Origin of the sequence: Actinoallomurus sp. NBC_01490 (assembly GCF_036227085.1) — a bacterium.
In the GTDB taxonomy this organism is placed as follows: domain Bacteria; phylum Actinomycetota; class Actinomycetes; order Streptosporangiales; family Streptosporangiaceae; genus Actinoallomurus; species Actinoallomurus oryzae.
Map to the genome: position 1 here is coordinate 8,980,515 of NZ_CP109433.1, position 54,389 is coordinate 9,034,903.

The window sequence follows — 54,389 nt, forward strand, 5'->3', positions numbered from 1 at the left end:
TCCGGCGCGCGGTGGCCGGCGAGGGGATGCGAGCCGCGCGGCGCCGGATAGGCGAGGTCGATCATCGAGATCGCGCCCGCCATGCGCCGCGCGATCGGGCGCAGGCTCGACACGACCCGCAGGGCGGTGTCGCGGAGCCGGCGCAGCACGCGCGGGCGCAGGAGGGCCGCGCGCAGGATCGTGCCGCTCGTGCGCAGGACACGCCGGCCGACCGGGTACCGCTCGTCGTGATACGTGTCGAGCAGCCCCTCCGGCGCCCAGCCCTGGATCACGGCGGCGAGCTTCCAGGCGAGGTTGACGGCGTCCTGCAGGCCGGTGTTCATGCCCATGCCCCCGGCCGGTGAGTGCACGTGGGCGGCGTCCCCGGCGAGGAAGATCCGGCGGTCGCGGTAGCGCGGCACCTGGCGTTCGTCGCTGTGGAACCGCGAGATCCAGCGCGGGTCGTGCATGCCGAGGTCGCTGCCGAGGACCGCGCGGGTGACCCGGCGGACCTCCTCGAAGTCGACCGGTGCGGTGTCGGGGAGCTGGTTGCGGCGGTTCCAGGCGATGACGCGGTGCCAGCCGTCGCTGAACGGCGCGATGAAGACGAACCCCGCGCCGGTGGCCCGCGCCGTCACCGTCTCCGGCGGGGACTCGAGGAGCCGGACGTCGCAGATCATCACCGAGCGCACCGCCGACCGGCCGGGGAACGGCAGGCCGAGCTCGCGGCGTACGGTGCTGCGCACACCGTCGGTGCCCACGGCGTAGCGGGCCCGCAGCGTGCGCGTCGCGCCGCCGGCCTCGCGCACGGTCACGTCGACGCCCTCGGCGTCCTGGCGCAGCGCCACCACCTCGGCGCCCGGCACGATCATCGCCCCGGCCGCGAGCGCGCGGTCGGCGAGCACGCGCTCGGTCTCGTACTGCGGCGTCATCAGCACGTACGGGAAGCGGGTCGGCAGGGAGAGGAACCGCAGGCCGAACGGGCCGAGGCTGGACACCGGCACGCCCGTCGCGACGAGGTCGCCGGCGAGCCCGCGGGCATCGAGCAGTTCGAGGCTGCGCGCGTGCACGGCGAAGGCACGCGTGAGGTTGGACTCCTGGTCGCGGCGTTCGAGGATGGCGCACGAGACACCGGCGGCGGCAAGGTCGCCGGCCAGCATCAGGCCGGTGGGCCCGCCGCCCACGATGAGCACGTCTGTGTCGGGCCGCATGCGTTCCCCCTGGGTCGTCGCCACCAGCGGTCAACCGTGTGTGACTGACAACGACCTTCCCCCGAAACGGGCCCTTCGCACCTCGGCGGTGTCTTCCGGCCTCGCCGCCCGGCCGCGGACGGCCTCCGAGCGGTTACTCGCCCGGCTCGTCGTGGCCGGAAGCGTCTTTGCGCACCTCGGCCTCGTGCCGGATCTCGCGTTCGGCACGCTCGCGCGCCTCGGCGAAGTAGCGGCCCGGATCCTTGATCATCCGCTCCGACCGATCGTCGGAGTCCTGCACCACGATGTCGCCCGGCATAGCCCCCACTCCCCTTTCTTCCGTCAGTGTCCGGAACGCCGGACGAAAGGTCAACCGATTCAGCGTACGAGCCGCAGGAGCCCCTCGTCGTTCGTTCCGTACGCGAGGGCGTCGGCGAGCAGGCCCGCCAGCAGGCGGACGAACGGGACGTCGGACCGGCTCACTCCCCCGACGTTCATGGCGTCCACGGTGAGCATGCCGTACGGCGTCTGGCCGGCCACGACCGGTACGGCGAGGAAGGACCGGTAGCCGTGCTCGGCCGACCCGTGCCAGCCCTCCGGCGGGTCGCGGTCGACGTCGTCGGAGTGCGCGTGCTCGTTGCGCTGGATCATCGCGAAGACGGAGTCGCCCTCGGCCGTGCCCTCGGTGAAGACCGTCACGGGCGCGTCCGCGCGCCCGGCGTACTGGGCGGGCACGAGCTTCTTCGGGCTGCCGTCCTCCAGGCGGAACAGGCAGGCCCGTACGCGGCGGCCCTTGATCAGCTGCGCCGCCGAGCCGAGGACCATGGGGACGGTCGCCTCCCGCAGGTTCCCCCGCTCCTGGCGGTTGGTGGCGGTCGCGATGCGTCCCAGCTGGCGCACGATCGGGTCGAGCGCGTCGTTGATCGTGACACGCATCTCGACGGCGGCGTCGATGGACGCCTGCTCGGCGGTCTTGCGCTGGCGTTCCTTGCGGATCTGCTCGTAGCCGGGCACCGCCGCGCCGACGACGCTCATCACCACGCCGAGCGCGATCCACCACGGCTTCCACGGGCCGGCGTCGCCCGCCTCGGCCCCGGAGATCGCCACCAGGGCCACGGACGCGACGCCGATGGTCGTGGTGATGTAAAGCCGTCGTCTGGGGGGAATGCGCACGCACGCACACTAAAGGATCATCGACGAACTCCGCGCGCCGACGGGATATATGCGGGACGTCACCACCATTCCGGTCGCCCCTTACCGGTATGCCGGAGTCGGGGCGAAGGTCCCGCGACCACGGCGGCTCACCGGCCGCAGGACGAGGCGGGCCGCGCGGGGCCGCCGGGGCGAACCGGGGCGAAGGTCCTCTAGCCGACTTCCGTGCGGCCCTGCCCCGGACCGGCCTTCACCACCGACCATGGTTCACATGCGCTGGGCCCGTCGCGATCGGCGTGTCGCCGCCGGCGCTCTCCTCCTCCGGCAGTCCTCGTTCGGAAAGGCGGGAAATGGCGAAGATCGCGATTATCGGGGAACGCGGAAAAGTCCTTGAGTTCGGTCTCGCGGGGGCGATCGTCATTCCCGCCGAGGAGCCCGAGGCCGTACTCGCCGCCTGGCGGTCGCTGGGCGATGACGTCGCCGTCGTAGTGCTGACCTCGCGCGCGGCACGGACCCTGGCCGGCCGGACGGCGTCGTGGCCGCTCACGGCGGTGATGCCGCCGTGAGCAGGCCAGATTCCGGGCCCCCGCGCGGTCGCCGCCCCGGCGCGGCGGGAAGACTAGGAGACAGGCCCAGCGGGGGAATGAGGTGAGCGGGCCATGCACATGAGATCCGGGGAGTGTGAACTCAGCGGCGACATAACAGCGGTGATCTTCGGAGTGGACGGCGTGGTGATCGACAGCGCGCGTACGTCGGCCGGAGCGTGGAAGACGGTGTTCGACCCCTTCCTGCGCACGTACGCGGCGAGCCACGAGACCGGCTTCGTACCGTTCGACGTCCGGACCGACTTTCTGCGTTACACGCACGGCAAGCCACGGCTGGCAGGGGCACGGGACTTCCTGGCCTCCCGTGGCATCTACCTGCCCTACGACGACCTGCGGGGGCTGATGATCCGGCACGAGGAGTTCTTCCTCGGCGAGGTCCACCGGCACGGGGTGAGCCCGTTCGCCTCCACGGTCACGCTGATCCGGGAGTCCCACCGGCGCGGCATCCGCACGGCGGCGGTGTGCACGCAGCGGCACGGCACCGAGATCCTGAGAAACGCCGGCGTGGTGGACATGTTCGACATCGTCCTGGACGGCCTGCGCGCGCCGGGCACGCGGCTTCCGTTCTGCCCGGACACCGCCCTGTTCGTACGGGCCGCGCTGCGGCTGGGCGCCGAGCCGCGTCACACGGCGGTCATCGAGGAGTCGCCGGCGGCCCTGGCGGCGGCCAAGCGCGGCGGATTCGGCCTGGTCGTCGGCGTCGACCGCCTGGGGGGCGGAAGGCTGAGGGAACACGGCGCGGACGTCGTCGTGACGGACCTGTCGGAGCTGGGCGTCGGCCCCCGCCGCCACGCCGCCTACGCCTGAGCGGAGGAGGAACGCGGCCCGACCGGGCCGGTGATCCGGCGTGCCCGCGTTGAACGCCGGATCTTGCGGCGTGACGGCTGCAAGCCAAGATGCGAGTGCTGGCGGCCGGAATGAACATGCCTGTGCTGACGGTGGCGGGCCGGCGCCGGGCATCCGGCGGTCGATCAGGCGCGCCCTTTCTCCTTCTCCGCCACGTCCCCGCAGGGCACCAGCCAGCGCAGCCATTCGCGGTCGCCCTGGACGGCCAGCCGGGCGAGATGCGTGCCGTCGCCGCGCGCCTGGCTGCCGTGCGCGCGCATCGCGTACTGCTGGGCGTTGCGGGGAACCCGCAGCTCGAAGTCGATCCGCAGGTCCGCGTCGCCGGTCACCGACAGCCCCGTCGTCTCCCGTACGACCTTGGCGACGTCGTGCGGCAGCGTCCAGCCGAGCACGGGAACGTTGAGCTCACGGCCCGCGTGGCAGGCCACGCAGGCGGCGATGCGGTCGCCGAGGCGTCCGTCGACCGTGAGAAGCAGGTCGACGCGCCACTCCCGCACCATGCGGATCACGCGTTCGGCGAGGCGGGCGACCGGCAGCCGCCGCAGCTCGGCCTCCGGATAGTCGGCCAGCATGCAGTGCGACGCCCGCAGCGCGCTCGCGGCGGCGTCGAACTCGTACGGCCGGACGGCGGTGAGCCGCTCCATGGAGTCGTTGTACGGTGACGCGTCCCCGCGGCTGATCGCGAGCACGCTCACCTGGCTGCCGTTGCGGCGGAAGGCGTCGAGCACCGCGCCGAGGTAACAGGCCTCGTCCCCCGGCCGTGCCACGACGGCCAGGACGCACTTGGCGTCCGGCAGCCGCCCGAGTGTTCCCGACGGCCACATTCCGGCATCCGCGGTCATTGGTGATGCGCCCCCTGTCCTACTCCCTTTTTCGAGCATCGCCGTACGGCGACGGCGGTGTGACCGGCGAAGGTCCCCGCCCGGCGGGACCCCGGACCCGTCCGGGGCCGCCGAAGGTCAGCTCCGCGGCCGTACGACCGCCACCGAGCACGGGGCGTGCTGCAGCACGGCCGCCGCGACCGCGCCGAGGCGCAGGCCGGCGACTCCGCCGAGCCCCCGTCCGCCCACCACGATCAGCGCCGCGCAGTCCGCCGCCTCCAGGAGCGCGTGCCGCGGGGTCCGCAGCGACAGGACCGTGTCCGCGTCGACGTACGGGTACTTCTCCCGCCAGGGCGACACGGTCCGTTCGAGGCGGCCCGCGGCCATCATCCGCAGCTCGTCCGGGTCGGTGATCATCGACATCTCGGCCGAGGCGATCGCCTCGGGCTCCCAGCAGCCGAACACCGCGCGCAGCGCCAGGCCCCGCAGCGCCGCCTCCTCGAAGCCGAACGCGAGCGCGGCGTCCGAGGCGGCCGAGCCGTCCACGCCCACGATGACCGGGCGGCTGCGGTCGAGCGTGCCCCGCACGACCACGACAGGGCAGTGCGCGTACGAGGGCAGCTGGACCGCGGACGAACCCGCCTCCAGCCCGGCGAAGGCGCCCGCGCCGTGAGTGCCGATCACCGCGAGTGAGGCGTTCTTGGACTGGTTGACCAGCATCGCCGGCGCCGGCCCGTCGGCGAGCCGGCCGCGTACCGGCGTACGCGGGGACGCCTCCTGGGCGATGAAGACTCCCCGGTCCAGGGTGTGCTGCGCCATCCTGCGCACCGTCTCCACCGCCTGGGGGCCGGAGGGCGGGACGGGGTACGGCCAGTGCCACGCGTGGCACACGGTCAGCGGCATGCGGCGCAGGCGCGCCTCGTCGACGGCCCAGCGCAGGGCCCGCTCGCTCACCGCGGACCCGTCGAAGCCGACCAGCACGTACGATCCGTCGAACCGGTCCATGTCCCCCTCCCCTCTTCAGCGTGGCGATGGCCGCGACACGCCAGAAGAGGCCGAAAGTCCCCCGCGACCGGCCCGCCCGGCCCTGTCCCGCCCTCACGCGCCGCACCGATACCATCGCACCCGGTAGAAGCAGGTCAGAGGCCAAAGCCCGCGACCTGCGGGACCCTCGGCCGAGTCCACGGGGACCAGCGCCCCTCCCGAGAAGGGGTCGAACCGCCTAGTCTGCGGAATAAAGGCCGTAACGGAGGTGTCTATGCGAACCTTCACGATCAAGCTGCTGGGCGTGATCCGTTACGTGCGCCCCGACGGCAACCCGTTGCGCCGTCCGGTCGACCGCACGCACGTCCGGGCAATGATCATTCTCGGCCTTCTCTTCGTCATTCTCGCGCCGCTCTCGGTGATCGTGACCGCCCGGCTGGCCGGCGGCGCGGGCCTGCGCGCCGAGCGGGTGCAGGCGCAGACCCGGCAGCGGGTGGAGGCCGTGGTCGTCGACACGTCCCCGACCGGCTCCCGCGGAGTGCTGGATGAGACCGTCCGCATCGGCTGGCACGACCCGGCGGGCAGCTACCACACCGCCGTCGTCCCGGCGACGGGCGGCGAGGCGATCGGCGTCCATCGCACGATCTGGATCGATCGCACCGGACGGCTGACCACTCATCCGCGCAAGCACTCCCAGACGGTCGCCGACAGCATCATGGCGGCGACGACCGCTCTCACGCTGCTCGCACTGCTGTTCTCCGCCGCCCGCATGCTCATCGAGCACCGCCTGGACCGCCGCCGGCTCGAGCTGTGGGAGCGCGAGTGGGCCGCCGTGGCACCGCGCTGGACGGGCCTGCCCTGACCCGCCGCCCCGCACGGGGAGCACGGCGCGGCGTGTTCGCAAGGGACCTTGGTCCGCAGGATCTCCGACGTTCGTATCACGGTGATCCGAGGAACGCCTCCTAACGTGAGGACACAGGCCGGCGCCCGCCGGCCCGCACGGATGGCGAGGCCAGGCCATGACGATCCGGGTTTTCCTGCTCGACGACCACGAAGTGGTCCGGCGCGGTGTCGCCGCGCTGCTCGAGTCCGAATCCGACATCGAGATCGTCGGGGAGGCGGCCACCGCCGCGCACGCCATCGCCCGGATCCCCGCCGTACGGCCCGACGTCGCCGTCCTGGACGTACGGCTGCCCGACGGCGACGGGGTGAGCGTGTGCCGGGAGATCCGTTCCCGGCTGCCGGGCCTGGCGTGCCTGATGCTGACGTCGTTCTCCGACGAGGAGGCCCTGTTCGACGCGGTCATGGCCGGGGCCGCCGGGTACGTCCTGAAGCAGATCCACGGATCGGACCTGGTCGCGGCGGTCCGTACGGTCGCCTCCGGGCAGTCGCTGCTCGACCCGCACAGCACCGCGCAGATGCTGCACCGCCTGCGCGAGCGCCAGACCCGCAAGGACCCGCTGTCCACCCTGTCCGACCAGGAGCGCCAGATCCTCGAGCTCATCGGCGAGGGGCTGACGAACCGCCAGATCGGCGAGCGGCTCTTCCTGGCCGAGAAGACCGTGAAGAACTACGTCTCGAACCTGTTCACCAAGCTCGACATGCGCCGCCGTACGCAGGCCGCGGCGTTCGTCGCCCAGCTCAAGGCCGCGGGCGACCGGTCGCGGGACGAATGATCGCCGCGGGACGCTCGATCACAACTCGCCCCGCGTCAGCTCGGTGACGGACCGGCGCACCACGTTCGCGTGGGCGATCCCCAGCCGCAGGATCATCTGCGGGTAGGCCCGGTCGCAGAACCGCGTGCGGATGAACTCCCGCAACTCCGGCAACTCCAGCGCCTGGCCGTGGAAGGCGGCCGACACCTCGTACTCCGCGGCGCAGAGCAGGATCCGCTGGAGCGCCTGCCCGGCGCGCAGCCGGTCGACGCGCGTGTCGCCGTCCGTCAGCAGGACCGCCACGACGCCCGTCGCGTCCCGGTTCTCGCTGCCGGCGCCGCCCCATCCCTGGCCGCGGGCGAAGTCACGGCCGGCGAAGTCCGCCTCCAGGTGGGCCGACTCGCTCGGGCAGGTCTCCTCGGGCGCGCCGCCGGGCGGCGGGGCCAGGCGGGCCACCTCCGCGGCGTACGCCGGGTTCTGCCGCTGCACCTGCTCGGCGGCCTCGGTCAACGCCGCCAGGGCGATCCGCGCGCGGGGGTCGGCGACGATGCGCAGCGACACCTGCTCGCAGTAGGCGTGGGTGCGCAGGGCCTGGAGCAGGCCGATGGGCAGCCCGCCCGGCCGGAACCCGCCGGTGTGCGTGTGCCGGTGCCGGATCTGGGCGTACATCTGGCGCTCCTCGGCGGTGGCGGGCCGCTCGCCGCCGACGCCGACCTCGGCGATCAGGTCGGGCCGGTCCGGGTCGGGCAGTATGCGCACCTGGGGTATCCGGCCGAGATCCCGCATGGCCAGGCGCAGGGTGTAGAGCGCCGCGCCACAGCTGATCATCGTCTCGCGGCCGTCCGGATCGGCCACCTCCAGCCGGCGTTCGGGGTCGGTGTGCACGGTGACGGTCGAACCGCGGGTGCCGAACCGCCACGGCCGGGTGTCGTACACCGACGGTGCCCACACCGCAGCGTCGACGAGATGGTGCGCGATCTCGTCGGCGCGCGGCGTCTCGACGGTATCCATGTACGCTCCTGGTCCCTCCGTAGGTCTTCAGCGCACCATCCGGGCACCCGGCCCGTGCAGAGACGAAGGTCCCGGCGAACGGGGACCTGCGGCACGCTCAGGCGTCACCCCGGGGTCACCGGGTGGTCCGGCCACCGCCGGACGGCACGACGGCCAGCGGACAGTGGGCGTGGTGCAGCAGGCCGTGGCTGACCGAGCCGAGGATGAGGCCGGCGAACCCGCCGCGACCCCGCGTGCCCACCACGAGAAGGTCGCAGCGCGCGGAAACCCCGGACAGGATCCGCACCGGGCGGCCGTGGACGACCTCGGTGACCACCTCCACGTCGGGGAACTTGTCCCGCCAGACCGCGAGCGCGTCGTTCAGCCGGCGCTTGTGCTCGGCGCCGATCATGTCGATGTCGTAGACCAGCGGCGTCATCCCGCCGAGGCCCACCGCGCCGGGGTCGGACCAGACATGGACGGCTCGCAGGCGCGTCCCGCGGAGGCCGGCCTCCTCGAACGCGAAGGCCAGCGCCGGATCCCCCAGCGGCCCGTCGACGCCGACGGCGATCTCCCCGCGGTCGACGGGCTCGACGTGGCGTACGACGACGGTCGGCACGGGCGCGTGCGTGACGACCTGCAGCGCGGTCGACCCGAGCAGCAGGCCGGCGACCGAGCCCGCGCCGCGGCTGCCGACCACGACGAGCGAGGCGTCGCGCGCCCGTTCGATCAGGGCGCGGGACGCTCCCGCCGGGACCATCCCGCCGTCGACGTCGAGGTCCGGCGCACGTGCCCGCGCGGCCTCGACCGCCGCCCCGACGACCTCCTGACCCCCGGCGAGGAGCCACTCGCGCACGGACACCAGGCGCGAGTCCACGTCGCGGTCGTACAGCCAGGGCGCGACGGCGTGCACGATCCGCAGCGGTGCTCCGCGCAGGGCCGCCTCGCCGGCGGCCCAGCCGACCGCCCGCAGGCTGTCCCGCGAGCCGTCCGCGCCCACGATGATCGGATGCATGAGCGTCCCTCCCGGCCTCTGACGGCCCGGCCCCGCGCCCCCGGCCCCACGGCCTCGTACGGGCTCTCAGGGCGTTGTACGGCCCGGCCCCTCACGGCGCTCTGACATCTCCATCTCAGGCGCGGCATCGCCGTCGTACTCAGGGCCGTAAGGTCCCACGCACGCGCCGATGGTCCCTTGGGGCGGCGGCCTCGACCGCCCGTCGCCACCACTTCTCCGGCCGGCCACGAAAGGACCATGCGAGGCCAACACCCGCGTCATCTCGGCGGTTCGGATCCGGTGACCGCCGATCGCCGCCGCCGGCCCGGTGACCCGTCGCCACCAGGGCGTTTCCGCGCCTAAAGCGGCCCCGACATACCACTCCAATAGTGGTCAAGTTGTGGCATACAACCCGCAGTCAGTATTGCCCCTGACGAACCGGACATGTGATGTTGAATTAGGCGATGGAGCCATAAAAGGCGCAAATCGCCTGGTGTGACAACGACCCGTCATGCCGTCGGTACCAACCAGGGAGGTAGTTTCCATGGCGATTTCGAAGCGACTCGCGGTAGCCATCTCCGGTGCGGCCTTCGCGGGCGCGGCCGCACTCACGATGGGTGCGGCGACCCCTGCCGGCGCGGCCACAATGAGCGCCCCGGCGACCGCCCAGCATCTCGGCAGCCTCGCCGCGTGGGGATGGGGCTGCGGCTGGGACTGCTGCGACGACTGCGACTGGGACTGCTGGGACTGGTGCTGACGGTCTGACCGCACCCGCCCGGTGACCGACCGGAGGGGCCTCGCCCCGACCAGCGCGAGGCCCCCAACCCCCCACCGGTACCGATCCATGACCGCCGCCTCACCTCGGACCACGGCCCTCACGCTCCGGTCCGCCGTCCCGGGGCCGGATCACCGGCCCCGGGACGGCCATGTGCGGAGCGCCGTCCGACCGCCCCGGCGGTCCCGGGGCAGGCGCCCCTCGGGTCAGAAGGCGCCGACTTCATGCGGTACGGCTCTCCGTCTTGATCAGGAGGCGGCCCGCTCGGTGAACAGGCCGGGAACCTCGCGGCGGGCGGCCGCCGCGGCGGCGTCGTCCGCCTCCCGGCGTGCGCGTCTCTCCGCCTCGACCTGCCGCAGGTAGTGGTCCGTCTCGCGTTTCACCGTCTCGTCGTCCCAGCCGAGGACCGGCGCGATGAGCCCGGCGATCTCCGGCGCGGCGGCGGTGCCCTGGTCCCACTCCTCGATCGCGGCCCGGGTCCGCCGCCGGAGCACGTCCTCCAGGTGCAGGGCGCCCTCGTGTGACGCCGCGTACACGGCCTCGGCCTTCAGATAGTCCCGGGCAGCGGTGATCGGCTCGCCGAGCGACGGTTCCCGCTCGATCAGCTCCAGAATCTCGTGAACGCACGAGCCGTACCGGTTCAGCAGGTGCTCGATGCGGGCGACGTGCAGGCCGCTGCGCCGGGCGAGCCGGTGGCGTTCGTTCCACAGCACCTCGTACCCGACCGCGCCGGTGAGCGGTACGCGGCCCGTCACGGAGGAGGGCACGGTGGTGGGCAGATCCTCGGCCGCGGCGTCGACCGCGTCCTCGGCCATCACCCGGTAGGTGGTGAACTTGCCGCCGGCGATCACGGTGAGGCCGGGCACCGGCTGGGCGACGCTGTGCTCGCGGGACAGCTTGGCCGTGTCGTCCGCGCCGCCGGACAGCAGCGGGCGCAACCCGGCGTACACCGCCTCGATGTCGTCGGGGCTCAGCGGGGTCCGCAGCACGGCGTTGACGTGGTCGAGCAGGTAGTCGACGTCGGCCTGGCTCGCGGCCGGCTCGTCCTTGTCCAGGTCCCAGGCGGTGTCGGTGGTCCCGATGATCCAGTGGCGGCCCCACGGGATCACGAACAGCACGCTCTTCTCGGTGCGCAGGATCAGGCCGGTGTCCAGCCGGATCCGGTCGCGTGGCACCAGGAAGTGGACGCCCTTGGAGGCCTTCACCGCGGGACCGCCGCGGGCGTTCGCCAGCCGGCCCGCCTCGTCGGTCCAGACGCCGGTCGCGTTGATGACGTGCCGGGCCCGGACCTGGATCTCCTGGTCGTTCTCCAGGTCGTGGACTCGCGCGCCGACGACGCGGTCCGCCTCCCGCAGGAAGCCGACGGCCTTGGCCCGGGTCACCACCGTGGCGCCGTAGCCGGCGGCCGTACGCGCCAGGGTCATGGTGAAGCGTGCGTCGTCGACCTGGGCGTCGAAGTACTGGATCGCGCCGACGAACGCGTCGCCGCGCAGCGCCGGCGCCACCCGCAGGGCGTGGCGGTGGCTCAGGTGGCGGTGGCGGGGCACCGCCCCGGCGCCGCCCATCGTGTCGTACAGCCCGATGCCCGCGCCGACGTAGAACCGCTCCCACATCCGGTGCTTGAGCGGGTACAGGAACGGCACGGGGTGGACGAGGTGGGGCGCGATCCTCGTCAGCAGCAGGGCGCGCTCCCGAAGCGCCTCGCGTACGAGATGGAAGTCGCGCTGCTCCAGATAGCGCAGGCCACCGTGGATCAGTTTGCTGGAGCGGCTGGAGGTGCCGGCCGCCCAGTCCGCGGCCTCGACCAGCGCCACGGACAGGCCGCGCGACACGGCGTCGAGCGCTGCGCCCGCGCCCACCACGCCGCCGCCCACGACCAGCACGTCGAACTCTTGGTCCGCCAGCTCGCGCACGGCGCGTGCGCGATCCGCCGGTCCCAGGGATGCGGGTTTCATCGTCGGGCTCCTCAAGTCGGTTTTGAAAAGCGGGGCGCCACGCGGCGCCCCGCCCCGAACGGTTCAGTCCACGTCGACCCAGTCGAGGGTGCGGTCGACCGCCTTCTTCCACCCGGCGTAGCCGGCGGCGCGCTGGTCGTCGCTCCACCGCGGCTCCCAGCGCCTGTCCTCGTTCCAGTTCTGCTTGAGCTCTTCGGTGTCGCGCCAGAACCCGGTCGCCAGGCCCGCCGCGTACGCCGCGCCGAGCGCCGTGGTCTCGGCGACCACCGGCTTGGACACCGGCACGCCGAGGATGTCGGCCTGCAGCTCCATGCACAGCTCGTTCGCGGTCACGCCGCCGTCGACGCGCAGCACGTCGAGGGAGACGCCGGAGTCCTGCCGCATCGCCTCGACGACGTCGCGGGTCTGGTAGCAGATCGACTCGAGCGTGGCCCGCGCCAGGTGCGCGTTGGTGTTGTAGCGGGACAGGCCGACGATGGCGCCGCGGGCGTCGGACCGCCAGTACGGGGCGAACAGGCCGGAGAACGCGGGCACGAAGTAGACGCCGCCGTTGTCCTCGACCTGCCGGGCGAGCGTCTCGCTCTGCGAGGCGCCGGAGATGATCCCGAGCTGGTCGCGCAGCCACTGCACCGCCGACCCGGTCACCGCGATCGAGCCCTCCAGGGCGTAGACCGGGGCGTCGCCACCGAACTGGTAGCAGACCGTGGTCAGCAGCCCGCTCTTGGAGCGCACCAGCTCGTTGCCGGTGTTGAGCAGCAGGAAGTTGCCGGTGCCGTAGGTGTTCTTGGCCTCGCCGACGCCGAAGCAGACCTGCCCGACCGTCGCCGCCTGCTGGTCGCCGAGGTCGCCGGACAGCGGCACCTCGCCGCCGAACGGGCCGTTCGCCAGGGTCTTGCCGTAGAAGTCCGGGTTGGACGACGGCTTGATCTCCGGCAGCATCGAGCGCGGGACGCCGAAGAACGACAGGAGTTCGTCGTCCCAGTCGAGCGTCTCCAGGTTCATCAGCATCGTGCGGCTGGCGTTGGTCGGGTCGGTGACGTGCACGCCGCCGTTCACCCCGCCGGTGAGGTTCCACAGCAGCCACGTGTCGGTGTTGCCGAAGATCGCGTCGCCGGCCTCGGCCGCCTCGCGTACGCCGTCGACGTTCTCCAGGATCCACTGGATCTTGCCGCCGGAGAAGTACGTGGCCGGCGGGAGCCCGGCCTTGGTGCGGATGACGTCGCCCCGGCCGTCGCGGTCGAGCGCGGAGGCGATGCGGTCCGTACGGGTGTCCTGCCAGACGATCGCGTTGTAGTAGGGACGCCCGGTGCGGCGGTTCCACACGACGGCGGTCTCGCGCTGGTTGGTGATGCCGACCGCGGCCAGGTCGGCGGCGGTGAGGTCGGTCTTGTGGAGCGCGGTCTCGATCACCGAGCGGGTGCGCTCCCAGATCTCGACGGGGTTGTGCTCCACCCAGCCCGGCTGGGGCAGGATCTGCTCGTGCTCGAGCTGGTGCTTGCCCACCTCGTTGCCCGAGTGATCGAAGATCATGAAACGCGTGCTCGTGGTGCCCTGGTCAACGGCTCCGACGAAGTCGGCCATGGAAGGTCGCCTTTCTTCTGCTGGGGGAACTCAGGCGTGCTCGAGTTCCGGGTCGTTCGGGGTACGCCCGGGCTCCTCCGGACCCTCGGCGGGAAGGAACCGCCCGACCAGCACCTTGTACAGGCCCGCGCCGACCACGGCGCCGATGATCGGGCCGACGATGGGCACCCAGAAGTACAGGTCGCCGTACTGGTCGCGGAACGCGCCGCCGTACCCGGTGAAGAACGAGGCCAGCCGCGGTCCGAAGTCACGCGCCGGGTTGATCGCGTAGCCCGCGTCCGTGCCGAAGGCCATGCCGATCGCCACCACGATCAGGCCGATGATGAACGGTGCCAGGTTGGCGGCGGGCGCGGTGTTGCGCAGGTCGGTCACGGCGAGGATCAGGAACAGCAGGATCGCGGTGCCGATCACCTGGTCACGGAAGGCGCCCCAGGTGTGCACGGGAAGCGCGCCGTTGCCCGGCAGGGTGGAGAAGACGAACTGGCTCTTGATCGTGTGCCCCGGGTCGAACTTGGCGAGCACCTCGGTGTAGTTCCACCGCACGATGAGCGCGGCCACGAAGGCCCCCAGGAACTGGGCGATCGAGTAGGGCACCACCTTGCGCCAGGAGAAGCCCTGGAACACGGCCAGCGCGACGGTGACGGCGGGATTCAGGTGGGCGCCGCTGATCCGCGCCGCGACGTACACGCCGAACGTGACGCCGAGCCCCCACGCCCACGCGATGCTGTTGTGATCGCCCAGGCCGGTGGTGGCCACGACCTGCGCGACGACGCCGACCCCGAACAAGATGAGAATCAGCGTCCCTGCGAACTCCGCGGCCAGCTCACCGGCCAGCCCATGATTCTTCAGTCGCTCTGCCACGTCTCCTCCTTGAATACGACACCCGGTCCGGGCGTCATGAGGCCCCGTGCGTGGAGGGCGGCCCCGGACGGGACCGCGCCTCTCACGGCTGACCGGACGGTAAGTCGGAGCAGGCGGAGGGTCAACAGACATGTGCCGACATTGTCGAACGGCGCCCTGCGTTGCCAGCTCCGGACGATCTCCGAGGGTGTTTCGGGGTGACGTGGGTCACTACGAGGGGCGTTCGAGCGATTACAGAGCCTGGACAATGTCGACATTGTCGAATAAGTGACGACATGGCGTATCATCCGCCTCGTGCCCGGTCCGGTTCAGTCGATAGAGCGCGCGGCGGCGATCCTCCGCCTGCTCGCGCGCGGCTCCGGCCGGCTCGGGGTGAGTGAGATCGCGGGCTCGCTCGGCCTGGCCCGCGGCACCGCTCACGGCATCCTGCGCACCCTTCAGGGCGTCGGCTTCGTCGAGCAGGACGAGGAGACCGGCAAGTACCGGCTCGGCGCCGCGCTGCTGCACCTGGGCACGAGCTACCTCGATGTGAACGAGCTGCGGTCCCGCGCGATCAACTGGGCGGACGCGCTCGCGGCGCGCAGCGGCGAGGCCGTGCGCATCGGCACGCCGCTCGACGGCAAGGTGCTCGTCGTCCACCACGTCTTCCGGCCCGACGACACCCTGCAGACCCTCGACGTCGGCGCGCTCCTGCCCGCCCACGCGACGGCGCTGGGCAAGGTGCTGCTGGCCTACGGGGCGGCTGCCGCACTGCACGGCGAGCTCGAACCGTTCACCCGGCGTACCACGACCGTTCCCCGCGAGCTCGCCCGCATGCTGGCCGAGGTCCGTGACATGGGATGGGCCGCCGAAGTCGAGGAGATGACGGTCGGGGAGGCGGGCGTCGCCGCTCCCATCCGAGGTCAGGGAGGCCTGGTCGTCGGCGCCATGGGCATCACCGGCGCGGTCGAACGGATCTGTGGCCCCGGGGGACGGCCGAAACCGACGCTGGTGACCGGCGTACGCGACGCCGCGCGCGCGGTCTCCCGAGATCTCGGGGCCTCCCGCTGGTGAGGCCCGTGGAGGTGGGGACGCGATGGTAGAGCGCTACGTGATGGCGGTCGACCAGGGTACGACGTCCACGCGATGCATCCTCTTCGACCACGGCGGGCGCCTGGTGTCGGTGACGCAGCGCGAGCACAAGCAGCACTTTCCCCGGCCCGGCTGGGTCGAGCACGACGCGATGGAGATCTGGCGCAACCTCGAACGGATCGCCCCGGAGGCGGTCGCGCAGGCGGGGGCGACCCCCGACCAGGTCGCCGCCCTGGGCATCGCCAACCAGCGCGAGACCACGGTGATGTGGGACCGGCACACCGGCCGGCCGATCGGCCACGCGATCGTGTGGCAGGACACGCGCACCGACCGCCTCGTCGACGAGCTGGCCGCGCACCCGCGGGCCGACATCGTCCGCGAGCGCTGCGGGCTGCCCCTGGCGACCTACTTCTCCGCCCCGCGCATCCGCTGGATGCTCGACAACCGCCCCGGCCTGCGCGAACGCGCCGAACGCGGCGACGTGTTCTTCGGGACGATGGAGAGCTGGCTGATCTGGAACCTCACCGGCGGTCCCGACGGCGGCCTGCACGTCACCGACGTCACCAACGCGAGCCGTACGCTCCTGATGAACCTCACGACGCTCGACTGGGACGACGAGCTGCTGGACTTCTTCGGCGTGCCGCGGGCGATGCTGCCGCGGATCCGACCCTCGACCGAGACGTACGGCCCGGCGCGGCGTGTGCTGCCCGGCGTGCGCATCGCCGCCGCGCTCGGCGACCAGCAGGCGGCGCTGTTCGGGCAGACCTGCTTCGCCCCCGGCGAGGCCAAGTGCACGTACGGCACGGGCGCGTTCCTGCTGCTCAACACCGGCAACGAGCCGGTCCGCTCGGCGCACGGCCTGCTCACGACGGTGGGGTACCAGATCGGCTCGGAGCCGGCCGTCTACGCGCTCGAGGGGTCCATCGCGATCACCGGCGCGCTCGTGCAGTGGTTCCGCGACGGGCTCGGCATCATCGGCAGCGCCCCGGAGATCGAGACGCTCGCGCGCACGGTGGACGACAACGGCGGCTGCTACATCGTGCCCGCCTTCTCCGGGCTGTTCACGCCGTACTGGCGCAGCGAGGCCCGCGGCATCATCGTCGGCCTGACCTCCTACATCACCAAGGGACACCTGGCCCGGGCGGTGCTGGAGGCCACCGGCTGGCAGACCCGCGAGGTGGTCGACGCGATGAACGCCGACTCCGGCCTGGCGCTCAAGGCGCTCAAGGTGGACGGCGGCATGACCGCCGACAACCTGCTCATGCAGTTCATCTCCGACGTCCTCAACGTGCCGGTGATCCGGCCGATGGCCGCCGAGACCGTCTCGCTCGGCGCCGCGTACGCCGCCGGGCTCGCGGTCGGCTACTGGCCCGACCTGGAGGGGCTGCGGCGCAACTGGCACCGTGCCGCCCAGTGGCTCCCGGCGATGGACCCCGCGCGCCGCGAGGTGGAGTACGACAACTGGCACCGGGCCGTGGAACGCACCTTCGACTGGATCAAGCCGGAGAGCTGACGGGGTCGCGGACGCCGGCGCTCTCGGTCACCGGCCGGCGGCCCGGCCCTTCCAGTCGAGGCAGAGCACGACCGCGTCGTCGGCGAGTTCGGCCCCGCGGTGGTAGTCGAGCAGGCCGCGGGTGAGCGTGCGCACCGCCTCCGACGGGCTCTGCAGCTGTGTCTGGCGCAGCGCGGCGGCCAGCGCCGAGGCCCCGTACGCCTCACCGCGCGGCGAGCGGGCGGTGTGGAAGCCGTCGCTGAAGATGACGAGGCGGTCGCCGCTCTCGATGGCGAACTCCTGCTCGGTGTAGCGCGTGTCGTCGAACATGCCGAGGGGAAGCTGCGCCTCCAGCCCGACCGGCTCGACCGTGCCGTTCCGCATCCGGAAGATCTTCGGTGACCCGGCGTCGACGGCGCCGACCCGGCCCGTCGCCACGTCGAACCGCAGCAGGAGCGTGGAGACGTGACGCCGCCCGTGGTGCTGGTTGAAGATCGTCTCGTTGGCGAGCGTCGCCTGGTCGACGAGGTCGGCCCCGGACCGGCGGGCGTTGCGCAGGGCGCCGACGGCCAGCTGCGTCAGCAGCGCCGCCTCCGCGCCCCGTCCCATGCCGTTGGTCACGGACACGGTCAGGTGCTCGGCCGCGGTCGACCAGTCGAAGTTGTCGCCCCAGATCGCGTAGGCGGGCTCGAGCTGCCCGGCGAGATGGTATTCGTCGGTCACGCACGAACGTCCGGGCAGCAGCTCCCACTGGATCTCCGCGGCGAGGGTGAGCCGGGTGCGCCGCCGGGCACGCCGGAAGACGTCGGTGCCCGCGTCGGCGATCTTCAGCGCGCGGGCCACCACGCCGGCGACCGCGCGCAGCTCCTCGCGCGTCGCGGCGTCCGGTTCGCCCGGCAGGGCGACCGTGAGGACGCCGCTGCGGTCGCCCCACACCGCAAGCGGCAGATGGACCTCCCAGGCGCCGCCGTCCTCGGACTTGGAAGTCACCGGCTCCTGCGCGGCGAACGCGCGCCCGGCCGACGTGCCGTCCATGGGGAACGCCGGCCGCCCGGAGACCACGGGGACGAGGAAGTCGAGCCGGTAGTCCGCGAGGAGCAGGTCCACGGAGGCCGCTCCGTAGGCCTGTTCGACCACGGTCGCCACGGTCCCCGCCAAGGCGTGTGGCAGCGCCTCCCAGATGGCGCGTTCGACGGTGCTCAGCTGGTCTTCGGACATGATCTCGTCTCGGTCGGTCGGGCGCACGCGCGCGGGGGCAGGTGTCTCGTGCGGCGCATGAGGAGTGACTGCACACGCGCGATGGGTGACAGGCGGGGTATGGTGGCGGATGTGGGTGATTCATCGCAGCTGTCACAAAGCGCTGCTGCGATCGATCTTGCGGCCGAGGCGCTCGTCCGGATCTGGACCGGTCCGCAGAACGCGCCCGGGGTGCCGGTGCCAGCGACCCAGCTGCGTGTTCTCTTCGTCGTGGAGCAGAACGGGGCCATCAATCTCAGTGGCCTGGCGAACGAGCTCGGTGCGCTCCTGTCGTCGGCCAGCAGGCTGTGTGACCGCCTGGAGGCCGCCGGGCTGATTGTACGTGAGTCCGGCCAGCAGTCCCGGCGCGAGATCGCGATCCGGCTGAGCCCCGACGGCGAGGCGCTCCTCGAGCGCGTACGCCGCGAGCGGCAGGATCAGATCACCAAGGTCCTCGCGCAGATGCCCGTGGGCGCCCGCCAGGCGCTGCTCACCGGCCTCACCGAGTTCCAGAACGCCGCCGGCGCGCGGTCGCGGCCCGGCACGCCCGGCTCGGAGCAGTCCTTCTCGATGCCCGCCTGACCGCGCCGGCCCGACCGACCGCCTCGGGCACCGTCGCTCAAGGATCGTCGGTCACCGCGTCCTCGTTCTCCGTCTCGCGGCGGGGGTCCTCCGGCCGCGGTCCGATCCGGAACATCAGCAGGCAGGTGTCGTCCTCGCGCACGCTGTCGTGCAGCATCTCGGACAGGACGCTGTCGGCGACGGCGTCCAGATCGCCGTCCGCCCGGCCGAGGGCGCGCGAAAGCCGGTCGATGCCGTCGCCGAGGGGCACGCCGCGCCGCTCGATGAGGCCGTCGGTGTAGAACAGCACGATCGAGCCGGGCTCGGGCCGGATGCCGAACTCCCGCAGGTCGGCGCCCTCCAGCGGCATGCCGAGCAGGAAGTCGTGGCCCTCCAGCACGGTGACCGTGCCGTCGGGCGCGCGGACCAGGGGCGGCGGGTGCCCGGCGTTGGACCAGCGCAGCAGGCCGTCGGGCGACACCTGGACGAGCACCGCGGTGGCCAGGTCGTCCGGTTGCAGGTGCGACAGCATGCGGTGCATGCGGGTGAGCACCTCACCGGGCCCGCCGGCGTCGACGGCGTACGCGCGCAGCGTGGTGCGCAGCTGCCCCATGAGGGCGGCGGCCTGCAGGCCGTGGCCCGTGACGTCGCCGACCCCGGCCACGATGTCGCCGTCCGGGCGCTCGAAGGCGTCGTACCAGTCGCCGCCGACGTTCAGACCCGCCTCCGCGGGCAGGTAGCGGGCGGTGAACCGGAGCCGCCCGGCCGCCGGCAGGTCGGTGAGCATGGCGCGCTGGAGGATCTCGGCGACGTCACGCTCGCGTTCGTAGCGCAGGGCGTTGTCGGTGGCGGCGGCGGCGAGCCGGGCCAGCTCGCCGAAGACCACGACGTCTTCGGCGCCGAAGGAGTCCTCCGGGGGCTCGGCGGCCAGCACGCCGAGCGTCACGCCGCGCGAGATCAGCGGGATGGCGAGGAGCTGCTGCCGGTCGAAGGTGGTGTCGACACCCGCGGCGGCCGGCTCGTCGCCCGGCGCGCAAGTGGCGTGCTGGGCCCGGCCGCTGGCGAAGGCCTTCTCCACCAGCGGTGGGGGGCGCTCGGCCCCGGCCGTGGGCGGGAGCGGCTCCAGCAGTCCGGGCTCGCGAGCCAGCCACGCGGTCATCGCGGACGCGTGGCGCGGGACGACGATGCCGCGCAGCCGGCCGAGGATCTGCTCGTGGTCGAGCGACTCGGACAGGACCGCGCCGGCGTGGGCGAGGAACGCCAGCCGGGCGCGCGAGGCCTCGGCCGCGGCGTGGGCCGCGCGCTCGGCGTCGAGCAGCCGGCGCTGCTGTTCGCCGGCGTGGCGGAGCCGTTCGGTGGTCTCGGCCAGCTCGGCGTGGAGCGCGAGCACGCCCTGGTTGGTCTGCTCCAGCTCCTGCCGGTGCCAGCCGAGGGCCTCGTGCTGTTCGATGATGAGGTCGAGCAGCGCGGTGCCGTCACCGTCGGCGTCGTCCTGGCGTCCGGCCCCGCCGTCGGCGGCGATCGGCGCCGTGGCCGTGCGGTCCGCTCCCCCGCCGCCGCCCACCGTCGCCCGCAGGTACGACTCACCGACGGTCAGCGTCAGCCGGCCGCCGGGGTGATGGTCGCGCACCGCCCGCGCGACCGTCGCGAGGAATCCGGGCCTCGCGTCGGCGGCGACGCCGAACCGGCTCATCGCCTCCGCGACGGCCGTCAGGGCGGCCGCCGGGTCGGTGACCGGCCCATGGTGGATCCGCTGGCTCATCGAGACCCATTCTCCGGTGCCGTGCGGACGACGACAACCGTGGCGTCGTCGTTGCCGCGCAGGGCGTCACGCCAGATCAGGGCCGCGAGGATCGCCGGATGATGGTGGTCGGCACGCGGATAGTCGGCGAGGTTCCACCGGCTCGTGATGCCGTCGGTGTGCAGGATGAGAACGGCGGGCGCCCGCCAGTCCGCCGAGACGACGCTGTGCGACCGGGTGCGGGTGGCGACCTGGGGACCGTGGCCGGCGCCGAGGATGCCGGGCCGTGAGACGAGCGCCTGATCGGTGCCGGGCCGGAACAGCCGCCCCGTGACGTTTCCCATGCCGGCGAAGCTCAGCCGGCGCGACCAGCCGTCGATCTGGGCGATCGCCGCGGCGGCGCCACGGGTGACCCGCAGGCCGAGGTCGATCTCGCTGAGCAGGCCGGCGGAGTCGAGGGCGGGTTGCCGTTCGAGCAGGTCCAGCGCCGCGCTCCGCGCCTCTGCCGCCTTGACGCCGTGGCCCAGGCCGTCGACGACGCCGACGGTCATGCGGTCGCCGTCCCAGGCCAGCCCGAAGCCGTCGCCGACCGCCGACTCGTCCGGGTGCGGAGAGATGAGGCCGCCGACCTCGACCGATCCGGCGGGTTGCGCCGCGGCCGGGCCGACGCGCGCCAGCGCGACGGTGCCCTGTCCGACCCGGCTGTAGAGGTCGAACTGCGCCGCCCCGCGCCGGCACGCTCCGAGCCCGGCTCCCAGCGATGAGCTCGTGGTGAAGCCGTCGGTCAGCGAGGCGGCCACGTCGGGGATGCCGGGGCCGCGGTCGACGGCGACGAGCTGCACCGCGCCCCGGCCGAAGACGTTGACGAGCAGCCGTCCGTCCACGGCGTGGCGCACGAGGTTGGTGGCCAGCTCGGTGGCGAGCAGTTCGCAGGTGGCGAGGTCGTTCGGGTCCAGGCCGGCGGCCAGCGCGGCGGCCGAGGCCGCGGCGGCGGCGCCGTGCACCTGGCTGTCGTCGGTCACGGCGACGTCCCACGCCTCGGTGACCATCACCCGTCCGGTCATGCGTTCGCTCATCGCGGCACCCTCTGGGCCGTACGCGACCAGGCGACCGCGGTCACGGTCGTGCCGCCGCCGGGCCTGCTGTCGATCGTGAACTCCTGTACCAGGCGGCGCGCGCCGCCCAGGCCCAGGCCCAGGCCGTTGCCGGTGCTGTAGCCGTCGGACAGCGCGGCGTCCACGTCGGCGATGCCCGGTCCGTCGTCGGTGAAGGTCAGCCGGATGGCACGGCCGCCGGAGTTCTCCACCACGGTGAGCTCCATGTGGCCGCCACCGCCGTGCACGAGCGTGTTGCGGGCGAGCTCGCTCGCGGCCGTGACGATCTTCGTCTGTTCGACCAGGCTGAAGCCCGCGGCGACCGCCGCCTCGCGTACGGCCTGACGTGCCCCGGCGATCTGCACGTCACTGCCGATCTCCAGCCTTGTCACCTCGTCCAGGCTCATCGACCGGCCTGTCCCTGGAACAGCGCCATCGCGTCTTCCAGCGAGCGCGCGGTCTCCAGCCCGCGCAGGCTGAGCCCCATCTCCACCAGCGTAATGGCCACGGAGGGACGCATCCCCGCCACCACCGTACGGCCCGCGAGCATGTTCGTCGCCGCCGCGATCTCCGACAGGACACGTGCGAGGAAGGAGTCGACGATCTCCACTCCGGAGATCTCGATGACCACACCGCGGGCGCCGGCGGCGGCCATCTCGGTGAGGTCGCTCTGGAGCGCGAGCGCGGACTCGTCGGTCAGCTCCTGTTGGATGGCGGCGATGAGGATCTCGCCCATGCGCAGGACCGAGACGCGCCCCGCGCCCGCCTCCGCGGTCACCCCTGCCCCACGACGACGGAGACGCCCGCCTTCTCCAGCGCCCACCCCAGGGCGTCGGCCAGCGTCGCCCGCGTGGAGATGTCACCCAGGTCGATGCCCAGCTGCACGATGGTCTGCGCGATCTGCGGCCGGATACCGCTGATGACGCACTCGGCGCCCATGAGGCGCACCGCCATCGCGGTCTTGAGCAGGTACTGCGCGACGACGGTGTCGACCATCGGCACGCCCGTGATGTCGAGGATCGCCATGTCGGCGTTCTGGTCGACGATGGCCTGCAGCAGCGTCTCCATCACCACCTGCGTGCGGGCGCTGTCGAGGGTGCCGATCAGCGGCACGGCGACCACCCGGTCCCACAGCTTGATGACCGGGGTGGAGAGTTCGAGGAGCTGCTGGCGCTGCCGGTCGATGATCTCGGCGCCCTCGCTCAGCGCGATCTCCATCACCACGACCCGCAGCGTGCCCATGAGCTCCACCGTCGCCAGCGGCACCGCGCCGTCGGCGCCGCCCGGCTCGCGGGCGACGATCTCGAGCACGGGACGCTTGAGGTCGGCGACCTCGGCGGTGATCTGCTGGAGGGTGGCGCCGGACCGGGTGCGCCCCGTGACCATCTGCGCCAGGTGCGGCCGGACGCGTTCGAAGCCGGGCGCGGAGGTGTCGTCGAGGCGCTCGTGGCGGGCGACCTCGGCCAGCACCTGCACGAGCCGGTGCGCCGCCGCCACGGCCGCGTCACGGCCGGTCGTGTAGACGTTGCGGAAGAGCGGGAGGTCCGCCCACTGCTGTGCCACCTGCTCGCCGCGCGTCTCCAGAACCTGCGCGACCGTCGCGGCCCCAGAGCCGTCTGAATCCACCGAAGTCACCCGTATTCTCCCTGGTTACCTGATCGAACCGACGGAGCCGGCGCCCCCGCGCCCGCCTGGCCCGGCCGTGCCGGACCGGCGGCGTCACCCGCCGGCCGTGCCCGGAACGGCCGCCCCGCATCCGGGGTCACGCAAAAGCTTGCCAAGCGACAATCGTATCGAATCGCCACCTACGACGCGCGTCAGGTCGCGCGGTGCGCCCAGCGTGCGACGCGCCGGCCGATCAGAAGGTAGGCCACGACCGCGCCCAACGTGTTGAGGATGACGTCGTCGGCGTCGAACGCGCGGCCGGCGATCACCGTGCCCTGCACGGTCTCGATGCAGAGCGAGACGAACCCGACCGTGAGGAGGATCCGCAGCGGGCCGCGGAAGCGGTTGGACAGGACCGGCAGCAGCACGCCGAGCGGCGCGAGCAGCACGATGTTGCCCCCGATCTCCAGCAGCGCGGCCTTGACGCTCGGCTGGTCGAGATAGAGCCGGAGCGTCTGCCCGGGGTGGGTGTTGTCGTGCACGTACCTGCCGGCGCCCGGCTCCGGCCGGAGCGTGAGCCGGCTGATCACCCAGGCGAAGGCCACGACGCCGGCGAGGCCCATGAGGATCCACAGACCGCGCACGAGGTACGACGAGAAGGATCGGGCGTTCTTCTTCCCGGGCCTCTTCCCGGGCTTCTTCGCGGGCGACGCCTTCTTCGCCGAGGAGTCGCCGCGGCGCCTGCCGGTGGACGGCATGGCCGTCTTTCTCGCCGGGGGCCTGGCTCTCTGGGACGAGTCCGTCTTCGACGCGGGCTTCCGGGACGCGGATGATGGCTTCGTCGTGGACACGACCTAGCAATCCCCAATCCCGGACGCCCTATCCGTCCCAGGCGCCCCCGGTTTCGCGTGATCCGTGCGTGCCGGTGGCGTTCTGACGGCCCGCGCCGGTCAGACGAAGGTCTCGTCCACGAAACACCAGCGCCAGTCCTCTCCCGGCTCGAAGGAGCGGACGACCGGGTGACCGGCCGTACCGGCGTGCGCCCGCGCGTGCCGGTTGGGCGAGGAGTCGCAGCAGCCGACGTGCCCGCAGGTCAGGCACTCGCGCAGGTGTACCCAGCGGGATCCGGTCCGCAGGCAGTCCTCGCAGCCGGCCGTGGTGGACGGGGTCACGCCGGAGGGCAGGGTGACCACGTGCGGGCAGGTCTCGGACATCGCGGACCGTCCTCATGCTCAGGCCGCCCGGGCGGGCGGCGGCGTTCGGTTCCAGCCTCTCACCACGCCCCGCCGCCGCACCACCGGGCCGTCCCGCCGGTCAGGTCTCCCGCGCGCCCAGCGCCTCCGGTGGGTGGACGGTCAGGGCGAGCCGGCCGGGTATCGCCGTGGCGAGCAGGGCCAGCACCGCCAGGGCCGCGACGACTCCCAGGTAGGCCGGCGGCGGGAACGCCGGCCGCGCCGATCCGGTCATCCCCGCGCCGTACGCCGACAGCGTGGCGAGCGCGATGGCGGTGCCCAGCACGACGCCGGTGAGGGTCGCGCTCAGCGTCTCCAGGTGGAGCATGCGGTGGATCTGCCGCTTGGTCGTGCCGACCATGCGGAGCAGCGCGAACTCCCGGGACCGTTCGGCGGTGGCCATCGCCAGCGTGTTGACGACCGCGATGGCGGTGAAGGCGATGATCAGGCCCATGATCACCAGGTTGACCTCGGTGCCGGGCCGCTGTCCGGCCGCCTGGGCGGCCGGCGCGATCCGCACCCCGGGGTAGCGCGCGACCGCCCGCCGCAGCGCGTCCGCCGAGCCTCCCGCGACGAGCACCTGCCGTGGCAGCGGGTCGTCGACGTGCGCCGCGACGACGTCGTACGGGAGGAGCACGTCGCCGAAGCCCAGCCCGCGATCGTAGACCGCGGCCACCCGCGCGCGCAGCGGTGTGCCGTCGCCGAGCGTGACGTTCAGCTCGGTGCCGAGCCGGGCGTGCATGTGCCCCGCCGCGTTCGCGCTGACCGCCACGCCGCCCCGGGCCAGTCCGTCGAGCGAGCCGGCGCGCACTCCCGGGTCGATCGTCTCGGTCAGTCCGGCCGGCGTGACGCCCTGTGCCGCGTACTTGCCCTGACCGACGCGGATCGAGGTGGGCACCATCGCGGTGACCGCGCGTACGCCGGGCAGCCTGCTCAGCTCCCCGGCGCCGGGGACCCGGCCCGCGAGGACGTGCCCGGCCCTGACCCCCGCGCTCGCCTGCCGGGTGGCCGCGTCGGCGACGGTGGCGGGGGCGAACAGGATCGTGCAGGTCATGCCGACCGCGAGGGTGAGCGGCGTGATGACCGAGGCGAGCCGGCGCGTGCCGGCCCGGCCGTTGGCGGCGGCCAGGTGACCGCTGACCCGCGACAGCCGGAGCGGTACGGCCAGCAGGGCCGTCGCGGCGCGGGCGAGCACCGGGCCGAGCAGCGCGACCGCGAACGCGCCGAGCACGACCGCGAGGAAGGTCACCGGGGTCGCGGCGGCCTCGACGTCGAGCGCGCGGAGCACGACCAGCAGCGTGACGTGCCCGGCGAGGACGGCCAGGCCGGCCAGGGTGCGCGCCACCGGAGGCCGGCGGCGTTCGACCGCCGCCTCGGCCAGTGCCTCGGCGGGCCGGATCCGTACGGTGCCGCGGGCGGACAGCCGCGCGGCGGCCCAGGCCGCGAGCACGGTGGCGACCAGGCCGGCGGCCATCGGGAACGGGCTGAGCACCAGCCCGAGGTTCGGTGGCATCACGCCGTGCCCGACGAACAGCGACCGCAGCCACCGGGCCACGAACAGGCCGCCGGCCGCGCCGGCCAGACCCGCGCCGGTCCCGACCAGCAGAGCCTCCCGGCCGATCATCTTGCGCACCTGCCGGGGCGTGGCGGCGATCGCCCGCAGCAGCGCCAGCTCACGCCGCCGCTGCTCGATCGTCAGCGTGAACGTGCCGACCACGACGAGGATCGCCACCAGCAGCGACGTGCCGCCGAGCGCGCCGCCCATGCTGACCAGCGTCACGCGCGCCTTCGACGCGTCGGCGAACTCCAGCGCCCCGCGAGACTCCCCGGTGTGGACCACGGCCGGGGTGCCGCGCAGGGCCGCGCGTACGGCGGAGACCGCGGAGGCGGGGAACACGCCGATCGCCGAGACCTGGCCCGGCCGCCCGGCCAGCCTCCGGGCCTCCTGCCCGGTGAAGAACAGGTTCTCCTGCCGGGGCGCCGCCTGGGCGGTGACCCCGACGACGCGGTAGGTCCCCGGGGCCTCGGTGGCCAGGACGCCGATCGTGTCCCCCGGCCGTACACCGGCGCGTGCGTCGGCCACGACCTCACCGGCGGTGCGCGGTGCCCGGCCCGCGGCGAGCGTGAACGGCGTGAGCGCCGCGGACTCCCAGGCGTGGCCCTGGGCCGTGCCGTGCGCGGTCTGGGCCGGGAAGGTCACCTCCGGGACCACCTTGGTCACGCCCGGCACCCGTGCGATCCGGTCCGCGACGTCCGCGGACAGCCACGCGCGTTCGGTGAGCGGCTTGGACTTGGTCTTGACCTTGTGCTTCTTGTGCTTGGTCCAGTGGACCTGCTGGTCGGCGCCGACCACGATCGGCGCGCCGGCGTAGCGTTCGGGGGCGATGCGGCCGCGCAGGCCGGTCTCCAGCAGCACCCCGCAGGCGGTGATGAGCGCGGCCGCGCACATGAGGGCGACGAACGCCCCGGCGAAGGCGCCCTTGCGGCTGCGCAGCGTGTGCCAGGCGAGGGACAGCATCAGACCCGCCCTCCCAATCCGGCCATGTGCTCGGCGACGAGGTCGGCCGAGGGCGCGTCCAGCGTGCCGGCGATCCGCCCGTCGGCCAGGAACAGGACGCGGTCCGCGTACCCGGCGGCGACGGGGTCGTGGGTGACGACCACGACGGTCTGCCCGAGAGCGTCGACGGCCTCGCGGAGCAGCGTGAGGACGTCGCGCCCGGTGGCGGTGTCCAGCGCGCCGGTCGGCTCGTCGCCGAAGATCACCTCGGGCCGGGTGACGAGCGCACGGGCGAGCGCGACCCGCTGCTGCTGCCCGCCGGACAGCTGCGCGGGGCGATGGCGGGTGCGGCCGGTCAGGCCCACACGAGCGATGATCTCCTCCAGCCACGCCCGGTCGGTCCGCGTGCCGGAGAGCCGCAGCGGCAGCTCGATGTTGCGCAGGACGTCGAGCGAGGGAACGAGGTTGAAGGCCTGGAAGACGAAGCCGACGCGGCTGCGGCGCAGCTCGGTGAGCCGTACCTCGCTCATGCCGGACAGGTCGGTGCCGCCCAGCAGCACCGTGCCGGAGGTGGGGGTGTCCAGGCCCGCGGCGCAGTGGAGGAAGGTCGACTTTCCGGAGCCCGACGGGCCCATGACCGCGGTGAACGTGCCTCGGGGGATGGTGATCGTCACGCCGTCGAGAGCGGTGACGGCGCCGGCGCCCTTTCCGTACACCTTGCGGACCGACGTCATCTGGACCGCGGCGGCGTCCGGCGTCGCGGATCTGTCTCGGCGCGGCATGGGCGCCTTCCTTTCGGGAGTGTGTTCGGTGAGCGGCGGGAACCGGCTCACTCGTCGTCGGGGTCGGGGTCGGGGTCGATCGCGGGGAAGGCGAGGAAGCGGGCGTAGACGGGCCGGGCGTCCTCCGGGATGTCTCCGGCGTCGCGCTTGAAGCGGTTGACGAGCCGGATGTACTCCTCGAAGAACTCGCGGACCTCGTCGAGCGTGAGGTGCAGGAGCGAGCGGGAGTACGGCGCGGCGTCCGCCCATTCGCCGAGCGACTCGCGCCGGGAGAGGAAGCGCGAGAACGCCTCGACGTCGGCGTCGAACGTCATGCGGTTCATCTGGTCGAGCGCGGCACGCACCTGCGGGCTCTGGCGGCTGCGCGGCGGGAACCGGCGGTCGCCCGGCACGGCGCGCCACCAGCGCTCCCGCCCATGGGCCTTGTCCGCGAGCTCCTCGACGAAGCCGTGCCTGGCCAGCTCGCGCAGGTGGTAGCTCGTGGCCCCGGTGTTGAGCCCCAGCGCACGGGCCAGCGACGCCGACGTGGCCGGGCCGTGCAGGGCGAGGTGCTCGAGCATCTTCTGCCGCCGGGGATGCGCGAGCGCCTTCAGCGCCTCGAGGTCGTTGATCTCCTGCGGTTCGGGCATGCTTGCACAATATTCTGTGCACAAGGAGTTGTGCAAACTATTCTGTGCACGCCCCCCGGGCGTTTATCCACTGGTGTCCGAGCCGCCGATCGCCCACACTTACCTGCCGTGGTGACTCTGCACGTCTTCGACATGGACGGCACGCTGCTCGAGGGAACGACGGCCAGCCTGCAGATCGCCCGGCACCTCGGATCCACGGAGGAGCTGGTCGAGCTGGAGGCGCGGTTCGCGGCCGGCGAGATCGACACCCGAGGTTTCGCGGCCGCCATCCACGAGCTGTGGCGAGAGCTGACGCCGTCGGCCGTCGCCGAGGTGTTCGCCGCCAGTCCCTGGCTGACCGGTATCCGCGAGGTCTGCGCGGACATCCGGGAGCGCGGTGAGCGGTGCGTGGTGATCACCATGTCGCCCGACTTCTTCGCGCGACACCTTCTCGACCTGGGCTTCGACGAGGTGGCGGCCTCGCGGTTCCCGGCGCTCCCCTTCCTGGAACCGCTCGACCCGGCGAAGATCCTCACCCCGGGCGACAAGGCCCGCATCGTGGAGGAGATGTGCGAGCGGTACGGCCTCGGCCGCTCACGCTGCGTGGCCTACGGCGACTCGATGTCGGATGCTCCGCTGTTCCGCCACCTGACCAAGACGGTCGCGGTGAACGCCGATCATCACCTCGCCGAGCTGGCCGCCGTCAGTTACCGCGGCAACGACCTGGCCGGCGCGTACGCGCTCGGCCGGGCCCTCCTCGCCCGCGACGCTTCCTGATCAATGCCCGACGCCGGCGTCATCCGGCCCCCGCTCGTTCAGGATCAGCTCCAGCCGGTCGAGCCTGCGGGCGAGGGCGCGGTTGTGCACCAGGACGCTCCCGATCAGAACGGCGAACAGACACTCGGTCACGACGGCGGACGCATCCGGATGCAGCAGCAGACCGGCGACGATCAGCAGCACCACCACGAGGGGGACCCAGGCCCGGCGCAGGCTCCGGCGGCGACGCCGGACCATCGCCAGCAGCGGCCCGTCGAGTGTGACGTCGGCGGGCGCCTCACCCCGGCGTGCCGCGCGGTCCAGCACCCGCCAGTCCTCCATCCGGACGATCCCGAGCGCGGCCCGCTCGTCGATGGCGGCCATGCGCGGGCCGACGTACGCCCCGAGGACGGCCATGACCAACGCGGCCGCAGCCTCCGTGACCAGTGATCTGGCCGACCACGGGTGGTACGGCCCGGCGACACCGGTGGCGCTCAGGGCCACGTAGAGCGTGAAGACCATGGCGAACAGGAAGGCGCACACGATCCAGCGTGGTGGGTCCGGACGCTCACGGTCGGCGTGCCCAGCGCTCTTCATCCCTCGATGATCGCGGCGAACCGCCGGGAAGAGCGCCGTATTCACCGGATCCGGCCACCGGACGACACGGCGCGACCGCCACACGGGCGGTCGCCGGACCGATCACCGGCGTGCCGCGCCTCCGGCGGCGGTGCGCTCGACGCTCAGGTCGCCATCTCGCGCTCTTCGAGCAGGATGTGCAGTGCCCGGAGCGCGTAGTAGATCCGGCTCTTCACTGTGCTCACCGGGATGCCTAAGGCATCCGCGGCCTCGTCGACCGTACGCCTCCGCATGACCGTCTCGGTCAGGACCTCGCGGTGCGCCCGCGAGAGTGCGTTCAGCGCTTCCGTGACCACCATCTGGCGCACGACGTCCTCCGATCCGCCGGCGGCCTTCCACTGGGAACAACGGCCGTCGCGCTCCGCGGGTTCACGCCCGGAGGGAACTCTCAGGATCCGCTTCGGCGAGGCGGCGGCGTCGCACCGGCCCGCGCGCCGGTCCCGGGCGGCCTCTCAGCGGACGGGCCGCCGGCCGACGATCGCGAGCACCTCGCGCAGGGCGTCGGCCGCGCCCCGTACGGCCTCGTCCGGCACGCCGGTGAGGACCTCCAGGTGGGCGCGGCCCGAGGCGCCGAGCGCCTTCGCGACGAGCTCGCGGCCCTCGTCGGTCAGACCGACCCAGCGGCTGCGGCCGTCGCCCGGGCTCGCCCCGCGCTCGACGTGGCCGCCCGCCTCCAGGCGCTGCAGGACGTTGCTGATCCCGCCCGAGGTCAGGAACAGCGACCGGGACAGCTCGCTCGGTTTGAGGCGGTACGGCGGGCCGACGCGGTTGAGCGCGGCGAGCACGTCGAACTCGGCGTAGGTCAGCCCCAGCTCGCCCAGTTCGGCACGCACGGCCTGCTCGAACAGGCCGCCGACGCGGGACAGGCGCTTGCCCAGCTCCAGGGCCGCGACGAGCCGGGGTGGCAGCTCGGCCGCCCATCCCGGCACGAGGGCGTCGACCTCGTCGCGGATGCCGTCGTCTCGCACGGGACCACGATACTGTTTTTCAATATAGCTTTCTAAAAAGCTTTTCATTAATGTACTGCCATGAACATCCTGCTGCGCGGCGCCTCCGCCGTGCTCGACACCGACCCGCTCCCCTCCGTCACCGGCCACACGGACGTGCTCGTCGAAGACGGCCTGATCTCCGCCGTCGGCACCGGCCTGGCCTCGCCGCCGGGCACGGAGGTCATCGACGCGACCGGGCGCATCGTCCTGCCGGGGTTCGTGGACACCCACCGGCACACCTGGCAGGCGACGATCCGCGCCATCGCGCCGGACATCTCCTTCTCCGGCTACCTGGAGCGCGTCCTCCGCGGGCTCGCGCCGCGTCACCGGCCCGAAGACGTGTACGCGGGCAACCTGGCCGGCGCGCTCGAATGCCTGAACGCGGGGATCACGACCCTGCTCGACTGGTCGCACGTCCAGTTCGGCCCCGCGCACACGGAGGCGACGGTCGCGGCGCTGCGCGCCTCCGGCATCCGGGCCGTCTTCGGCTACTGCTACGGAGGACCGGACGGTCCGGAGGGGCTGGCGGCGGAGGGCCGCCGCGTCCACCGCGCGTACGCCGGCGCCGACCCGCTGCTGACCATGGCGATCGCGGCCCTCGGCCCGGAGATCGCCGGCGAGGCGGTGGCCGCGCACGAGTGGCGGCTCGCCCGCGACCTCGGGCTGCCGGTGACCGTGCACATGGGCGGCCACGGCCGGGAGAGCGCCGAGCGCGGCCTGGCGTTCCTGCGCGAGAACGGCCTCTTCGGCCCGGGGATCACCTACGTCCACCCGAACCACTACACCGACGACGAACTGCGACGGATCGCCGACAGCGGCGGTACGGCGTCGGTGTCACCGCTGGTCGAGGTCGAACTCGGGATCGGCTACCCGGCGACGGGCCGGGCCCGCGCCGCCGGCGTGCCGACCGGCCTGAGCGCGGACACGGTGACGAGCGGGCCGGGTGACATGTTCGGCCTGATGCGGGCGGCGTACACGCTCGAACGCGCCCGCGGTTCGGACGTCACCACCCGCGACGTCCTGCGGATGGCCACCATCGAAGGGGCCGAGGTGGCGGGCCTGGGCGAGGTGACCGGGTCGCTGCGCGCGGGCAAGCAGGCCGACCTGGTGCTCGTCCGCGCCGACGCCCTCGCGACGGCGCCGGCGCACGACCCGGTCGGCGCGCTGGTCCTGTCCGCCGACACCGGTTGCGTCGACACCGTCCTGGTGGCGGGCCGCGTGGTCAAGCGCGACGGCCGGCTGCTCCACCACGACGTGCCCGCGATCCTGGCCTCGCTGCGGGAGTCGGCGGCCCACGTCGCGGCCTGATCAGCTGTGCAGCGTCGTCCGGGGCGTCTGGCCGTACGCCCGCCGGTACTCGGCGGCGAAGCGCCCGAAGTGGAGGAAGCCCCAGCGGGCGGCGATGGCGGTGACCGTGTCGCCGCGCGTGGGGTCCGCGCGCCGGAGGTCCTCGTGCGCGCGGGCCAGGCGTACCCGCCGCAGATAGGCGGTCGGCGTGGTGCCGCGGTGGCGCCGGAAGGCGTACTGCAGCGCACGGGGCGTGACGCGGGCCGCCTCGGCGATGTCTGCGACACCGATGTCGCGGTGGGCGTTCGCGTCGATGAACGCGATGGCGCGGCGCAGCATCGCGGGTGCGCCGTCGCCCCGGTCGCGCGGCTCGGGGGCGGGCACGATCGTGTTCGGGAAGGCGGTCAGGGCCGAGGCGGCCAGGAGCCGGGCGGCGTTGCCGACGATGAGCGGCTGCGCGGCGGCCTCGGCGTTGGTGAGCAGGCGTTCGGTGACGTACGCCGCCGTGCGCTTCCAGTTCTCGGCGGCCGCGGGCGTGGCCGGCCGGAAGTCGTCGAAGCGGAGAGGCCCCGGCGCCTCACCGTCCGGCGCACCGGCGACACTCCGGAGAAGGGACAGGTCGAGCGTCACCGTCTGCGCCTCCAGGCCGAGTGTCCGGAGCGAGTACGGCAGGTCGGGGCGGATGTTGACGTAGATCTCACCGGCGGCGAACCGCTCGCGCGAGCCCGCGGAGCGACGCTCGATCGCACCGGCGTCGATCCGGGTGACGATCAGCTTGCCCACGGCGTCCGCGTCGAAGTCGAGGTCGGCGGGCATGCGGAGCTCGTCGACCGTGAACGGCCCGGCGTCGATCCGGACGAACCGGAACCGGGGGCGTACGGCGGTGGGGGCCATGCGCAGGCCCGTCCCGTACGCGTCGGCCAGATACTCCCGGGCCGACTCCGGATCGGTCGTGACGAACTCCCCGCGCGTCGGCGGGGCGGTGGCCGGGTCGCTCATGACCGCGTGGACGCGATCCGCAGGGCGTGGTCGAGCGGCCGCCCGGGGCGTACGCCGACGGGAAGACGGCGCTCGGTGCGGGTGAAGCGTTCGACCGTCAGGTCGGGAACGCGGGCGGACATCGTCGGCCTCCGGGATCGAAGAAATCCCAGGCCGCTGCTTGACCCGTCGCGAGCCCCCGGCTCGCGCCCTCCGACTTTACTGCCCCCTGGTCCATTCGACGAACGCGCACGCCGCAGCGGTCCTCGCCGTGCGCGGCGACGTGGTCCGCGTCTCGGCGTGCTCGCACTCGGCGGAGGGTGCGTCGCCGAGTCCTCGGCTCCCTCGCCGCCGGCACTCAGAGTGCCTCAACGCGGACCGGGCTCCTCGGGGGCGTCGCCGTCGTTCGTCCGGGCCGCGACGTGCACGGTCTGGGGTGTGGAGCCGGTCTGAGCCGGGTCGGCCTCGGCCGGCAGCGCCTGCGCCGTCGCCACCACGCCGGTGGCCGTCGCGGTGGCGGTCGGCGACGCCGTGGCGCGCGGGCCCACGGCGGCGGACAGCACCTGGGCGTTGGGCAGCCGGAACTCCCCGTTCGACGCCTCGATCCGCACGTACGTCAGGCCGATCTCCAGGACGGTGCCGTCGAACTCCCCGCCGAGCGGCCCGGACCACAGGTGCACGTCGTCGCCGACCATGAACGGCTTGGACAGCAGCAGGACGATGCCGGCGAACAGGTTCGCGAGCGTCTGCTGGGCCGCGATGCCGACGAGCACACCGGTCAGGGCGCCGCCGAGCACGAGCTGCCCGACGGGCAGGCTGAGCAGTTGCAGGGTGAGCACGAGGGTGGCGAGCCCGCAGATGAGCACGATCAGCAGCCGCACCATCGTCGCGTGCGTGGTGCCGATGCGCGGCAGCAGGATGTCGCGCGCCCGCCCGGAGAGCCCCAGCGTGGCGCCGAACCCGAACACGAAGAACGCCGCGGCGCAGCCCGCCGCGGCCAGTTCGAGGGGAAGGCTGCCGTGCACGTCTCGCGAGTGCTGCCGGGCGAGGATCGACCCGATCATGGCGAGCGCGGCCAGGAGCAGCGCGAAGATCGACCGCCATGGCCGTGCGCGGTTCCGTACCTTGGCCACCTGTTCCACCAACTGGTCGACCATCTGCGTCTGGTTCACCCGCGAACTCCTCCACGCGGTCGAGGCATTCCGCCACTCCGGCCCCAACCGTATCGGCGGTGCGGCGAGCCTCTGCCGCGCGGTCCGCGCCCGCGCGTGGTACGTGCGGGGCCATTGTCGTACGGATCCCTACGGTTGTCTCCCACCCGTCGGCCCGGCCCGTGGCCGCCCGCTCCGTACGCCGATGGGAGGACCTCACCGGGACACGGCCGAGGGCATCACCGGGGGCGCGGAGTTATCCACAACCCGCCCCTTCGACCCACGGGCGACCCGGGCGCCTTCTAAAGTGGCCGCATGACCGCCCCGGCTCTCGATCTTCACGACAGCGACGCCTCGCAGGTGCTGCGACGGGTCTTCGGCTACGACGAGTTCCGCGAGGGGCAGCGCGAGATCATCGAGCACCTCGTGGCCGGGGGCGACGCCCTCGTGCTGATGCCGACGGGCGGCGGCAAGTCCCTGTGCTACCAGATCCCCGCCCTCGTACGGCGCGGCACCGGCGTGGTCATCTCCCCGCTCATCGCGCTCATGCAGGACCAGGTCGACGCGCTGCGCGCCCTCGGCGTGCGGGCCGACTTCCTCAACTCCTCGCTCGACTACGACCAGCAGCGCGTGGTGGAGGCGACGTTCCGCGCCGGAGAGCTCGACCTGCTCTACCTCGCGCCGGAGCGGCTGCGGCTGGAGTCGACGCAGAAGATGCTCGACGGCGGCGACATCGCGCTGTTCGCGATCGACGAGGCGCACTGCGTGTCCCAGTGGGGCCACGACTTCCGGCCCGACTACCTCGCGCTGTCCGCCCTGCACGAGCGCTGGCCCGACGTGCCGCGGATCGCTCTCACCGCGACCGCCACCCCGGCCACCCACCAGGAGATCGCCACCCGCCTGCGGCTGGAAGACGCCCGTCACTTCGTGGCGAGCTTCGACCGGCCCAACATCCAATACCGCATCACGCCGAAGAACGACCCGAGGCGCCAGCTCCTGGAGCTGCTGCGCACCGAGCACGCCGGCGACGCGGGCATCGTCTACTGCCTGTCGCGCAGCTCCGTAGAGAAGATCGCCGAGTTCCTGATGGCGAACGGCATCACCGCGCTCCCCTACCACGCGGGCCTCGACGCCGGCACCCGCGCGGCCAACCAGGCACGGTTCCTGCGCGAGGACGGCGTCGTGATCGTGGCGACGATCGCGTTCGGCATGGGCATCGACAAGCCGGACGTGCGTTTCGTCGCCCACCTCGACCTGCCCAAGTCCGTCGAGGGCTACTACCAGGAGACCGGTCGCGCCGGGCGTGACGGGCTACCGTCGACGGCCTGGCTCGCGTACGGCCTGCAGGACGTCGTCCAGCTCCGCAAGCTGATCGACCAATCCGACGGGGACGACGCGCACCGCCGCAGGCAGAGTCGTCACCTGGACTCCATGCTGGCCCTGTGCGAGACGGTGGAGTGCCGGCGGGTCCAGCTGCTCGCCTACTTCGGCCAGGAGGGCAAGCCGTGCGGCAACTGCGACACGTGCCTGACGCCGCCCGAGTCCTGGGACGGCACGATCGCCGCCCAGAAGGTGCTGTCGGCGGTGTACCGGCTCGATCGTGAGCGACGGCAGCGGTTCGGAGCGGGCCACGTCATCGACATCCTCATGGGCAAGAAGACGCCCAAGGTGATCCAGTTCGACCACGACGCGCTGACCGTGTTCGGCGTCGGCGCCGACCTGTCGGCGAACGAATGGCGCGGCGTCGTCCGGCAACTGCTGGCCCGCGGCCTGCTGGCCGTCGAGGCGAACCACGGCACGCTGGCGCTCACCGAGGCGAGCGCCTCGGTGCTACGCCGCGAACGCGAGGTCCCGATGCGCCGCGAGCCCGAACGCGCCGCGAAGGCGAAACTCGCCAAGGCCGCGAAGTCCACCACCGCCCCCGCCGAGCTGCCGGAGGAGGCCGCGGCCCTCTTCGAGAAACTCCGCACCTGGCGCGCGGCCAGCGCGAAAGAACAGGGCGTCCCGCCGTACGTCGTGTTCCACGACAAAACCCTCCGCGAGATCGCCACCGTACGCCCGTCCTCCCTGGAGGAGCTGAGCACGGTCAACGGCGTCGGCGAGAGCAAGCTGGCAAAGTACGGCCGGCAGATCCTCGACACTCTGGCCGAGTAGCCGACACGTGCCCCTCGGCGGCTGTCAGGTCTCATCGCCGGCCGCCTCGCACACGCGGACGGAGAACGCGATGCGGCCGCAGAGCCGGCACTCGGAGCCTCAGCGTTGGCAGCGGCTGGTCGGCACGTGGCCGACCGAGGCCACTCATCCGGCGCTCCGCGACACCGTCGTGACCGGACAGCCCACGTTCGAGTGGCTCGAGGTCCGGCCGCTTCTCACCGAATGAACGAGCCGCTGCCGCGGGAACTCGTGCCCGCGGTGATCGGTGTCCTCGTCCGGCGCGGGGCCGGCTTCGCATCGGGCGGGGACGCCGTGCAGGAATCTTTGATCCGGGCGCTGGAAACCTGACCGGCCGATCAGCCACGCGATCCGAAGCCGCGGGACTGCTCGCACTCATGCTGCTCCACCACGCAACGGCCCGGCAGGCCGCCTGGTGCCACTCGAAGAACAGGACCCCCGCGCGCCCGAACGCGACCACCTCACTCGAGGAACCGCACGGGTACGGCGACTACTGCGACCATGAGCGAGTTCGGCCAACGTGTCCGAATCCCGCGTCGTGCTGCGTCGTACTACTGAAGACACCGTTACGGCGGCGATGACCGAGGAGAGCCGATGCCGGAATACATGCTGTTGCTGTATGCCCCTGAGACTGAGAAGCCGGAGGACCGGTGGGCGGACATGTCGTTGTGGTCGGAGGTGACGGAGAGCCTCCGGAAGGCCGGGCTGCTCATCGCGAACAACCCGTTGCATCCGGTGACGAGCGCGACCACCGTTCGAGTGCGCGGTGGCGAGACGGAGCTCACTGACGGACCCTTTGCGATCACCAAGGAGGTCCTCGCCGGCTACTACGTGCTGAACTGCGCCGACCTCGACGAGGCATTGCACCATGCGGCGCGGCTGCCCACGGCGCGCCATGGCTCGGTCGAAGTCCGGCCGATCATGAACACGAGTGAGATTCCGGCCCCCGGACCAGATGCCGGCCCGGTGGATGTGAACGGCCGGAGCCGGGCGGAGAACGACGATGGTTGACCAGGCCGCCGCCGCGGCCGTACACGTGTTCCGCGACGAGCGAGCGGCCGTTCTGGCGACGCTGATCAGATACGTCGGCGACTTCCAGGTCGCCGAGGACGCCGTGCAGGACGCGTTCGAGGCCGCGCTCGCGACCTGGCGGCGCGACGGTATCCCGAACAACCCGGGAGCGTGGATCACGGTCACGGCCCGGCGCCGCGCGATCGATCGGCTACGCCGCGACCAGTCGATCTCCGATCGCGCCGAGCGACTGGCCGCGCTGCTTCGCCTGAACCAACAGGAGCCCCCGGGAATGGGTGAAGAGAGCGCGATCTCCGACGACCGGCTGCGATTGATCTTCACCTGCTGCCATCCGGCGCTGGACATGCCGGCCCGCGTCGCGCTGACGCTGCGCACGCTCGGCGGCCTGACCACCGGTGAGATCGCACGTGCGTTCCTGGTCGCGGAACCGACGATGGGCAAACGCATCGTCCGCGCCAAGCGCAAGATCGCTGATGCCCACATTCCCTACCGAGTGCCCGCAAGCCGGGAACTCCCCGACCGCCTACGCGGCGTGCTCAGCGTCGTGTACCTGATCTTCAACGAAGGCTACTCCGCCGGCGAGGGAGATCGCCTCGTACGGGCGGAGCTGTGCGACGAGGCCATCCGCCTCGGCCGCCTCGTATGCGAGTTGATGCCCGACGACGCCGAAGCCCGGGGACTCCTGGCGTTGATGCTTCTCAACGACGCCCGTCGCGCCGCCCGCGTCGACGGGCACGGGCGCTACGCCGCGCTGCAGCACCAGGACCGGTCCAGGTGGGACTGGGACCGAATCCACGAAGGACTCCGCGCGCTCCAACGTGCGGTGCGATTGGAGCGCCCCGGTCGGTACCAGCTCCAGGCGGCGATCGCCGCCTCGCACATCCAGGCGCCCGAGAACTGGGGGCGGCTCGCGGAGCTGTACGGAGCGCTCACCCGGCTCGACTCCTCACCGGTGGTCGCGCTCAATCACGCGGCCGCGGTCGGGTTCGCCTTCGGGGCGAGAGCCGGCCTGGACCTGCTCGAGCCGTTGCTGAGCGATGCGGCGCTCGCTCGCTACCAGCCGTTGCATGCCACGCACGCCGAACTGCTGAGTCGCACCGGTGACCCGACGGGCGCGGTACGCGCCTACGAGCGGGCGATCGTGCTCTCCACGAACGCCGTGGAGCGCGCCGAACTCGAGCGACGACTGGAGACGCTGAGAGTCGGCTGAGGCCCGCGGCCGGCGCACGACTCGCACGTCAGGAAACCGTCCAAACCGGCATGCGTGCCGCGTCGGTTCATTGGGGCCGCCGGATGGCGGCCCAGCGATTCTTGCCGGAGGGACGAGATGAATTCGGGTCTTCAAGGACAGGCGGCAGCGGTCACGACTGCCGACGTCTCATTGGTTGAAGCTGCGGAGCGTGCCGTGGTCGCGGTGTTCGACGGAACATCCAGGGCGTGGGCGGACGGCGACGCGAACGCGTTCACCCAGTGGTACACGGAGGACGCGACGGTGATCCTGCCCGGGTTCTACCTGCGGAACCAGGCCGAGGTCCGGGCCGACATGGGGACGGCGTTCGCCGGGCCGCTGAAGGACTCGAAGCGCATCCATGCGGTGCAGAGCGTCCGGTTTCTCGGTGAGGACGCGGCGGTCGTGGTCACTAGGAGCGTCACGACGTTTCCGGGCGAGGCCGAGGCTCCGGCCGAGCGGTGGGAGTTGGCGACGTGGGCACTCTCCAGGAATGACGGCCGGTGGCTGATCGAGGCCTACCACAGTTGTCCCGCTCCGGCGGATCCCGAGGAAGCTCAGTGGACCTGAGTACGTGGAGGAGAAGACCACGATGGCGAGCAAGCAGTCAGAAGCTGTCAGGGACTACTGGCGCAGCGGTACGGAGGCGGCCAGGGCGAATCCGGATCAGACTCCTGCGGAGAGTGGGAAAGGGTCGAGAAGTACTGGCCGGCTCTGACGGGCGAGCCTGGTGGCGTGGACTATCTGGAGATCGAGGTGGCCGGCCTTCCCGCGCTGTGGGCGGTCCCGAAGGGAGCCGCCGAGGATCGGGTGATCTTCAGCGTGCACGGCGGCGGCGGTGTCACGCGAGACGGAGGCGTTCTTCTCCAAAGAGGTCGTGGCGGCGTTGGCGTCCCTCTACCTGGCGGATACCGACCCGAAAGATCCGCTGGCCAGCCCGCTGTACGCCGACCTGAGCAGCCTCCCTCCGACCTACATTCAGGTGGGCGGCGACGAGACGCTGCTCGGTGAGAGCCTCCAGTTCGAGGAGAACGCCCGTAAGGCCGGTGTAGACGTCCAGGCAGAGGTCTTCCCCGGGCAACTGCACACCTTCCAGATGGCCGCCGGATACTCGCCCGAGTCCGACGACGCCATCCAAAGGCTGGCTGGATGGGTCCGGGTCAAGCTCGGCCTGGCCTAGGCCGGAGGGCCCACTCCAGGAAGACCGGCCCGGAGGCCGGGATCCACACCGGGTTCACGGGCTCAGACCCAGCTCGCCCGCGCGGAGGCCGGCCTGGAAGCGGGAGTCCGAGTCCAGGGCGCGCAACAGTTCGGCCACCCGGCGGCGGTAGGTGCGTAGCGAGATGCCCATGCGCCGGGCGGCGACCTCGTCGGTCAGGCCTGCGCCGAGGGTTCGCAGGATCGCCTGGCCGTCCGGGCCGATCATCGGCAGCTCCAGCCGGTCGGCCAGGGGCACGGCCGCCTCCCAGGTGGCGTCGAACAGCCCGTGCACCGGGTCGATCAGCCCGGGTGACGTCGTCACGGTGAACTCCCGGTCGCCGTGCGTCCGCGGGCCGGCCAGGATCATCACCCGGCGGTCGATGATGATGGTCTCGTGCGGGAGGCCGGACTCGCAGATGCGCACCTGGGCGCCGACGGCCGCGACCTGGAGCAGTTGCTCGCGCTGTTCGGCGTCGGCCAGCGCGGCCGAGGTGTAGAGCTTGCGCACGGTGAGGTCGCGATCCTGGACGGCCGGCCGCATCCGGGTGACGATGGCGGCCCGCGTCGAGGGCCGAGACCAGGTGTCCATGTCCGTCGCGGCGCACAGGAACTCCTTGTTCACCCCGGTGAACAGATGCCCGGCACGCGTGGCGAGGTCCTCCTCGCCGCGGACGGTGATGACCTGGTCGTTCGGCATGGCCCCAGTCTGACGGCGGCCGGGAGCGCGGGGCAATGGCAGTTTGCTGTCAGCGAATGGCCTCCGTCCGGATTCCGCAGCAGGGTGAATCACATGACGACGAACATCACGGCCGCCGCGAGCGGCGAGTTCACCCTGGGCGGCGACCGGCCGGTGCGCCGGATGGGCTTCGGCGCCATGCGCCTTCCTCTCGGCACGTTCGGCGGCCCGCCGCGCGACCCGGAGACCGGTATCGCCGTGCTGCGCCGCGCGGTCGAGCTGGGCGTGAACCACATCGACACGGCCGGCTTCTACGCGTGGGACGGCATCGAGGCCAACGACCTGATCCGCCGGGCGCTGTCCCCGTACGCCGACGACCTCGTGGTCGCCACCAAGGTCGGGCCGCTGCGCGGTCCCGACGGCCTGCCGTCCGGCCAGGCCGGGCCGGAACGGCTCCGCGAGCTGGTCGAGGAGGACCTGCGCGCGCTGGGCCTGGACCGGTTCGACCTGGTGTACCTGCGGATCGGCGGCATGTCGCGGGATCCGGAGGAGTCGCTCGGCGAGCGGTTCGCCGTACTCGCCGAGCTGCGGGAGGAGGGCCTGATCCGGCATCTGGGGATCAGCAACGTGGGCGCCGAGCAGCTCGCGGAGGCGCGGTCCATCGCCCCGGTCGCGGCGGTGCAGAACCACTTCCACGTGCACCACGCCGACGACCTCGAGCTGCTCCACCAGTGCGAGGAACTGGGCGTGGCGTACGTGCCGTACTTCCCGCTCGGCGGAGGCGACCGTCCCCTGGACGCCGAACGCCTGGCGAAGGTCGCCGCCCGACACGACGCCACCGCGGCCCAGGTCGCGCTGGCCTGGCTGCTCGCGCTCTCCCCGGTGATGCTCGCCATCCCCGGGACCGGCTCACCCGCGCATCTGGAGGAGAACATCGCCGCCTCCGGTCTCACCCTGACCGAAGAGGACCTGGCCGATCTCGCGGCGCAGCAGGTCTGAGCGGCGGTCACCGCCTCAGTCCCGGCACGATCGCACGATCGTGCCGGGCAGCAGGTCCTCCTTCGTCAAGCCCCGGAACAGCAGTGCGAGCCGGTCGGTGCCGGCGCCGGTGAGCTCGACCCAGACGTCGTCCACCCGCACGATCCCCGCGTCGGTGTGCAGGCAGACGGTGTCGCCACTGGTGACCTGGCCGGAGACGAGCGTCCCCACGGCAACGGTCCCACGCCCGGCTATCCCGAACACCCGCTCAACGACGAAATGAAAGTCATGCGTAGACATGACCCCATAATTCCCGCGCGCCCACCGCACCAGAGTGCGACGGTTCCTGCGAGCGGCACCCTCACCCGGGCCTGGCATGGTGAGCGGCACCCTCACCCGGGCCTGGCACGGTGAGCGGCACCCTCACCCGGGCCTGGCACGGTGAGGGGCACCCTCACAGGGCGCGTTAGGCGGCGGTTTCGGTCCGGTCGGCGCCCTCGCGGGCTTCGCGCAATGCCGCGGCGGTGCGTTCTGGTGGCAGGTCGGTGACGTAGGCGCCTGCGGCGAGTTCGCTGCCGGCCAGGTACTTGCGCTTCGTCGCGGTCCGGTATGGCGGTGACAACTCCAGGTGGAGGTGAGTGAGGTCGCCGTGGCCGCCGGTCGCGGGCTCCTGGTGCACCGCCATGACGTACGGCATGGAGAAGCCGAACAGGCCGTCGTAGGCGACCAGCACCCGCTTGAGCACGTGTGCCAGGTCGTCGCGTTCCGGCGCGGTAAGCGAGGGCAGGGCCGGCGCGTGGCGGCGGGCGCTGATGTACACCTGGTACGGGAACCGCGCCCAGAACGGCACGTACGCCGCGAACGCGTCACCACAGACGACGAGCCGTTCGCTCGTCTCCTCGCGTATCACCAGGTCGCACCACACGCACGAGCCGTGCTCGGCCCGGTACCGCCGGGCGGCGGCGATCTCCTGCGCCGGGATCGGCGGGATGTCCGGGTAGCCGTAGATCTGGCCGTGCGGATGGTTGAGGGTGACACCGATCTCCTCGCCCTTGTTCTCGAACGGGAAGACGTAACCGATCTCGGGGCGCCGGCCGAGCACGGTCGTCCGGTCGGCCCAGACGTCCACGAGGGCGCGCAGCCGGGCGACCGGCAGCTCGGCCAGCGTGGCGTCGTGGTCGCCGGTGAACACCACGACCTCCGCCCGGCCCAGGGCGGGCGCGACCGGGGTCAGCGCGTCACCGGCCACCGACGGCTCCGGCGGGTCGGCGGTGAACGACGGGAACCGGTTGTCGAAGGTGACCAGGTCGTACGAGGCGGCCGGGATCTCGGTCGGTGGCCCGCCGGGCGCGGTCGGGCACAGCGGGCACTGGTCGGCGGGCGGGAGGAACGTGCGGTTCTGCCGATGGGTGGCGAAGGTGACCCACTCGCCACGGGTCGGGTCGTATCTCCGCTCCGTCATGAGACCTCCTTCGTCGCGTAGTAGGTGATGGCACGGCCGTCGGCGAGCCGGTCGTGTTCGGCCCGCAGCCCGTGTACGGGCTCGACGAGATGGCGCAGCAGGTCCGCGAGCACCGCCCTGGCCATCGGGTCGCCCTCCCGCACGGCCGCGAGCAGCGGAAACTGGCAGACGAGCAGCCGGCCCGGCCCGACATGCGTCTCCCCGACGACCGCGCCGGCGATCTCGTCCGGGAACGGTTTCCACATCCCGGCGATCAGGTGTTCGGGGAAGGGACCGTCGCCGAGCCGGGTCCACACCGCGTCCGGCACGATCGTCATCGGCTCGGTGGACAGGACGGTGGCCGGCGGAAGCGCCGGTACGGCCAGTTCTCCGGTCGTGAACAGGAACGGCGTCGATCCCCAGGCGGTGGCCACCTCGGTCAGCTCGGCGGGGACGGGCAGGTGCCGCGCCCGGTCCGCGTCCTGGGCCAGCACGAGAACCGGCCGCCCGGCCGACAGGGACTCCGCGACCAGGGCGCCGCTGCCGGCGTCCAACGCGCCCTCCGCGACGACGAGCGGTGCCGCGCCGTCCGTGACGATCTCCGCACCGGCCAGGCCGTCGGCGTCACCGGCGAGCCGGACCGCCACCCGCGCGGGTTCGGCCGACACCACGTGCAGCGGATAGCGGTTGACCGCGGTGACGCCGTCCCCGGTCAGCCGCACGGTCAGCTCGTGCGTCCCGGTCACCTCCGGCGCCGGCACACGGACCGTCGCCACCTCCGACGCGGTGTGGGCGGGCAGGTCCACCGGCCCGTACCGGACCGTGCGGCCGCGCAGGCCGGCCTCGATCGTCACCCCGGTCAGCGCCGGCCCGTCGTTGGCCACGGACACCGGCAGCTCCACCGCCTCACCCGTGGCCACCGTCCAGGAGGTCCGTGCGACGATCGGAAGCACGTCCGCGCAGGCCAGGGTGAGCTCGGCGAGGGCGGCGGGCTTGGCCTCCCGCTCCAGGCTCCACAGGCCGTTGAACTCGTGCGGCACGTCGGTCAGCTCGGTGACGCACCAGCCCGCGATGCCGTCCTGGCGGCGGAACAACTCGATCTGCAGCCGGTCGGCGAGCCCCTGGTACCGCTGGGTGCCCTCGACGAACGCCGCGACCGTACGCGGCCAGGGCGTCCGCTCGATCGCCGCCCCGAGCGCGTCGCCGTACCACCAGAACGGCGCGTTCTCGCGCGGCTCCAGCGACGGCAGCCCCCAGTCGCCGAACTCGCTCATCAGGAACGGGCGCGGCGAGGCCGCCCACGGGGCGGTCTTGGCCGCCAGCTCGCTCAGGTACGCCGTCGACAGCCGCCCGTACCAGTGCGCGGTCAGGATCGGGCTGGCGAACACCCGGTCGGGGTCGGGGTCGACCCAGTCGTTCTCGATCACCGGCCGCGTGGGGTCGGCCGCCGTGACCGCCGCGTACATGCGCCGCGCGAACCCCTCGTATCCCTCGCTCGCGCGTGAGGGCCCGTGTTCGAGGCCGAGTTCGTTCATCGCCGACCAGAGCACGACGCTCGGGTGGTTCCGGTCGCGGCGGACCTGCTCGGTGGCCGCCGCGGCGCAGCGGTCGGCGACCTCGCCGGCCGCGCCGAGTTCGGCGTGGGCGATCGGCTCGGCGACCGGGATGTCGCAGTGCACCAGCATGCCCAGCTCGTCGCACACGTCGAGGTAGACCGGGTCGAACGCCTTGATGTGCAGCCGCAGCGTGTTCAGGCCGAGGCGCTTGGCCGCGGCGACCTCGGCCACGATCGCGTCGCGGCCGGGCTCGGCGTACAGGGTGCCGGCGTAGAAGCCCTGGACCAGCGCGCTGCGCATCCGGTACGGCGCGCCGTTCAGCAGGAGCCGGTCGCCCGCCACGGCGATCGTCCGCAGTCCGAACCGCGTCGTGCGCGTGTCGCTGACCTCCTCGCCGACGGCGACCGTGACCTCCGCCTCGTGCAGCACCGGCGACTCGGGCGACCAGCGCGCCGCTCCCGACGCACCGAAGGCGAGGGCCGCGCGGCCGTGCCCGCCCGGCGGCAGCAGGACCTCCGCCTCCCGCACGTCGCCGGGCACGCCGGCGCGTACGCGTGCGGTCACGGTGTCCGCCGACCGGTTGGACAGCTCGACCGCGACGGCCAGGTCCGCCGGGTCGCCGTTCACGAACACGTCGTCGATGGCGACCGGTCCGTGGCGGCGCAGGGTGACCGGCTGCCAGATGCCGCCGTAGGTCAGGTAGAGGCTGGGCGGGCTGGGGAAGGCGTGGTTGGCCCAGCCCTGCTTGCCGTGCGCGGTACGCGGGTGCTCCGGGTCGTCCAGGGCGTGGTCGGTGACGCGGACGGCGAGGACGTTCTCCCCGGCGACCAGCGCGCCGCCGGGATCGATCTCGAACGGCGTGAACGCGCCGACGTGGCCGCCCAGGGCGACGCCGTTGAGGTACACCTCGGCGACGTCCATGACCGCGCCGAACCGCAGCGTCCACCGCCCGTACGGGTCCGGGCAGTCGAACGCGCGCCGGTACCACACCACCCCATCGAGGGCCGGATCGACCTCGGCCTCCCAGAGCCCGGGCACGGTGACGGGCCGCGACGGGGCGTCGGCCAGCCCGGCGATCCCCGGGTCGCCGACGATGAGGTCCCAGGTGCCGTCCAGGGTGAGATGCATCGTTTTCCTTCGGAAGGTGGGCTCAGACGGTGAGCCGGATGACGTTCCAGGACACCGGCGGCAGCTCCACGAGCAGCGGCTCCCCGGCCCGCACCGGGACCTCGCCGCGCCGGGGCGTCACCCGGCCGGGCTCGGCCGCGGTGTTGGCCGCGCCCGTGTCCGGGTCGGAGAGGGCGATCCGCTCGGCGCCGCGCACGCCCGGCAGGGCGCGCAGGTCGAGGGTGAGGCCGACGGACTCCTCCACGTCGCGGTTGACGGCGAAGACCGTGACGCCGTCGTCGTCGTGGGTCGCCACCGCGTCCACCAGCGGCACGTCGCCGTACTTGGCGGTCTCGACCCGCGGCGCGTCCAGCACGACCCGCAGCGCGTCGCCCTTCGCGTACGCCGCCGCGTGCGCGAACGGATGGAAGATGGTCTGCCGCCAGGAGGGGCCGCCCGGCTCGGTGCGGATCGGCGCGAGGAGGTTCGCGAGCTGCGCCTGGCAGGCGACGCCGACCCGGTCGGCGTGCTTGAGCAGCGAGATCAGCAGGTTCCCGACCACGACGGCGTCGGCGACGTTGAACAGGTCCTCGCTCATCCGGGGCGCCCGCTCCCAGGTGCCGCCCTCGAAGGAGTCGGTGTACCAGACGTTCCACTCGTCGAAGGAGAGCTGGATCCGCTTGGACTTGTGCAGCTTGGCCCGTACGTGGTCGGCGGTGGCGATGACGCCCTCGATGAAGGCGTCCATGTCCACCGCCGAGGCGAGGAAGCTGGGCAGGTCGCCGTCCTGGCCGTAGTAGGCGTGCAGGGAGACGTAGTCGGCCTCGTCGTAGCAGTGCTCGAGGACCGTCGCCTCCCAGCTCCCGAACGTCGGCATGTGCCCGTTCGAGCTGCCGCAGGCGACCAGCTCGATCGACGGGTCGACGAGCTTCATCGCCTTGCCGGTCTCCTGGGCGAGCCGGCCGTACTCTGTCGCGGTCTTGTGCCCGATCTGCCACGGCCCGTCCATCTCGTTGCCGAGACACCACAGGCCGATGCCGTACGGCTCGGCCCGGCCGTTCTTCGCCCGGCGGTCCGACAGGGCGGTGCCGCCGGGATGGTTGCAGTACTCCAGCAGGTCGACGGCCTCCTGGACGCCGCGGGTGCCGAGGTTGACCGCCATCATCGGCTCGACGCCCGCGCGGCCGGCCCACGTCATGAACTCGTGCAGCCCGAACTCGTTGGTCTCCAGCGACTGCCACGCGAGGTCCAGGCGGGCCGGGCGTTCCTCGACCGGCCCGACGCCGTCCTCCCAGCGGTAGCCGGAGACGAAGTTGCCGCCCGGGTAGCGGACGACGGTGACGCCCATCTCCCGGGTGAGCGCAAGGACGTCCTCGCGCATGCCGTCGGCGTCGGCGGCCGGGTGGCCGGGCTCGTAGATGCCGGTGTACACGCAGCGCCCCATGTGCTCGACGAACGAGCCGAACAGGCGCGGCCGCACCGGCCCGACGCGGAACGCGGGGTCGAGGATGAGAGTCGCGGTCTTCATTTCAGTCCCGTCGTGGCGATGCCTTGGATGAACTTGCGCTGCACGAAGAGGAACGCGATCACGATCGGCACGGTGGTGAGCGTCGCTCCGGCCATCACCACGCCGTACTGCGACACGTGCTGTCCCATGAACAGGGCCAGCCCCGCGGGCAGGGTCTCCATCTTCGTGCTCGTGGTGAAGATCAGCGGCCACAGCAGGTCGTTCCAGTTGAACATGAAGTCGAACAGGGCGATCGTCAGCAGGGCCGGTTTGGACAGGGGAAGGATGATCCGGGCGTAGATCCGCCAGTCGCCGGCCCCGTCGATACGGGCCGCCTCATCGAGCGAGCGCGGGATGCCGAGGAAGAACTGGCGCAGGAAGAAGATCCCGAAGGCGTTCGTGGCACGAGGGATGATCAAGCCCGGGAAGGTGTTCATCAGACCGAGCTTGGCCACGATCTGGTAGATCGGGATCAGCGTCACCTGATACGGGATCATCAGGAAGAGGATGACCGCGACGAACAGCGCGCGCTTGCCGGGGAAGTCCAGCCGGGCCAGCGCGAACGCGGTCATCGAGTTGAACACCAGCGAGCACACGGTCACGCCGCCCGCGAAGATGACCGAGTTGAGGAACTGGCGTGCGAACGGGATCTGCCGGGTCACCTCCCGGTAGTTCTGCGTGGTGAAGTGCTCGGGCAACAGTTGTGCGGGGTTGCCGGTGATGTCCGCCTCGGGCTTGACGGAGGCGAAGACCATCCACACGACCGGCAGCAGGATCACGGCCACGGCCACCACGAGACCGGCGTAGAGGCCGATACGACGGGCCATCAGTACTTCACCTGCCGCCGGCCGAAGTAGAAGTTCTGCACGAGGCTGATCACGAAGACCAGGAGCACGAGCACCCACGCGACCGCCGAGGCGTATCCGAACTCGAAGTCCTTGAAGCCCGTGCGGTAGACGAGGTACACCAGCGTCTCGGTCTTGAAGAACGGGCCGCCGTGCGTCATCACGAAGATCTGGTCGAACGCCTGGAGCGAGGCGATCGCCGCGATGACGAACACGAACAGCGTCGTGTTGGACAGCAGCGGCCAGGTGATGTGGCGGAACCGCGCCCACGGCCCGGCACCGTCGATCGCCGCGGCCTCGTAGAAGTCGTTCGGGATCGTGCTGAGGCCCGCCAGGTACATCACCATGTAGAACCCGGCGTTCTTCCAGACCCCGACGAACATCACGTACGCCATCGCCCAGCTCGGGTCGTTCACGCCGTTGCCGAGCGACAGGCCGACGTGCTGGAGCCAGCGGGGCAGCACGCCGATGTTGGGGTCGAGCACGAAGTCCCACGCGATGCCCATGACGCCGAACGACAGCACGGCCGGCAGGAAGATCGCGGCGCGGAAGAACGACCGGCCGCGGAGGCGACGGTGCAGCATCAGCGCGAACACCAGCGCCAGCCCGACCGCGATCGGGGTGACGACCGCCGCGTACACCAGCGTGTTGACCAGGTCGCCGCGGAACGTGGCGTCCGCGAACAGTTTCCGGTAGTTGCTCAGCCCGACGAACGTGGGCGGGGCGAACTGGGAGGCGTCGTAGAAGGAGGTGCGCAGCGACCAGACCATCGGCCAGGCGAGGAAGACGCCGAGGATGATGACGGACGGGGCGATGAAACCGTACGCGCTGAGGCTGCGCCGGGCGCGCAGCGTGAGGCCGCCGCGCGCCCGGACACCGGATCGACGCATGGACCGGTCAGCTCCCCGACAGCAGGGTCCGGAGCTGCCCCGCACTCTGTTTCAGCACCGTCGCCGGATCGCCCTGGCCGTTCAGGATCTTCTCGAACCCCGGGTCGATGACCTCGCTCTGCATCTGCGCGAACTTGGTCTGGCCGGGCAGGAACGGCACGGCCTTCGGCGCGTACTTGGCGAACACCGCGACGTTGGGGTTCTTCAGGTCCGACGCGCCGATGTCGGTACGGGTGGGCGGGAATCCGGTGGTGTTGGCGAAGTAGATCTGGGAGTCGCGGGAGTTCCAGTACGAGAAGAACTCCTCGGCCGCCTTCTTCTTCGCGCCGGTCGCGCGGCTACCGAGCGAGAACTGCACGCTGTCGCTGAGCGTCGTCTGCGCGGCCGGTCCGGCGGGCACCATCGCGAGGCCGTAGTCGATCTTCGACTGTTCCAGCGAGGACGTCAGCCAGGGACCGTTGATCTCCATCGCCGCGTCACCGGACTGCATGAGCTTGTCGGCGTCCGCGCCGGACGTGCCCACCGGCATGACGTGGTTCGTGCGGACCAGGTTCGTCCACGTGGTCATGGCCTGGATCGACTGGGGGCCGTCCAGGGTGACGGTCTTGCCGTCGTCGGCGATGACGCCGCCGCCCTGACCGGCCAGCAGGATCGGGATGCCCTCGACCGTCTCGTGCGTGCCCATGGTCAGCCCGTACTGCGCCGGCTTGCCGCCCGGCCCCTTGCCCTTGGTGAGCTTCTTCAGGTCGGCGATCCACTCGTCCCAGTTCGCCGGCGGCGCCGCGATGCCGGCCTGCTTGAACAGCTTCTTGTTGTAGTAGAGGAGGAGCGGGGTGAAGTTGGCCGGCAGACCGTACTGCTTGCCGGCGTACCGACCCGCCTGCAGCGCGCCGGGCACGATCTTCGACTTGTCGAGGCCGGTGGAGAAGGCGTCGTCGAGCGGCTGGAAGACGCGCTTGGCGGCGTACTGCGCCACCTGGTTGGAACTCATCGCGGTCATGTCGGGACCCTTGCCGGCGCCGTAGGCGGGCAGCAGCTTCTGGTAGAAGACGTCCCACGGCATGATCTGCATGTTCAGGTGGATCTTCGGGTGCGACCTGTTGAACTCGTCGACCAGATGCTCGACGCCGGGCCGGTCGCCTCCGGTGAAGCCGTTCCAGAACGACAACGTGACGGTGCCACCGCTCTTGTCGCCCGACGAGCCGGACCCACCGCACGCGGCGGCGGCGCCGAGCGTCGCCAGCGCGGCGAACACGGTGAGCTTCCTGCGTAGGTCCACGGCGTCTCCTCCCTCATCGGCACCGATGAGCCGGCCCGTTTTCTCGTCACCGGGCCGGAGTTATCGGGACCATACTCGGGAAGGTAAACGATGTACACCCTTCACCTCGAAGTAGTTCACATCGCCCATCGTGAGAATTCCATCGATGTAGTAATCGATATACTCTCGTCCGGCGACAAGAGGGGGTCGGGGATGACCAGCACGTCCGCGCAGCCAGGACGCCGCTCGGCGAGCATGAAGGACGTGGCCGCCCGTGCCGGAGTGTCGGTCAAGACCGTCTCGAACGTCATCAACGGCGCGCACGTCGGTGCCGCGACCCGCGAGCGCGTCCAGCGCGCCATCGCCGACCTCGGCTACCGGCCCAACATCAGCGCCCGCAACCTGCGCCGCGGCCGTACGGGCATCCTGGCCCTCGCCGTCTCCGAGGTCGACGTCCCGTACTTCGCCGAACTGGCCCGGCTCATCGTCGACACCGCCGAGGAGCACGGCTACACGATCCTGATCGACCAGACCGGCGGCGATCCGAAACGCGAGCAGTACGTCATCGACGGCATGGGCGCCCGGCTGGTCGACGGCATCGTCTTCAGCCCGGTCGCCATGGACCACCTCGACATCGCCCGCCGCGTGGACACGACACCGCTGGTGCTGCTCGGCGAACGGGTATCGGCCGGCACCGCCGACCACGTCGCGATCGACAATGTCTCCGCCGCCCGCACCGCCACCGCGCACCTGGCGGGTCAGGGCCGTCGCCGCATCGCCGCGATCGGCACGCAGCCGTCGTACGAGCAGAGCACGTCGAGCATGCGCGAGAGCGGCTACCGCGCCGCGCTGAAGGACGCCGGGCTGCCGGTGGAGGAGTCGCTGATCGTGTCCGCCCGGCAGTACCACCGCCGCGACGGCGCGGAGGCGGCGGCGTACCTGACCGAGCTGGAGAACCCACCGGACGCTTTGTTCTGCTTCAACGACACACTGGCCCTGGGCGCGATGCGGACGCTGTACGACCGCGGCTACCGCATCCCCGAGGACGTCGCGGTGGTGGGCTTCGACGACATCGATGACGGCCGGTACAACGTGCCGAGCCTGACGACCATCAGCCCGGACAAGGCCGGCATCGCCCGCTCGGCCCTGCGCCTGCTGCTGGACCGCATCGCCGCCGTCGACTCCCCGCCCCGCGAGGTGACCGTGAGCCACGAGCTCCGCGTCCGCGAGAGCTCAGGCGCGGGCCCCCGACGACACCGCTAGGCCTCGCCCCGCACGCCCAACGCCTGTGCGAGCGCGTCAATGGTCACGTCCACTATGGCCCGGAGCTGTGCCGGGCTCGCCCCGGCTCTGCTCATGACGGCGAGAGACTGGTTCACGGCCGCCGCGTGTACGGCGAAGGCCTCGGCGTCCTGGTCGGCCATTCGGCCGGCCTTCAGCGCGGCACGCAGGCGCAGGCGCTGGAAGCCGAGCGCCTCCTTGGCGTGCGCCGCGACGGCCGGGCTCAGCACCGGGATCGCCATGGCCGACTGGGCGATCAGGCATCCATCGGGCAGTTCGGAATCGGCGATGCGCTCGAGGGTGACGTCGAAGAACGCGCGGACGGCCGCAAGGGGCTCGGAGGCCGCACACGACAGGGCGGCGTCGTACTTGTCGCCGTAGCGCGCGGCGTAGCGATCCAGGCAGCGCAGGAACAGCGTGTCCTTGTCGCCGAGCGAGGAGTAGATCGAGCTGCGGTTCAGCCCGGTCGCCCGGGACAGGTCGTCTACCGAGGTGTCGGCGTAGCCGGCGCGCCAGAACTGGATCATCGCGGCGTCGAGCGCCGCGTCCATGTCGAACTGCTTCTTGCCTGCCACGTGGCACTTCCTTGCCGGTGTGTCGGTGTTCCGGATGCTGCCCATCATCCCATCTTGAACTGATCGGTTCAAGATGTGTTAGCCTTCGGGCATGATCGTGACCAGGTGTCCCCCGCAAACCGAGACGGCGCGGCAGACGCACCACGCGACCCCGGCCGCCGCCGTCGTCTTCATCTACGCCGTCGTCATGGCCGGCGGGAACCTGACCGTCCCGCTCTACGACCTGTGGGCGTCGCAGTTCGGCTTCGGGCCCGTCACCACCGCCCTCGTCTTCATCGCCTACGTGATAGGAGTCGCCGGCACGCTGCTCGTGGCCGGCTCGCTGTCCGACGCGATCGGGCGCCGTCCCGTCCTCGCGCTGGCGCTCGCGCTCGCAGCGCTCAGCACCCTCGGATTCGCGCTCGCCGGCGGCCTGACCGTCCTGCTGATCTCACGGGTCCTCAGCGGCACGGCGACCGGCCTCATCACCGCGGCGGCGACCTCCTCGATCGCGGAAATCGTGCCCGGCCGCAAGGCCGCATCCGTGCTGGCCGCCGCCGCCAACGTCGGCGGCCTGAGTCTCGGCACCATCGCCGCGGGCCTGCTCGCGCAGTTCGTCCCGGCACCGACCCGCACCGTGTTCTGGTGCTACCTGGTCGTCTGCGCCGTGGCGGGCATTGCCTGGCAGAAAGTCCCCGAGACTTCAGGTCGAAGGACCCGCTGGCAGCCGCGGATTCGCCGGCCGGCACTTCCTCGCGGCGCGGGCCGCGCCCGCTCGTTTCTCGCCGGCGGCGTGCTCGCCGCCGCCGCCTTCGGCGTGAACGGCTTCTTCTCGTCTCTGGCCCCGGCGTTCCTCCGTGACGACCTGGGCATATCGAACCGGGCCGTCATCGGCGCGGGCATCGGAACCCTGTTCATCAGCGCACTGCTGGCTCAGGTCATCGCACCGCCGGCCATCCTGCGGCGTAGCACCGGGACAGCCCTGCTGGCCATCGGGATGATCGTCATCGAGGCGGCGCTCTGGATCCACTCCGCGCCCGTCTTCATCGTCGGCACCGTCTTCGCCGGGGCGGCTGTGGGGACTTTGTTCCGCCACGGCCTCGGCGTCACGGACGCACTGTGCGATCCCGGCAACCGGGCTGAGCTCAGCGCGACGTACTTCCTGTTCATCTATTCCGGGCTCGCCGTCCCCGTCCTGCTGCTGGGCCTCATCGATCAGGCCGCCGGGACCCGGATTTCGAGCACCACGCTGGCCGCCCTCGTCATCTGCGTCGCCCTCGCGGGCCTGGCCCTCGGGCGAACCGCCCGGCCGGCACGCCCCAACACCGATGGAGGATCCCATGACCGTCTCCGAAAGTAACCCCGTCCGCGACCTGCCCCTGCACGACCTGCCCCTGCACGACCTGGCCGGATTCACCCACCGCTGGGTCGACGCGGACGGCGTCCGCCTTCACGCCGTCGAAGGCGGCCGGCCGACCGGCCCGGCCGTCGTCCTGCTCGCCGGGTTCCCGCAAACCTGGTGGGCTTGGCGAAAGGTCATGCCCAGCCTCGCCGGCCGGTTCCGCGTCATCGCGATCGACCTGCCGGGCCAGGGCCACTCCGAGCGCCCGGAGCTCAGCTACGACACCCACACGGTCGCCGCCCACGTCCACGCCGCCGTAAGGGCGCTCGGAGTGCCCGCCTACTGGCTGGCCGCCCACGACATCGGCGCCTGGGTCGCCTTCTCCCTCGCCCTCGACTACGCGAGCGAACTGCGCGGGGTCGCCCTGCTCGACGCCGGCATCCCCGGCATCACCCTGCCGGAAACGATTCCCACCGACCCGGCCCGGGCGTGGAAGACCTGGCATTTCGCGTTCCACCTCGTGCCCGACCTGCCCGAGACCCTGCTCGCCGGCCGCGAACGGGAGTACGTCGGCTGGTTCCTGAAGGTGAAGGCCCTCGCTCCCGGCACGTTCGACGACGCCGACCTCGACCACTACGCGGCGGCCCTCGCCGCCGAGGGCGGCCTCCGCGCCTCCCTCGCCTACTACCGAGACGCCGCCGAGTCGGCGCGCAAGAACCACCAGGCGCTCAACCGGCAGCACCTGACCGTGCCCATCCTCGGAATATCCAGCAGCCACGGCTCCATCCCGGACATGGCAGCCTCCATCAGCCCATGGGCCGACAACACCACCGGAGTCGTCGTGCCCGACGCCGGGCACTTCATCCCCGATGAGCAGCCCGAAGCCGTCGCTGCCGCCATAGCCGGCTTCATCGCCGGCGGCGACTGACGCCGCTCAGACCCGCCCGGCTGCGCAAGAACCACTGTCGAGGCCATTGCCGCCATCGGTGAATGGCCACGACCCCTCGACCGCGCTTCTTGAACACGGCCTAACGCCGGCGGCGTACGACGAGGACGGACGAGTCGACCTTCGGCGGAGGGCGGAAGGCGTGGCGTGGCAGCGCGCGGCCGGCGCGGACGTCCCAGCGGCCCGGCCGCGAACGGCCCTCGGTGTAACGCCGGACCACCGCCCGTTGGAGGACCAGGTCGGCGGCGACCAGCCGCGACCGCGGCGCGAGC

Annotated in this window: 59 protein-coding genes (2 of these 59 cut by a window edge); 22 read left to right on the top strand and 37 right to left on the bottom strand. The window is 72.0% G+C overall.

Features of this window, described 5'->3' with window-relative positions; genetic code table 11:
* The 3 genes from OG417_RS41420 to OG417_RS41430 all read right to left on the bottom strand — a co-directional run.
* On the bottom strand, positions 1-1,190 hold the 5' portion of the coding sequence (locus OG417_RS41420) for an FAD-dependent monooxygenase (RefSeq protein ID WP_329241003.1). 277 nt of this gene lie to the left of the window's left edge; the window shows 1,190 of its 1,467 coding nt (coding positions 1-1,190); the start codon lies at positions 1,188-1,190; its stop codon lies beyond the left edge, outside the window.
* Positions 1,191-1,323: 133 nt separating this feature from the next.
* Positions 1,324-1,488 carry a hypothetical protein gene (locus OG417_RS41425; RefSeq protein WP_329241006.1) on the bottom strand — a complete coding sequence of 55 codons (165 nt, stop codon included), beginning with the start codon at positions 1,486-1,488 and terminating at the stop codon, positions 1,324-1,326.
* A 59-nt stretch (positions 1,489-1,547) separates the two neighbouring features.
* Positions 1,548-2,342, bottom strand: a complete 795-nt coding sequence (locus tag OG417_RS41430; RefSeq protein WP_329241009.1) for a GAF domain-containing protein — start codon at positions 2,340-2,342, stop codon at positions 1,548-1,550.
* A 329-nt stretch (positions 2,343-2,671) separates the two neighbouring features.
* Here OG417_RS41430 and OG417_RS41435 point away from each other — a divergent pair, with 329 nt between their 5' ends.
* Both OG417_RS41435 and OG417_RS41440 read left to right on the top strand, forming a co-directional pair.
* Positions 2,672-2,887: a V-type ATP synthase subunit F gene (locus OG417_RS41435; RefSeq protein ID WP_329241012.1), complete on the top strand. Its 216-nt coding sequence runs from the start codon at positions 2,672-2,674 to the stop codon at positions 2,885-2,887.
* Between the two features lie 93 nt (positions 2,888-2,980).
* Positions 2,981-3,733 carry an HAD family hydrolase gene (locus OG417_RS41440; protein WP_329241016.1) on the top strand — a complete coding sequence of 251 codons (753 nt, stop codon included), beginning with the start codon at positions 2,981-2,983 and terminating at the stop codon, positions 3,731-3,733.
* A 164-nt stretch (positions 3,734-3,897) separates the two neighbouring features.
* Here OG417_RS41440 and OG417_RS41445 read toward each other — a convergent pair whose 3' ends face one another.
* Positions 3,898-4,614 (bottom strand): PIG-L family deacetylase, encoded by a 717-nt coding sequence (locus OG417_RS41445; RefSeq protein WP_329241019.1) that lies wholly within the window; start codon positions 4,612-4,614, stop codon positions 3,898-3,900.
* A gap of 117 nt (positions 4,615-4,731) precedes the next feature.
* A complete protein-coding gene (locus OG417_RS41450) occupies positions 4,732-5,598 on the bottom strand; it encodes a universal stress protein (RefSeq protein WP_329241022.1) in 867 nt (288 codons plus the stop codon).
* Positions 5,599-5,851: 253 nt separating this feature from the next.
* On the opposite strand from OG417_RS41450, the gene OG417_RS41455 reads away from it, so the two are divergent.
* Together OG417_RS41455 and OG417_RS41460 are read left to right on the top strand one after the other, a co-directional pair.
* Positions 5,852-6,439, top strand: coding sequence for an Rv1733c family protein (locus OG417_RS41455; protein ID WP_329241025.1), 588 nt, complete (start codon positions 5,852-5,854; stop codon positions 6,437-6,439).
* A 157-nt stretch (positions 6,440-6,596) separates the two neighbouring features.
* Positions 6,597-7,253: a response regulator gene (locus OG417_RS41460; protein WP_285580394.1), complete on the top strand. Its 657-nt coding sequence runs from the start codon at positions 6,597-6,599 to the stop codon at positions 7,251-7,253.
* Positions 7,254-7,271: 18 nt separating this feature from the next.
* On the opposite strand, the gene OG417_RS41465 is transcribed toward OG417_RS41460, so the two are convergent.
* Both OG417_RS41465 and OG417_RS41470 read right to left on the bottom strand, forming a co-directional pair.
* Positions 7,272-8,243: an Acg family FMN-binding oxidoreductase gene (locus tag OG417_RS41465; RefSeq protein WP_329241028.1), complete on the bottom strand. Its 972-nt coding sequence runs from the start codon at positions 8,241-8,243 to the stop codon at positions 7,272-7,274.
* 115 nt (positions 8,244-8,358) lie between these two features.
* Positions 8,359-9,237, bottom strand: a complete 879-nt coding sequence (locus OG417_RS41470; protein WP_329241031.1) for a universal stress protein — start codon at positions 9,235-9,237, stop codon at positions 8,359-8,361.
* Between the two features lie 523 nt (positions 9,238-9,760).
* Here OG417_RS41470 and OG417_RS41475 point away from each other — a divergent pair.
* Positions 9,761-9,973, top strand: coding sequence for a hypothetical protein (locus tag OG417_RS41475; protein WP_329241034.1), 213 nt, complete (start codon positions 9,761-9,763; stop codon positions 9,971-9,973).
* Positions 9,974-10,239: 266 nt separating this feature from the next.
* Here OG417_RS41475 and OG417_RS41480 read toward each other — a convergent pair whose 3' ends face one another.
* From OG417_RS41480 to OG417_RS41490, 3 genes are all read right to left on the bottom strand, one after another.
* On the bottom strand, positions 10,240-11,946 hold the full coding sequence (locus OG417_RS41480; protein ID WP_329241037.1) for a glycerol-3-phosphate dehydrogenase/oxidase: 1,707 nt from the start codon (positions 11,944-11,946) through the stop codon (positions 10,240-10,242).
* A gap of 63 nt (positions 11,947-12,009) precedes the next feature.
* Complete coding sequence (gene glpK, locus OG417_RS41485; protein ID WP_329241038.1) at positions 12,010-13,527, bottom strand: glycerol kinase GlpK; 1,518 nt, start codon at positions 13,525-13,527, stop codon at positions 12,010-12,012.
* A 30-nt stretch (positions 13,528-13,557) separates the two neighbouring features.
* A complete protein-coding gene (locus OG417_RS41490) occupies positions 13,558-14,388 on the bottom strand; it encodes an MIP/aquaporin family protein (RefSeq protein WP_329241041.1) in 831 nt (276 codons plus the stop codon).
* A 294-nt stretch (positions 14,389-14,682) separates the two neighbouring features.
* Here OG417_RS41490 and OG417_RS41495 point away from each other — a divergent pair, with 294 nt between their 5' ends.
* Positions 14,683-15,441, top strand: coding sequence for an IclR family transcriptional regulator (locus OG417_RS41495; protein WP_329241044.1), 759 nt, complete (start codon positions 14,683-14,685; stop codon positions 15,439-15,441).
* A 22-nt stretch (positions 15,442-15,463) separates the two neighbouring features.
* Entirely contained in the window at positions 15,464-16,972 is a 1,509-nt protein-coding gene (gene glpK / locus OG417_RS41500) for a glycerol kinase GlpK (RefSeq protein WP_329241046.1), read from the top strand.
* Positions 16,973-16,999: 27 nt separating this feature from the next.
* Here glpK (OG417_RS41500) and OG417_RS41505 read toward each other — a convergent pair whose 3' ends face one another.
* Complete coding sequence (locus OG417_RS41505; protein ID WP_329241049.1) at positions 17,000-18,169, bottom strand: PP2C family protein-serine/threonine phosphatase; 1,170 nt, start codon at positions 18,167-18,169, stop codon at positions 17,000-17,002.
* 111 nt (positions 18,170-18,280) lie between these two features.
* Between OG417_RS41505 and OG417_RS41510 the strand changes: the two genes are divergently transcribed.
* Entirely contained in the window at positions 18,281-18,769 is a 489-nt protein-coding gene (locus OG417_RS41510) for a MarR family winged helix-turn-helix transcriptional regulator (protein ID WP_329241052.1), read from the top strand.
* Between the two features lie 37 nt (positions 18,770-18,806).
* Here the strand turns inward: OG417_RS41510 and OG417_RS41515 are convergent, their stop codons facing one another.
* The 6 genes from OG417_RS41515 to OG417_RS41540 all read right to left on the bottom strand — a co-directional run bounded on the left by OG417_RS41515 (position 18,807) and on the right by OG417_RS41540 (position 23,832).
* Positions 18,807-20,510 (bottom strand): PP2C family protein-serine/threonine phosphatase, encoded by a 1,704-nt coding sequence (locus tag OG417_RS41515; RefSeq protein WP_329241054.1) that lies wholly within the window; start codon positions 20,508-20,510, stop codon positions 18,807-18,809.
* Complete coding sequence (locus OG417_RS41520; protein WP_329241058.1) at positions 20,507-21,565, bottom strand: SpoIIE family protein phosphatase; 1,059 nt, start codon at positions 21,563-21,565, stop codon at positions 20,507-20,509. The genes OG417_RS41515 and OG417_RS41520 overlap by 4 nt, the downstream gene beginning before the upstream one ends.
* Positions 21,562-21,990, bottom strand: coding sequence for an anti-sigma regulatory factor (locus tag OG417_RS41525; RefSeq protein WP_329241061.1), 429 nt, complete (start codon positions 21,988-21,990; stop codon positions 21,562-21,564). The genes OG417_RS41520 and OG417_RS41525 overlap by 4 nt, the downstream gene beginning before the upstream one ends.
* Complete coding sequence (locus OG417_RS41530) at positions 21,987-22,361, bottom strand: STAS domain-containing protein (RefSeq protein WP_329241064.1); 375 nt, start codon at positions 22,359-22,361, stop codon at positions 21,987-21,989. Before OG417_RS41530 ends, OG417_RS41525 begins: the two co-directional genes overlap by 4 nt.
* Entirely contained in the window at positions 22,358-23,218 is an 861-nt protein-coding gene (locus OG417_RS41535; protein ID WP_329241067.1) for an STAS domain-containing protein, read from the bottom strand. The genes OG417_RS41530 and OG417_RS41535 overlap by 4 nt, the downstream gene beginning before the upstream one ends.
* Positions 23,219-23,400: 182 nt before the next feature.
* Positions 23,401-23,832 carry a VanZ family protein gene (locus tag OG417_RS41540; RefSeq protein ID WP_329241070.1) on the bottom strand — a complete coding sequence of 144 codons (432 nt, stop codon included), beginning with the start codon at positions 23,830-23,832 and terminating at the stop codon, positions 23,401-23,403.
* Here OG417_RS41540 and OG417_RS41545 point away from each other — a divergent pair.
* A complete protein-coding gene (locus OG417_RS41545; RefSeq protein ID WP_329241072.1) occupies positions 23,810-24,046 on the top strand; it encodes a hypothetical protein in 237 nt (78 codons plus the stop codon). The genes OG417_RS41540 and OG417_RS41545 overlap by 23 nt on opposite strands.
* Positions 24,047-24,138: 92 nt before the next feature.
* On the opposite strand, the gene OG417_RS41550 is transcribed toward OG417_RS41545, so the two are convergent.
* The 4 genes from OG417_RS41550 to OG417_RS41565 all read right to left on the bottom strand — a co-directional run bounded on the left by OG417_RS41550 (position 24,139) and on the right by OG417_RS41565 (position 28,328).
* Positions 24,139-24,402: a UBP-type zinc finger domain-containing protein gene (locus OG417_RS41550; protein ID WP_329241075.1), complete on the bottom strand. Its 264-nt coding sequence runs from the start codon at positions 24,400-24,402 to the stop codon at positions 24,139-24,141.
* 100 nt (positions 24,403-24,502) lie between these two features.
* Complete coding sequence (locus OG417_RS41555) at positions 24,503-26,938, bottom strand: ABC transporter permease (RefSeq protein WP_329241078.1); 2,436 nt, start codon at positions 26,936-26,938, stop codon at positions 24,503-24,505.
* Entirely contained in the window at positions 26,938-27,699 is a 762-nt protein-coding gene (locus OG417_RS41560) for an ABC transporter ATP-binding protein (protein WP_329241081.1), read from the bottom strand. Before OG417_RS41560 ends, OG417_RS41555 begins: the two co-directional genes overlap by 1 nt.
* Positions 27,700-27,746: 47 nt before the next feature.
* On the bottom strand, positions 27,747-28,328 hold the full coding sequence (locus tag OG417_RS41565) for an ArsR/SmtB family transcription factor (RefSeq protein ID WP_329241084.1): 582 nt from the start codon (positions 28,326-28,328) through the stop codon (positions 27,747-27,749).
* A 108-nt stretch (positions 28,329-28,436) separates the two neighbouring features.
* Between OG417_RS41565 and OG417_RS41570 the strand changes: the two genes are divergently transcribed.
* Positions 28,437-29,084 (top strand): HAD family hydrolase, encoded by a 648-nt coding sequence (locus OG417_RS41570; RefSeq protein ID WP_329241087.1) that lies wholly within the window; start codon positions 28,437-28,439, stop codon positions 29,082-29,084.
* Here the strand turns inward: OG417_RS41570 and OG417_RS41575 are convergent, their stop codons facing one another.
* The 3 genes from OG417_RS41575 to OG417_RS41585 form a co-directional block, all read right to left on the bottom strand.
* Complete coding sequence (locus OG417_RS41575) at positions 29,085-29,660, bottom strand: hypothetical protein (RefSeq protein ID WP_329241089.1); 576 nt, start codon at positions 29,658-29,660, stop codon at positions 29,085-29,087.
* Between the two features lie 143 nt (positions 29,661-29,803).
* Positions 29,804-29,998, bottom strand: a complete 195-nt coding sequence (locus OG417_RS41580; protein ID WP_329241092.1) for a sigma factor-like helix-turn-helix DNA-binding protein — start codon at positions 29,996-29,998, stop codon at positions 29,804-29,806.
* Positions 29,999-30,151: 153 nt separating this feature from the next.
* A complete protein-coding gene (locus tag OG417_RS41585) occupies positions 30,152-30,667 on the bottom strand; it encodes a MarR family winged helix-turn-helix transcriptional regulator (RefSeq protein WP_329241095.1) in 516 nt (171 codons plus the stop codon).
* Positions 30,668-30,727: 60 nt separating this feature from the next.
* Between OG417_RS41585 and OG417_RS41590 the strand changes: the two genes are divergently transcribed.
* Positions 30,728-31,996 carry an amidohydrolase family protein gene (locus OG417_RS41590; protein ID WP_329241098.1) on the top strand — a complete coding sequence of 423 codons (1,269 nt, stop codon included), beginning with the start codon at positions 30,728-30,730 and terminating at the stop codon, positions 31,994-31,996.
* On the opposite strand, the gene OG417_RS41595 is transcribed toward OG417_RS41590, so the two are convergent.
* From OG417_RS41595 to OG417_RS41605, 3 genes are all read right to left on the bottom strand, one after another.
* Positions 31,997-32,974, bottom strand: coding sequence for a helix-turn-helix transcriptional regulator (locus OG417_RS41595; RefSeq protein WP_329241101.1), 978 nt, complete (start codon positions 32,972-32,974; stop codon positions 31,997-31,999).
* A complete protein-coding gene (locus OG417_RS41600) occupies positions 32,971-33,096 on the bottom strand; it encodes a hypothetical protein (RefSeq protein ID WP_329241104.1) in 126 nt (41 codons plus the stop codon). The genes OG417_RS41595 and OG417_RS41600 overlap by 4 nt, the downstream gene beginning before the upstream one ends.
* A gap of 225 nt (positions 33,097-33,321) precedes the next feature.
* Positions 33,322-34,125 (bottom strand): mechanosensitive ion channel domain-containing protein, encoded by an 804-nt coding sequence (locus OG417_RS41605; protein ID WP_329241107.1) that lies wholly within the window; start codon positions 34,123-34,125, stop codon positions 33,322-33,324.
* Positions 34,126-34,419: 294 nt separating this feature from the next.
* On the opposite strand from OG417_RS41605, the gene recQ reads away from it, so the two are divergent.
* The 7 genes from recQ (at position 34,420) to OG417_RS41640 (ending at position 39,716) form a co-directional block, all read left to right on the top strand.
* Complete coding sequence (gene recQ / locus OG417_RS41610; protein WP_329241109.1) at positions 34,420-36,258, top strand: DNA helicase RecQ; 1,839 nt, start codon at positions 34,420-34,422, stop codon at positions 36,256-36,258.
* Between the two features lie 70 nt (positions 36,259-36,328).
* Positions 36,329-36,484, top strand: coding sequence for a hypothetical protein (locus OG417_RS41615; protein ID WP_329241112.1), 156 nt, complete (start codon positions 36,329-36,331; stop codon positions 36,482-36,484).
* A complete protein-coding gene (locus OG417_RS41620; protein WP_329241115.1) occupies positions 36,481-36,606 on the top strand; it encodes a hypothetical protein in 126 nt (41 codons plus the stop codon). The genes OG417_RS41615 and OG417_RS41620 overlap by 4 nt, the downstream gene beginning before the upstream one ends.
* A gap of 264 nt (positions 36,607-36,870) precedes the next feature.
* Positions 36,871-37,287, top strand: coding sequence for a YciI family protein (locus OG417_RS41625; protein ID WP_329241118.1), 417 nt, complete (start codon positions 36,871-36,873; stop codon positions 37,285-37,287).
* Positions 37,280-38,518, top strand: a complete 1,239-nt coding sequence (locus OG417_RS41630; RefSeq protein WP_329241121.1) for an RNA polymerase sigma factor — start codon at positions 37,280-37,282, stop codon at positions 38,516-38,518. The genes OG417_RS41625 and OG417_RS41630 overlap by 8 nt, the downstream gene beginning before the upstream one ends.
* A 195-nt stretch (positions 38,519-38,713) precedes the next feature.
* A complete protein-coding gene (locus OG417_RS41635; RefSeq protein ID WP_329241124.1) occupies positions 38,714-39,106 on the top strand; it encodes an SgcJ/EcaC family oxidoreductase in 393 nt (130 codons plus the stop codon).
* 268 nt (positions 39,107-39,374) lie between these two features.
* Positions 39,375-39,716, top strand: coding sequence for an alpha/beta hydrolase (locus OG417_RS41640; protein WP_329241127.1), 342 nt, complete (start codon positions 39,375-39,377; stop codon positions 39,714-39,716).
* A 54-nt stretch (positions 39,717-39,770) separates the two neighbouring features.
* Here OG417_RS41640 and OG417_RS41645 read toward each other — a convergent pair whose 3' ends face one another.
* Positions 39,771-40,433 (bottom strand): DNA-binding response regulator, encoded by a 663-nt coding sequence (locus tag OG417_RS41645; protein WP_329241130.1) that lies wholly within the window; start codon positions 40,431-40,433, stop codon positions 39,771-39,773.
* A gap of 93 nt (positions 40,434-40,526) precedes the next feature.
* On the opposite strand from OG417_RS41645, the gene OG417_RS41650 reads away from it, so the two are divergent.
* Positions 40,527-41,411 carry an oxidoreductase gene (locus OG417_RS41650; protein WP_329241132.1) on the top strand — a complete coding sequence of 295 codons (885 nt, stop codon included), beginning with the start codon at positions 40,527-40,529 and terminating at the stop codon, positions 41,409-41,411.
* A 15-nt stretch (positions 41,412-41,426) separates the two neighbouring features.
* On the opposite strand, the gene OG417_RS41655 is transcribed toward OG417_RS41650, so the two are convergent.
* From OG417_RS41655 to OG417_RS41685, 7 genes are all read right to left on the bottom strand, one after another.
* Positions 41,427-41,690: a hypothetical protein gene (locus OG417_RS41655; protein WP_329241135.1), complete on the bottom strand. Its 264-nt coding sequence runs from the start codon at positions 41,688-41,690 to the stop codon at positions 41,427-41,429.
* Between the two features lie 166 nt (positions 41,691-41,856).
* Positions 41,857-42,852: a galactose-1-phosphate uridylyltransferase gene (gene galT / locus OG417_RS41660; protein ID WP_329241138.1), complete on the bottom strand. Its 996-nt coding sequence runs from the start codon at positions 42,850-42,852 to the stop codon at positions 41,857-41,859.
* Positions 42,849-45,515: a glycoside hydrolase family 2 protein gene (locus OG417_RS41665; RefSeq protein ID WP_329241141.1), complete on the bottom strand. Its 2,667-nt coding sequence runs from the start codon at positions 45,513-45,515 to the stop codon at positions 42,849-42,851. The genes galT and OG417_RS41665 overlap by 4 nt, the downstream gene beginning before the upstream one ends.
* 22 nt (positions 45,516-45,537) lie before the next feature.
* Entirely contained in the window at positions 45,538-47,022 is a 1,485-nt protein-coding gene (arfA, locus tag OG417_RS41670) for an arabinosylfuranosidase ArfA (RefSeq protein WP_329241145.1), read from the bottom strand.
* Positions 47,019-47,828 (bottom strand): carbohydrate ABC transporter permease, encoded by an 810-nt coding sequence (locus tag OG417_RS41675; protein WP_329241147.1) that lies wholly within the window; start codon positions 47,826-47,828, stop codon positions 47,019-47,021. Before OG417_RS41675 ends, arfA begins: the two co-directional genes overlap by 4 nt.
* Positions 47,828-48,736 carry a carbohydrate ABC transporter permease gene (locus OG417_RS41680; protein ID WP_329241150.1) on the bottom strand — a complete coding sequence of 303 codons (909 nt, stop codon included), beginning with the start codon at positions 48,734-48,736 and terminating at the stop codon, positions 47,828-47,830. Before OG417_RS41680 ends, OG417_RS41675 begins: the two co-directional genes overlap by 1 nt.
* 7 nt (positions 48,737-48,743) lie before the next feature.
* On the bottom strand, positions 48,744-50,015 hold the full coding sequence (locus tag OG417_RS41685; RefSeq protein WP_329241152.1) for an ABC transporter substrate-binding protein: 1,272 nt from the start codon (positions 50,013-50,015) through the stop codon (positions 48,744-48,746).
* A 192-nt stretch (positions 50,016-50,207) separates the two neighbouring features.
* On the opposite strand from OG417_RS41685, the gene OG417_RS41690 reads away from it, so the two are divergent.
* Positions 50,208-51,257 (top strand): LacI family DNA-binding transcriptional regulator, encoded by a 1,050-nt coding sequence (locus OG417_RS41690; protein WP_329241154.1) that lies wholly within the window; start codon positions 50,208-50,210, stop codon positions 51,255-51,257.
* Here OG417_RS41690 and OG417_RS41695 read toward each other — a convergent pair.
* Positions 51,254-51,850, bottom strand: coding sequence for a TetR/AcrR family transcriptional regulator (locus tag OG417_RS41695; protein ID WP_329241156.1), 597 nt, complete (start codon positions 51,848-51,850; stop codon positions 51,254-51,256). The genes OG417_RS41690 and OG417_RS41695 overlap by 4 nt on opposite strands.
* A gap of 91 nt (positions 51,851-51,941) precedes the next feature.
* Here OG417_RS41695 and OG417_RS41700 point away from each other — a divergent pair, with 91 nt between their 5' ends.
* Both OG417_RS41700 and OG417_RS41705 read left to right on the top strand, forming a co-directional pair.
* Positions 51,942-53,189: an MFS transporter gene (locus OG417_RS41700; RefSeq protein ID WP_329241159.1), complete on the top strand. Its 1,248-nt coding sequence runs from the start codon at positions 51,942-51,944 to the stop codon at positions 53,187-53,189.
* Entirely contained in the window at positions 53,170-54,099 is a 930-nt protein-coding gene (locus tag OG417_RS41705) for an alpha/beta fold hydrolase (protein WP_329241161.1), read from the top strand. Before OG417_RS41700 ends, OG417_RS41705 begins: the two co-directional genes overlap by 20 nt.
* Positions 54,100-54,199: 100 nt before the next feature.
* Here OG417_RS41705 and OG417_RS41710 read toward each other — a convergent pair whose 3' ends face one another.
* On the bottom strand, positions 54,200-54,389 hold the end of the coding sequence (locus OG417_RS41710; protein WP_329241164.1) for an rRNA adenine N-6-methyltransferase family protein. 341 nt of this gene lie beyond the right edge of the window; 190 of the gene's 531 nt are visible here — the last part of the coding sequence; its start codon lies beyond the right edge, outside the window — the gene reads right to left on this strand; its stop codon occupies positions 54,200-54,202.

Excerpts from the sequence above, each read along its gene's own strand:
- OG417_RS41425 (WP_329241006.1), bottom strand. The coding sequence starts at position 1,488 with ATGCCGGGCGACATCGTGGTGCAGGACTCCGACGATCGGTCGGAGCGG.
- OG417_RS41435 (WP_329241012.1), top strand. The coding sequence starts at position 2,672 with ATGGCGAAGATCGCGATTATCGGGGAACGCGGAAAAGTCCTTGAGTTC.
- OG417_RS41440 (WP_329241016.1), top strand. The coding sequence starts at position 2,981 with ATGCACATGAGATCCGGGGAGTGTGAACTCAGCGGCGACATAACAGCG.
- OG417_RS41445 (WP_329241019.1), bottom strand. The coding sequence starts at position 4,614 with ATGACCGCGGATGCCGGAATGTGGCCGTCGGGAACACTCGGGCGGCTG.
- OG417_RS41450 (WP_329241022.1), bottom strand. The coding sequence starts at position 5,598 with ATGGACCGGTTCGACGGATCGTACGTGCTGGTCGGCTTCGACGGGTCC.
- OG417_RS41455 (WP_329241025.1), top strand. The coding sequence starts at position 5,852 with ATGCGAACCTTCACGATCAAGCTGCTGGGCGTGATCCGTTACGTGCGC.
- OG417_RS41460 (WP_285580394.1), top strand. The coding sequence starts at position 6,597 with ATGACGATCCGGGTTTTCCTGCTCGACGACCACGAAGTGGTCCGGCGC.
- OG417_RS41465 (WP_329241028.1), bottom strand. The coding sequence starts at position 8,243 with ATGGATACCGTCGAGACGCCGCGCGCCGACGAGATCGCGCACCATCTC.
- OG417_RS41470 (WP_329241031.1), bottom strand. The coding sequence starts at position 9,237 with ATGCATCCGATCATCGTGGGCGCGGACGGCTCGCGGGACAGCCTGCGG.
- OG417_RS41475 (WP_329241034.1), top strand. The coding sequence starts at position 9,761 with ATGGCGATTTCGAAGCGACTCGCGGTAGCCATCTCCGGTGCGGCCTTC.
- OG417_RS41480 (WP_329241037.1), bottom strand. The coding sequence starts at position 11,946 with ATGAAACCCGCATCCCTGGGACCGGCGGATCGCGCACGCGCCGTGCGC.
- glpK (WP_329241038.1), bottom strand. The coding sequence starts at position 13,527 with ATGGCCGACTTCGTCGGAGCCGTTGACCAGGGCACCACGAGCACGCGT.
- glpK (WP_329241046.1), top strand. The coding sequence starts at position 15,464 with ATGGTAGAGCGCTACGTGATGGCGGTCGACCAGGGTACGACGTCCACG.
- OG417_RS41505 (WP_329241049.1), bottom strand. The coding sequence starts at position 18,169 with ATGTCCGAAGACCAGCTGAGCACCGTCGAACGCGCCATCTGGGAGGCG.
- OG417_RS41515 (WP_329241054.1), bottom strand. The coding sequence starts at position 20,510 with ATGAGCCAGCGGATCCACCATGGGCCGGTCACCGACCCGGCGGCCGCC.
- OG417_RS41520 (WP_329241058.1), bottom strand. The coding sequence starts at position 21,565 with ATGAGCGAACGCATGACCGGACGGGTGATGGTCACCGAGGCGTGGGAC.
- OG417_RS41525 (WP_329241061.1), bottom strand. The coding sequence starts at position 21,990 with ATGAGCCTGGACGAGGTGACAAGGCTGGAGATCGGCAGTGACGTGCAG.
- OG417_RS41545 (WP_329241072.1), top strand. The coding sequence starts at position 23,810 with ATGAGGATCCACAGACCGCGCACGAGGTACGACGAGAAGGATCGGGCG.
- OG417_RS41550 (WP_329241075.1), bottom strand. The coding sequence starts at position 24,402 with ATGTCCGAGACCTGCCCGCACGTGGTCACCCTGCCCTCCGGCGTGACC.
- OG417_RS41555 (WP_329241078.1), bottom strand. The coding sequence starts at position 26,938 with ATGCTGTCCCTCGCCTGGCACACGCTGCGCAGCCGCAAGGGCGCCTTC.
- OG417_RS41560 (WP_329241081.1), bottom strand. The coding sequence starts at position 27,699 with ATGCCGCGCCGAGACAGATCCGCGACGCCGGACGCCGCCGCGGTCCAG.
- OG417_RS41565 (WP_329241084.1), bottom strand. The coding sequence starts at position 28,328 with ATGCCCGAACCGCAGGAGATCAACGACCTCGAGGCGCTGAAGGCGCTC.
- OG417_RS41575 (WP_329241089.1), bottom strand. The coding sequence starts at position 29,660 with ATGAAGAGCGCTGGGCACGCCGACCGTGAGCGTCCGGACCCACCACGC.
- OG417_RS41580 (WP_329241092.1), bottom strand. The coding sequence starts at position 29,998 with ATGGTGGTCACGGAAGCGCTGAACGCACTCTCGCGGGCGCACCGCGAG.
- OG417_RS41590 (WP_329241098.1), top strand. The coding sequence starts at position 30,728 with ATGAACATCCTGCTGCGCGGCGCCTCCGCCGTGCTCGACACCGACCCG.
- OG417_RS41595 (WP_329241101.1), bottom strand. The coding sequence starts at position 32,974 with ATGAGCGACCCGGCCACCGCCCCGCCGACGCGCGGGGAGTTCGTCACG.
- OG417_RS41600 (WP_329241104.1), bottom strand. The coding sequence starts at position 33,096 with ATGTCCGCCCGCGTTCCCGACCTGACGGTCGAACGCTTCACCCGCACC.
- recQ (WP_329241109.1), top strand. The coding sequence starts at position 34,420 with ATGACCGCCCCGGCTCTCGATCTTCACGACAGCGACGCCTCGCAGGTG.
- OG417_RS41615 (WP_329241112.1), top strand. The coding sequence starts at position 36,329 with ATGCGGCCGCAGAGCCGGCACTCGGAGCCTCAGCGTTGGCAGCGGCTG.
- OG417_RS41620 (WP_329241115.1), top strand. The coding sequence starts at position 36,481 with ATGAACGAGCCGCTGCCGCGGGAACTCGTGCCCGCGGTGATCGGTGTC.
- OG417_RS41625 (WP_329241118.1), top strand. The coding sequence starts at position 36,871 with ATGCCGGAATACATGCTGTTGCTGTATGCCCCTGAGACTGAGAAGCCG.
- OG417_RS41630 (WP_329241121.1), top strand. The coding sequence starts at position 37,280 with ATGGTTGACCAGGCCGCCGCCGCGGCCGTACACGTGTTCCGCGACGAG.
- OG417_RS41645 (WP_329241130.1), bottom strand. The coding sequence starts at position 40,433 with ATGCCGAACGACCAGGTCATCACCGTCCGCGGCGAGGAGGACCTCGCC.
- OG417_RS41650 (WP_329241132.1), top strand. The coding sequence starts at position 40,527 with ATGACGACGAACATCACGGCCGCCGCGAGCGGCGAGTTCACCCTGGGC.
- OG417_RS41655 (WP_329241135.1), bottom strand. The coding sequence starts at position 41,690 with ATGTCTACGCATGACTTTCATTTCGTCGTTGAGCGGGTGTTCGGGATA.
- galT (WP_329241138.1), bottom strand. The coding sequence starts at position 42,852 with ATGACGGAGCGGAGATACGACCCGACCCGTGGCGAGTGGGTCACCTTC.
- OG417_RS41665 (WP_329241141.1), bottom strand. The coding sequence starts at position 45,515 with ATGCATCTCACCCTGGACGGCACCTGGGACCTCATCGTCGGCGACCCG.
- arfA (WP_329241145.1), bottom strand. The coding sequence starts at position 47,022 with ATGAAGACCGCGACTCTCATCCTCGACCCCGCGTTCCGCGTCGGGCCG.
- OG417_RS41675 (WP_329241147.1), bottom strand. The coding sequence starts at position 47,828 with ATGGCCCGTCGTATCGGCCTCTACGCCGGTCTCGTGGTGGCCGTGGCC.
- OG417_RS41680 (WP_329241150.1), bottom strand. The coding sequence starts at position 48,736 with ATGCGTCGATCCGGTGTCCGGGCGCGCGGCGGCCTCACGCTGCGCGCC.
- OG417_RS41690 (WP_329241154.1), top strand. The coding sequence starts at position 50,208 with ATGACCAGCACGTCCGCGCAGCCAGGACGCCGCTCGGCGAGCATGAAG.
- OG417_RS41700 (WP_329241159.1), top strand. The coding sequence starts at position 51,942 with ATGATCGTGACCAGGTGTCCCCCGCAAACCGAGACGGCGCGGCAGACG.
- OG417_RS41705 (WP_329241161.1), top strand. The coding sequence starts at position 53,170 with ATGACCGTCTCCGAAAGTAACCCCGTCCGCGACCTGCCCCTGCACGAC.